The 57,671-nt window shown below is 46.9% G+C and carries 48 protein-coding genes, 2 pseudogenes and 2 CRISPR repeat arrays (2 of these 52 running past the window's edge); of the genes and pseudogenes, 10 read left to right on the forward strand and 40 right to left on the reverse strand.

The annotated features are described in order from the left end of the window. The 24 genes from NIA71_RS06385 to mraZ form a co-directional block, all read right to left on the reverse strand. Positions 1 to 376, reverse strand: the 5' end (the start) of a protein-coding gene (locus tag NIA71_RS06385; protein ID WP_148396333.1) for a radical SAM protein. The gene continues 497 nt to the left of window position 1, outside the view; the window shows 376 of its 873 coding nt (coding positions 1–376); its start codon is at positions 374 to 376; its stop codon lies beyond the left edge, outside the window. Positions 377 to 391: 15 nt separating this feature from the next. Then, on the reverse strand, positions 392 to 2,107 hold the full coding sequence (gene argS / locus NIA71_RS06390; RefSeq protein ID WP_148396332.1) for an arginine--tRNA ligase: 1,716 nt from the start codon (positions 2,105 to 2,107) through the stop codon (positions 392 to 394). After that, positions 2,100 to 2,543, reverse strand: coding sequence for a DUF523 domain-containing protein (locus tag NIA71_RS06395; protein ID WP_253019961.1), 444 nt, complete (start codon positions 2,541 to 2,543; stop codon positions 2,100 to 2,102). Before NIA71_RS06395 ends, argS begins: the two co-directional genes overlap by 8 nt. Before the next feature lie 10 nt (positions 2,544 to 2,553). After that, positions 2,554 to 4,932 carry an endonuclease MutS2 gene (locus tag NIA71_RS06400; protein WP_148396330.1) on the reverse strand — a complete coding sequence of 793 codons (2,379 nt, stop codon included), beginning with the start codon at positions 4,930 to 4,932 and terminating at the stop codon, positions 2,554 to 2,556. A gap of 9 nt (positions 4,933 to 4,941) precedes the next feature. Continuing rightward, positions 4,942 to 5,532 (reverse strand): cell division protein ZapA, encoded by a 591-nt coding sequence (gene zapA, locus NIA71_RS06405; RefSeq protein ID WP_148396329.1) that lies wholly within the window; start codon positions 5,530 to 5,532, stop codon positions 4,942 to 4,944. Between the two features lie 14 nt (positions 5,533 to 5,546). Then, a complete protein-coding gene (gene pheT / locus NIA71_RS06410; protein WP_253019962.1) occupies positions 5,547 to 7,979 on the reverse strand; it encodes a phenylalanine--tRNA ligase subunit beta in 2,433 nt (810 codons plus the stop codon). A gap of 12 nt (positions 7,980 to 7,991) precedes the next feature. After that, the gene (gene pheS, locus NIA71_RS06415; RefSeq protein ID WP_148396327.1) at positions 7,992 to 9,014 is read right to left on the reverse strand and encodes a phenylalanine--tRNA ligase subunit alpha; all 1,023 of its coding nucleotides are present in this window, start codon (positions 9,012 to 9,014) and stop codon (positions 7,992 to 7,994) included. A gap of 32 nt (positions 9,015 to 9,046) precedes the next feature. Next, on the reverse strand, positions 9,047 to 9,814 hold the full coding sequence (locus NIA71_RS06420) for a TrmH family RNA methyltransferase (RefSeq protein WP_253019963.1): 768 nt from the start codon (positions 9,812 to 9,814) through the stop codon (positions 9,047 to 9,049). Between the two features lie 188 nt (positions 9,815 to 10,002). Then, entirely contained in the window at positions 10,003 to 11,121 is a 1,119-nt protein-coding gene (gene ftsZ, locus NIA71_RS06425; RefSeq protein WP_148396325.1) for a cell division protein FtsZ, read from the reverse strand. A 189-nt stretch (positions 11,122 to 11,310) separates the two neighbouring features. Continuing rightward, complete coding sequence (locus NIA71_RS06430) at positions 11,311 to 11,670, reverse strand: small basic family protein (RefSeq protein ID WP_148396324.1); 360 nt, start codon at positions 11,668 to 11,670, stop codon at positions 11,311 to 11,313. 4 nt (positions 11,671 to 11,674) lie between these two features. Next, the gene (locus tag NIA71_RS06435; RefSeq protein ID WP_148396323.1) at positions 11,675 to 12,379 is read right to left on the reverse strand and encodes a DUF881 domain-containing protein; all 705 of its coding nucleotides are present in this window, start codon (positions 12,377 to 12,379) and stop codon (positions 11,675 to 11,677) included. Positions 12,380 to 12,390: 11 nt separating this feature from the next. Further along, on the reverse strand, positions 12,391 to 13,116 hold the full coding sequence (locus NIA71_RS06440; protein WP_148396322.1) for a DUF881 domain-containing protein: 726 nt from the start codon (positions 13,114 to 13,116) through the stop codon (positions 12,391 to 12,393). Positions 13,117 to 13,125: 9 nt separating this feature from the next. After that, positions 13,126 to 13,980, reverse strand: coding sequence for a cell division protein FtsQ/DivIB (locus NIA71_RS06445; protein WP_148396321.1), 855 nt, complete (start codon positions 13,978 to 13,980; stop codon positions 13,126 to 13,128). Further along, complete coding sequence (gene murA / locus NIA71_RS06450) at positions 13,967 to 15,229, reverse strand: UDP-N-acetylglucosamine 1-carboxyvinyltransferase (RefSeq protein WP_253019964.1); 1,263 nt, start codon at positions 15,227 to 15,229, stop codon at positions 13,967 to 13,969. Before murA ends, NIA71_RS06445 begins: the two co-directional genes overlap by 14 nt. Before the next feature lie 54 nt (positions 15,230 to 15,283). After that, positions 15,284 to 16,384 (reverse strand): undecaprenyldiphospho-muramoylpentapeptide beta-N-acetylglucosaminyltransferase, encoded by a 1,101-nt coding sequence (gene murG, locus NIA71_RS06455; protein ID WP_148396319.1) that lies wholly within the window; start codon positions 16,382 to 16,384, stop codon positions 15,284 to 15,286. A gap of 12 nt (positions 16,385 to 16,396) precedes the next feature. Continuing rightward, positions 16,397 to 17,524 carry a putative lipid II flippase FtsW gene (gene ftsW, locus NIA71_RS06460; RefSeq protein WP_148396318.1) on the reverse strand — a complete coding sequence of 376 codons (1,128 nt, stop codon included), beginning with the start codon at positions 17,522 to 17,524 and terminating at the stop codon, positions 16,397 to 16,399. Positions 17,525 to 17,550: 26 nt separating this feature from the next. Then, a complete protein-coding gene (gene murD, locus NIA71_RS06465) occupies positions 17,551 to 18,927 on the reverse strand; it encodes a UDP-N-acetylmuramoyl-L-alanine--D-glutamate ligase (protein WP_253019965.1) in 1,377 nt (458 codons plus the stop codon). Positions 18,928 to 18,937: 10 nt separating this feature from the next. Continuing rightward, a complete protein-coding gene (mraY, locus tag NIA71_RS06470) occupies positions 18,938 to 19,897 on the reverse strand; it encodes a phospho-N-acetylmuramoyl-pentapeptide-transferase (protein ID WP_253019966.1) in 960 nt (319 codons plus the stop codon). Between the two features lie 11 nt (positions 19,898 to 19,908). Beyond that, on the reverse strand, positions 19,909 to 21,288 hold the full coding sequence (locus NIA71_RS06475; protein ID WP_148396315.1) for a UDP-N-acetylmuramoyl-tripeptide--D-alanyl-D-alanine ligase: 1,380 nt from the start codon (positions 21,286 to 21,288) through the stop codon (positions 19,909 to 19,911). Then, positions 21,260 to 22,462, reverse strand: coding sequence for a UDP-N-acetylmuramoyl-L-alanyl-D-glutamate--2,6-diaminopimelate ligase (locus NIA71_RS06480; RefSeq protein WP_253019967.1), 1,203 nt, complete (start codon positions 22,460 to 22,462; stop codon positions 21,260 to 21,262). The genes NIA71_RS06475 and NIA71_RS06480 overlap by 29 nt, the downstream gene beginning before the upstream one ends. Further along, positions 22,462 to 24,456: a penicillin-binding transpeptidase domain-containing protein gene (locus tag NIA71_RS06485; protein WP_253019968.1), complete on the reverse strand. Its 1,995-nt coding sequence runs from the start codon at positions 24,454 to 24,456 to the stop codon at positions 22,462 to 22,464. Before NIA71_RS06485 ends, NIA71_RS06480 begins: the two co-directional genes overlap by 1 nt. A 246-nt stretch (positions 24,457 to 24,702) precedes the next feature. Then, a complete protein-coding gene (locus NIA71_RS06490; RefSeq protein ID WP_148396313.1) occupies positions 24,703 to 25,137 on the reverse strand; it encodes a cell division protein FtsL in 435 nt (144 codons plus the stop codon). Positions 25,138 to 25,140: 3 nt separating this feature from the next. Then, complete coding sequence (gene rsmH, locus NIA71_RS06495) at positions 25,141 to 26,079, reverse strand: 16S rRNA (cytosine(1402)-N(4))-methyltransferase RsmH (RefSeq protein WP_148396312.1); 939 nt, start codon at positions 26,077 to 26,079, stop codon at positions 25,141 to 25,143. Continuing rightward, entirely contained in the window at positions 26,069 to 26,500 is a 432-nt protein-coding gene (gene mraZ / locus NIA71_RS06500) for a division/cell wall cluster transcriptional repressor MraZ (protein ID WP_148396311.1), read from the reverse strand. The genes rsmH and mraZ overlap by 11 nt, the downstream gene beginning before the upstream one ends. A 563-nt stretch (positions 26,501 to 27,063) precedes the next feature. Here mraZ and NIA71_RS06505 point away from each other — a divergent pair. After that, a pseudogene (locus NIA71_RS06505) lies at positions 27,064 to 27,258 on the forward strand (IS3 family transposase); the annotation flags it as partial. Positions 27,259 to 27,480: 222 nt separating this feature from the next. Here the strand turns inward: NIA71_RS06505 and sfsA are convergent. After that, positions 27,481 to 28,185: a DNA/RNA nuclease SfsA gene (gene sfsA / locus NIA71_RS06510; RefSeq protein WP_253019969.1), complete on the reverse strand. Its 705-nt coding sequence runs from the start codon at positions 28,183 to 28,185 to the stop codon at positions 27,481 to 27,483. A 278-nt stretch (positions 28,186 to 28,463) separates the two neighbouring features. On the opposite strand from sfsA, the gene NIA71_RS06515 reads away from it, so the two are divergent. From NIA71_RS06515 to ychF, 4 genes are all read left to right on the forward strand, one after another. Continuing rightward, positions 28,464 to 28,979 (forward strand): hypothetical protein, encoded by a 516-nt coding sequence (locus NIA71_RS06515; protein ID WP_148396308.1) that lies wholly within the window; start codon positions 28,464 to 28,466, stop codon positions 28,977 to 28,979. A gap of 209 nt (positions 28,980 to 29,188) precedes the next feature. Further along, the gene (gene lgt, locus NIA71_RS06520) at positions 29,189 to 29,944 is read left to right on the forward strand and encodes a prolipoprotein diacylglyceryl transferase (RefSeq protein ID WP_148396307.1); all 756 of its coding nucleotides are present in this window, start codon (positions 29,189 to 29,191) and stop codon (positions 29,942 to 29,944) included. A gap of 56 nt (positions 29,945 to 30,000) precedes the next feature. Then, positions 30,001 to 30,681 carry a TraX family protein gene (locus tag NIA71_RS06525; RefSeq protein ID WP_253021280.1) on the forward strand — a complete coding sequence of 227 codons (681 nt, stop codon included), beginning with the start codon at positions 30,001 to 30,003 and terminating at the stop codon, positions 30,679 to 30,681. 213 nt (positions 30,682 to 30,894) lie between these two features. Further along, positions 30,895 to 31,989 carry a redox-regulated ATPase YchF gene (ychF, locus tag NIA71_RS06530; protein ID WP_148396306.1) on the forward strand — a complete coding sequence of 365 codons (1,095 nt, stop codon included), beginning with the start codon at positions 30,895 to 30,897 and terminating at the stop codon, positions 31,987 to 31,989. Positions 31,990 to 32,815: 826 nt separating this feature from the next. Here ychF and NIA71_RS06535 read toward each other — a convergent pair. The 6 genes and pseudogenes from NIA71_RS06535 to NIA71_RS06560 form a co-directional block, all read right to left on the reverse strand. After that, positions 32,816 to 33,184 (reverse strand): glycerol dehydratase reactivase beta/small subunit family protein, encoded by a 369-nt coding sequence (locus NIA71_RS06535; RefSeq protein WP_253019970.1) that lies wholly within the window; start codon positions 33,182 to 33,184, stop codon positions 32,816 to 32,818. Then, positions 33,177 to 35,006 (reverse strand): diol dehydratase reactivase subunit alpha, encoded by a 1,830-nt coding sequence (locus NIA71_RS06540; protein WP_253019971.1) that lies wholly within the window; start codon positions 35,004 to 35,006, stop codon positions 33,177 to 33,179. The genes NIA71_RS06535 and NIA71_RS06540 overlap by 8 nt, the downstream gene beginning before the upstream one ends. 18 nt (positions 35,007 to 35,024) lie before the next feature. Beyond that, complete coding sequence (locus NIA71_RS06545; protein WP_148396289.1) at positions 35,025 to 35,453, reverse strand: diol dehydratase small subunit; 429 nt, start codon at positions 35,451 to 35,453, stop codon at positions 35,025 to 35,027. A 13-nt stretch (positions 35,454 to 35,466) separates the two neighbouring features. Then, the gene (locus tag NIA71_RS06550; RefSeq protein ID WP_332108580.1) at positions 35,467 to 36,060 is read right to left on the reverse strand and encodes a propanediol/glycerol family dehydratase medium subunit; all 594 of its coding nucleotides are present in this window, start codon (positions 36,058 to 36,060) and stop codon (positions 35,467 to 35,469) included. Further along, a pseudogene (locus NIA71_RS06555) lies at positions 36,040 to 37,695 on the reverse strand (propanediol/glycerol family dehydratase large subunit); the annotation flags it as partial. The gene NIA71_RS06550 and the pseudogene NIA71_RS06555, both read right to left, overlap by 21 nt. A gap of 17 nt (positions 37,696 to 37,712) precedes the next feature. After that, on the reverse strand, positions 37,713 to 38,216 hold the full coding sequence (locus NIA71_RS06560) for a YbhB/YbcL family Raf kinase inhibitor-like protein (protein WP_253019972.1): 504 nt from the start codon (positions 38,214 to 38,216) through the stop codon (positions 37,713 to 37,715). Between the two features lie 245 nt (positions 38,217 to 38,461). On the opposite strand from NIA71_RS06560, the gene NIA71_RS06565 reads away from it, so the two are divergent. Continuing rightward, entirely contained in the window at positions 38,462 to 39,250 is a 789-nt protein-coding gene (locus NIA71_RS06565) for a MerR family transcriptional regulator (protein ID WP_253019973.1), read from the forward strand. 68 nt (positions 39,251 to 39,318) lie between these two features. Here the strand turns inward: NIA71_RS06565 and NIA71_RS06570 are convergent, their stop codons facing one another. Then, positions 39,319 to 40,725: a purine-cytosine permease family protein gene (locus NIA71_RS06570; RefSeq protein WP_253019974.1), complete on the reverse strand. Its 1,407-nt coding sequence runs from the start codon at positions 40,723 to 40,725 to the stop codon at positions 39,319 to 39,321. 11 nt (positions 40,726 to 40,736) lie between these two features. Beyond that, positions 40,737 to 40,958 carry a hypothetical protein gene (locus NIA71_RS06575; protein ID WP_148396285.1) on the reverse strand — a complete coding sequence of 74 codons (222 nt, stop codon included), beginning with the start codon at positions 40,956 to 40,958 and terminating at the stop codon, positions 40,737 to 40,739. A 467-nt stretch (positions 40,959 to 41,425) separates the two neighbouring features. On the opposite strand from NIA71_RS06575, the gene NIA71_RS06580 reads away from it, so the two are divergent. Continuing rightward, positions 41,426 to 41,602: a hypothetical protein gene (locus NIA71_RS06580; protein ID WP_253019975.1), complete on the forward strand. Its 177-nt coding sequence runs from the start codon at positions 41,426 to 41,428 to the stop codon at positions 41,600 to 41,602. A gap of 890 nt (positions 41,603 to 42,492) precedes the next feature. Further along, positions 42,493 to 43,385: direct repeats of the CRISPR family, unit length 30 nt; unit sequence ATTTATATTCCAATCTGGTACTTATTTAGT. A 186-nt stretch (positions 43,386 to 43,571) separates the two neighbouring features. Here NIA71_RS06580 and NIA71_RS06585 read toward each other — a convergent pair. Together NIA71_RS06585 and NIA71_RS06590 are read right to left on the reverse strand one after the other, a co-directional pair. Then, entirely contained in the window at positions 43,572 to 43,970 is a 399-nt protein-coding gene (locus NIA71_RS06585; RefSeq protein WP_253019976.1) for a HEPN domain-containing protein, read from the reverse strand. Next, the gene (locus NIA71_RS06590; RefSeq protein ID WP_253019977.1) at positions 43,963 to 44,301 is read right to left on the reverse strand and encodes a nucleotidyltransferase domain-containing protein; all 339 of its coding nucleotides are present in this window, start codon (positions 44,299 to 44,301) and stop codon (positions 43,963 to 43,965) included. The genes NIA71_RS06585 and NIA71_RS06590 overlap by 8 nt, the downstream gene beginning before the upstream one ends. 519 nt (positions 44,302 to 44,820) lie before the next feature. Then, positions 44,821 to 46,040: a CRISPR direct-repeat array (repeat unit 30 nt; unit sequence ATTTATATTCCAATCTGGCACTTATTTAAT). A 917-nt stretch (positions 46,041 to 46,957) separates the two neighbouring features. Here NIA71_RS06590 and NIA71_RS06595 point away from each other — a divergent pair. Further along, on the forward strand, positions 46,958 to 47,737 hold the full coding sequence (locus tag NIA71_RS06595; protein ID WP_253019978.1) for an SDR family NAD(P)-dependent oxidoreductase: 780 nt from the start codon (positions 46,958 to 46,960) through the stop codon (positions 47,735 to 47,737). A 167-nt stretch (positions 47,738 to 47,904) separates the two neighbouring features. After that, positions 47,905 to 48,495: an SOS response-associated peptidase gene (locus NIA71_RS06600; RefSeq protein WP_253019979.1), complete on the forward strand. Its 591-nt coding sequence runs from the start codon at positions 47,905 to 47,907 to the stop codon at positions 48,493 to 48,495. A 12-nt stretch (positions 48,496 to 48,507) separates the two neighbouring features. On the opposite strand, the gene NIA71_RS06605 is transcribed toward NIA71_RS06600, so the two are convergent. Genes NIA71_RS06605 through NIA71_RS06620 form a run of 4 tightly spaced genes read right to left on the reverse strand, consistent with a single transcriptional unit; the run spans position 48,508 to position 55,145 of the window. Beyond that, positions 48,508 to 49,749, reverse strand: a complete 1,242-nt coding sequence (locus NIA71_RS06605; RefSeq protein WP_253019980.1) for an MFS transporter — start codon at positions 49,747 to 49,749, stop codon at positions 48,508 to 48,510. Positions 49,750 to 49,768: 19 nt separating this feature from the next. Then, positions 49,769 to 49,969: a DUF7479 domain-containing protein gene (locus NIA71_RS06610; protein WP_253019981.1), complete on the reverse strand. Its 201-nt coding sequence runs from the start codon at positions 49,967 to 49,969 to the stop codon at positions 49,769 to 49,771. Then, on the reverse strand, positions 49,956 to 52,295 hold the full coding sequence (locus NIA71_RS06615; RefSeq protein WP_415270814.1) for a pyridine nucleotide-disulfide oxidoreductase/dicluster-binding protein: 2,340 nt from the start codon (positions 52,293 to 52,295) through the stop codon (positions 49,956 to 49,958). Before NIA71_RS06615 ends, NIA71_RS06610 begins: the two co-directional genes overlap by 14 nt. 3 nt (positions 52,296 to 52,298) lie before the next feature. Further along, positions 52,299 to 55,145: a molybdopterin-dependent oxidoreductase gene (locus NIA71_RS06620; protein WP_148396278.1), complete on the reverse strand. Its 2,847-nt coding sequence runs from the start codon at positions 55,143 to 55,145 to the stop codon at positions 52,299 to 52,301. Positions 55,146 to 55,382: 237 nt separating this feature from the next. Here NIA71_RS06620 and NIA71_RS06625 point away from each other — a divergent pair, with 237 nt between their 5' ends. Continuing rightward, a complete protein-coding gene (locus NIA71_RS06625) occupies positions 55,383 to 56,252 on the forward strand; it encodes a hypothetical protein (protein ID WP_148396277.1) in 870 nt (289 codons plus the stop codon). Positions 56,253 to 57,276: 1,024 nt separating this feature from the next. Here NIA71_RS06625 and NIA71_RS06630 read toward each other — a convergent pair. Continuing rightward, positions 57,277 to 57,671, reverse strand: partial view of a zinc-dependent alcohol dehydrogenase gene (locus NIA71_RS06630; RefSeq protein WP_253019983.1) — the 3' end only. 697 nt of this gene lie beyond the right edge of the window; 395 of the gene's 1,092 nt are visible here — the last part of the coding sequence; its start codon lies beyond the right edge, outside the window; the stop codon is at positions 57,277 to 57,279.

Genomic DNA, 57,671 nt, shown 5'->3' on the forward strand with positions numbered 1-57,671 from the left:
TGATCTTAACACCATTTTCATAAAGCTCCCGCAGTTCCTCCGGCGTTTTATGAAGTACATCCTTGGGCGATCCGTATACGTTTACCCGTTCACATTCCGGAAACAGCTTCTGGATGTGGTTCAGAATGCGCAGCAGCTTGGCATTGCTCAGCGCAAGAGCATCGCCGTCGGCGAGAAAAATTCGTTCTACCCGCCGATACCGCTGGCGGGCCATATCCAAATCTTCCAACACTTCCTCCGGATTTCTCACACGGAATGTTTTATCCTTGTACATACTGCAAAAAGTACACTTATTATGGGAACAGCCGATGGTCACCTGGACGATCAGGCTGTACGCTTCACTTGGCGGTCTGAATATATTTCCTTCATATCTCATGAAACTCTGCTCTCCTTACATTTTTTCCGGAGCCTGGATGCCCAAGAGCCCCAGCCCGTTTTTAATGGTGTTCTTGGCCGCGATGACCAGCGCTACCTTGGCAATCTTTTCGTCCTCATTGTCCACCAGAACGTGTTCATCATGATAGAAACGGTTGAAAGCCTGCGCTATATTTACAATATGTCTGGTTACGATAGAAGGTTCGTATTTGTCTCCCGCTTCTTTGACTGCGGCCGGGAAAGCATAGATCAATCTGGCCAGGTCGTAAGCGCTGTCGCCGGTGATATAGCTGGTATCGATGTCCGCTGTCCGGGCTTTTTTTACCACCTCATCGCCGGCTTTTCTCAGCACGCTGGCAGCTCTGGCGTGGGTGTACTGGACATAAGGACCGGTCTCGCCTTCGAAGTTGAGAACTTTATCCCAGGAGAACACGTAATCTTTGATCCGGTTATTGGAAAGCTCCTGGAACATAACGGCGCCGATTCCGACCATCTTGGCCGTCTCTTCGATGCTGTCCGTATTGACATTCTTTTCCTTGATGATTTCTCTGGTCTGTTCCACGGCCCGGTTGAGCACATCCTCCAGGAATACCACTCTGCCCTCTCTGGTGGACATGGTTCCGTCCTCCAGACTAACAAGGCCGAAAGGAACATGCACGCAGTCATGGGCCCAATCGTAGCCCAAAAGCTCTACGATTTTAATCCACTGCTGGAAATGCAGGTTCTGCTGGGAAGCAACCACATAGATGTTCTTATAGAAATCATAATGCTCTTTTCTATAAACCGCTGCCGCGATATCTCTGGTGATATACAAGGTGGAACCGTCGGATTTGGTAATGAGCGCGGGCGACATTCCGTACGCTTCCAGATCGACGATCTGAGCGCCTTCTGACTCTTTCAGAAGATTAGCGTCCTTCAGCTCCTGGACAAAACGGGGCATCTTATCGGAATAAAAGCTCTCGCCCGCATAGGAATCAAATTCAATGCCCAGCATATCGTATACCCGGGTAAATTCTTTCAGACTTTCATCCCGGAACCACTGCCACAATTCCACTTCTTCCGGCTCGCCCTTTTCCAGTCTGGTGAAGATATCTCTCGCTTCCTGGTCCAGGCTGGGATCGTTTTCCACTTCTACATGGAATTTGGTATAGTAGGACAGCAAGGTTTTAATGGGCTCGTTAATAACGTCTTCTTTATTTCCCCATCTTCTGTAAGCACAGATCATCTTACCGAACTGAGTTCCATAGTCACCCAAGTGGTTGATCCGTACCGTATCATAACCCAGGAAATCGTAAATTTTATAGATCGAATTTCCGATTACCGTACTTCTGATATGGCCGATGTGAAAAGGCTTGGCGATGTTGGGAGAGGAATATTCGACAATGACCGTTTTTCCCTGTCCCGCGTCGCTGCGTCCATAATGATCGCCTTGTTCAATCACATCCCCCAGGGTATCCTTCACATAAACGTCTCTGGAAAGGAACATATTGACGTAAGCGTTCACCGGCTCCACTTTGGCGAAAATCGGATCATCGCTGATCTTTTGCGCGATATCCTTGGCGATCATAGGCGGAGCCTTACGCAGAATCTTTGCCAGACGAAAACACGGAAAGGCATAGTCGCCCATCTTTCCATCTGCGGGTACTTCCACCATATTCTGCAATTCTTCAGTTGTAAGACCTTCCACAGCTGTGCTCAAAAGCTGCGCGATTTTTTCTTTGTAATTAATCATCTTCTAGGTTCTCCTTTTCCGTAATAACATCGATGTGATGGTTCTTCAGCAGGCGTACCAGGTATCCGTCCCCGGCCGTGAGCCTGTCAGAAAATGTTCCGTCGTAAATCCGATCCCTTCCGCAAGAAGGGCTTTTGGCCTTGAGAATCGCCCCTTCAATGTTCTCTCCGGCATCAGAGGCCGCCTTCTTGGCCAGTTCCCAGCTCGCCTCCGCTCCCCGGGCAAATGCCTTTGTCAAGTCCTTTCCTTCACTGTCCAGGACTTTATCCGCGCAGATCTCAGCAGGGGGACGGGGCGCGGGAAGACCGGCCTGGGTTTCCGGGCAGACCGGCACATACGAATGGGCTTTGGCAAAATCCACCACCCACTGGCAGCGGTTGTTTCCGCCGTTATATTTACAGTTTTCGCCCAATAAACAGGCGCTGATCATATACATACCGCCACCTCTATTTCAGGGAAACAACGGTCACGCCGTCTCCGCCTTCATCAAATTTTCCTTTTCGAAATCGTTTTACATGTCTATGGCCCCGCATCATATCCTGCAGCCCTTTCATGAGAACGCCTTCGCCGCGTCCGTGGATGATGGTAACCTCTTTCAGACCTGCCATGGTGGCGTCGTCCAAATATTTGTCCACATCCATGGCGGCATCGTCCAGATTTTTCCCCCGCACATCGATGGAGATGGAAACGTTCTGGGCTTTGGCTTTATACATGCTGCCATAATTCTTTTTGACTTTTTTCGGCCGATTGATATCCAGTGCTCCGCCTTCAATAAGCATGATATCATCCAGATTCACCTTAGCTTTCAGGATTCCCACCTGGACCATCAGCTCTCCTTTATCATCGGGCAGAGATACAATTTCGCCCTTTTGATCCAGGCTCAAGACCTTAACCCGGTCTCCCAGCTTGAGATCTTCCGGCGCTACCGGATTATCATTTACTTCGCGAATAACCTTTTCTCTGTATTTCCCTGCCGCGTCTTTGATCCGCTTGCGGTTTTCGTCGAATTTTTTATTCCTCTGACCCAGGCTCTCGATTTTTGTCAGCTCGCGCAGTTCCTCCTGAACCTCTTTGGAAACTGCCTTAGCTTCCTCAATCATCCGTCTGGCCTCAGCCTTGGCCTGGTTAAGAATCTTCGTTTTTTGTTCTTCCAGTCTGCGGGTCTGTTTATCCAGCTCTTCTTTTTGCTTCTTCATAGCGATATTGAGCATCACCGCCTCGTCCCGCTCTTCCTCTGCCGCTTTTCGATCGGCTTCCAGTGCGGAAATGACTTCTTCGAACTGGATATCGCCTCCGTCCAGGAGTCTCCTGGATTTTTCAATGATCGCTTCGGGAAGACCCAGCTTTTGAGAAATTTCAAAGGCGTTGGATTTTCCGGGGACTCCGATCGCCAGCCGGTAAGTGGGACTCAGGGTTTCCACATTGAATTCCATGGATGCATTCTCCACTCCATCGGTGGAAATGGCATATTTCTTCAGCTCCGTGTAATGAGTTGTGGCGATGGTCTTAGCCCCCTTCTCATAAAGGCTCTCCAAAATGGAAATCGCCAAAGCCGCGCCTTCCGTCGGGTCAGTTCCCGCACCCAGTTCATCCACTAGTACCAGACAATCCTCTCCTGCATTTGTTACAATATCCACGATATTGGTCATATGGGAAGAAAATGTGGAAAGGCTCTGTTCGATGCTCTGCTCATCGCCGATGTCCGCGAAAATTTCCTGAAAAACAGGAATTTTGCTGCCGCTGGCCGCCGGTATATGAAGCCCGGTCTGAGCCATCATCGACAACAGGCCTACTGTCTTCAAAGTTACGGTTTTTCCGCCTGTATTGGGTCCGGTTATGACCAGGGTGTTGTAGCCGTCTCCAATGGAAACATTGATCGGCACCACTTTTTTAGAGTCTATGAGCGGATGCCTGGCTTCTTTAAAGATCAGTTCCCCGCCCTGACTGACGGACGGCTCTTCGCCGTGCTGCAGAGCGGACAGCTTGCCTTTGGCCATAATCACATCCAGCTGGATCAGCAGCTTCTGGTTGTTGAGAAGATCGTGATAATGCTCCGAAACAGCGCCGGACAGCTCTGCCAGAATACGGTCGATTTCGGCTTTTTCCTGCAATTCCAGTTGGCGCAGTTCGTTGTTGAGATTGACGATCACCTGGGGCTCAATGAACACGGTAGCGCCGGTAGCGCTCTGATCATGGATGATCCCGGGGAATCTGGCCCGATGTTCTGCTTTAACGGGAATGACGTATCTGCCGTCCCGCATCGTAACGATGGAATCCTGAAGCAGCGTCTTATTATCCGACGAATTGAGGATTTGGTTGATCCTCGCTTTCAGAGCATCGTTCTGGCGAAGGATGGATCTGCGTATATTTTTCAGATCCGGACTGGCATTGTCCGCCATCTCGTCCTCTGACAAAATGCAGCGGTCGATTTCATCTTCCAGCCTTTTGTGTACCGCGATCACTTCCGCGATGCTTTCAATGATGGGCAGAGGCGGAAGATCGCTCTTGAGAAAGGTGGTTACCCTCCTTGCAAGAGCCAGGTTGTACAGGACCTGCAAAAGCTGTTTCATGGTTAGACTGCCGCCTTTTCTTGCTAAATGCAGACTATCCTCAATATCATAAAAACCACCGAGCGGCAATGGTCCTTTATGGACGATCAGTTTCACCGCTTCTGTGGTTTCTGCAAGCATGTCCCGTATTGCGGGTACTTCATGAGAAGGCGTAAGCTCTGAAATGATTTTTTTCGCCATTTCAGAGCCGGCCTGTTCTTCTAATTTTGCTATGATCTTGTTGTATTCCAAAACATTGATCGATTTTGTTTTCATTTGTTTCCTTTATTCCATATTTCGTCTGTATGTCTCCAACTCTTTTTTTAGCTGGAGATTTTCCATCTGAAGGTCAAAGAAACTGTTCTCAAGCTCCTTGCATTTGGCCTCGGCTTCATCGATCGCCTGCTGAGCTTTCTTTTTTGCTTCTTCCAGGGTCTGCTGGGCTGCTTTCTGCAGTTCATCCTGCAGTTTTTCCGCGGCCATTTTCAGCTCCTGGATTTCCCGCTCTTTTGCCGCGGCCTTCTGGGTCATCTCATCGCGCTGACTGGCAACGCCCTGATTCTCCTCCTTGTATTGGAGGAAATTCTTTTTGGATTCATCCCAGAGCTGAACGTAATGCTGCGCATCCTTTTCCAGCTGGACATTGAGCTTTTTCAGTTCTTCAACCTCTTCCTTGCTTACAAAACTTTCATCGGCAATGTTGACTGCCGATAAGACTGCCAGGTCGGTAACCGAGCAGGACGGCGCCGCGCTGGCGATCTCGTGCATCTGGTTGTCCACGTAAGCAGCTACCTTTACGATCTGCTCCCTGGGCTTTTCACCGGATATCACATACTCCTGTCCGTAGATCTTTACACTTACTTTGTTGCTTTCCACAGCTTACCTCCCCTTTAAATTTCCCTTAATACTGCATTGACTTTTTCTTTCAGCGCTTCAAGGACTTTATCATGAACTTTTGCTACGTCTTCATCGGTAAGGGTCTTGTTTTTATCTCTGTAGGTCAGAGCAAAAGCTACGCTCTTCTTTCCTTCGGCCACCTGTTTGCCGCGATAAACGTCAAATAGCTGTACCTTTTCCAAAATTGCTTTGCCTTGTTCCTTGATAATGCTTTCTATATCACCTACTTGGATGTCCTCATCCACAAGCAGCGCAATGTCTCTTGATGTTGCAGGGTATTTAGGCAGAGGCTCGTAAGCCTTTTCAATATTGGCGTGGCGGATCACCGAGTCGAAAAACAGCTCGCAAACGTACGATCTGGTGCCGATTCCAAATTTCTCCGATACATCCGGGTGCACTTCTCCCATGATGCCCAGTTCCTCATCGCCTACCGATATTCTGGCGCAGCGTCCCGGATGATATACGCCGTATTGACTTTCCGCCTCAAAAAGGGTTTCCTTCACGCCCAGAACTTTCAGCATTTCTACGATCATTCCCTTGAGCGTGAAGAAGTCCGCATCGTTTCCATAGATGCCGATGCAAAGTCCGGTCTGCTCGTCGGGAAGCTTTTCCGGGTCGATCATATTGGTCATGAAGGTACTGCCGATTTCAAAGGCGCGGACAGCTTCAATATTTCGTGAATAATTTCTGGCCAGGACCTCCAGCATATTGGGGGTGAGAATGGTCCGCATTACGGAGTTTTCTTCTCCCAGAGGGTTGGTAATCTTTACAAAATCCCGTTCCCAGGAATCTTCATCGATCCTGACGTCGTCCACCCCTTTCGGGCTGACGAAGGAGTAAGTCTGTACCTCGTTGGCACCCAAAGCGCACAGGGTATCCCTGGCCAAATCCACCAGGGTCCGTTCTCTTGACTGTCCTGCTTCGGAATTTCCCTTGGGAATGGTGACCGGCAGCTGATCGTAGCCGTACATCCTTGCCACTTCTTCGACAAAGTCCACTTCTGTCAGTAAGTCCTGACGGATGGTGGGCGGGGTTACTTTCATGATGTCCCCTTCGCCTTCCACGATCATCTCCAGGCTCTCGAAGATCCCAGTCATATCCTGACGCGAAAGATCGGTTCCCAGCACATGGTTGACCCGGCTCACTCGCACGTCGATGACAGGCGCCTTAAATTGGTTTGGATAAACGTCCACCGTTCCGGACGCCACTTTTCCGCATCCCAGGATCTCGATCAATCTGCATACCCGATCGGCGGCTGCCTGGCACAGGTTGGGATCGATTCCCTTTTCAAATCTGGAGGAAGCTTCTGTTCTAAGGCCCAGTTTTTTTGATGTGGCCCGAACGCTGTCTCCGTTGAAATTGGCCGATTCTATTAAAATAGTTGTCGTATCCTTTTCGATTTCGGAATTGAGTCCTCCCATGACGCCGGCGATGGCTACGCCCCGCTGTCCGTCTTTAATCAGCAGCATATCCTCTGTGAGAGTCCGCTCTGTGTTGTCCAGGGTTGTAAAGGTCTCGCCTTCCCGGGCCCGCTCGACGATGATCCTGTTATCAGCGATCTGACGGATGTCAAAGGCATGGATCGGCTGTCCGAATTCCAGCATAACAAAGTTGGTAATGTCTACAATATTGTTGATGGGACGCATTCCGGCGTACATCAGTCTCTTTTGGAGCCACCAAGGGGATTGTTCAATCTTGACGTCGGTCACGATTCTGGCCGCATAACGTCTGCACAATTCCGAATCCTTGATCTCCACCTGAATGAAATCCTTTGCCTGCTTGTCGGTTTCATCGGTACAGGCTGTGTCCGGATACTTGAGGCTGCCGCCGAAGGTGGCTGCCGCTTCTCTGGCCATTCCCACCATGGACAGACAGTCCGGGCGGTTGGGGGTGATTTCAAAATCCACCACCGCCTGCTTCAGTCCCAGCGCCTCAGCAAAATCCTGGCCCAGAGGATATTCTTCCTCTAGAATCCAGATTCCCTCTCTGTGGGCCACCGGAACTACCTTGTCGTCAAAACCCAGTTCCCCTGCGGAGCACAGCATGCCGAAGGATTCCACGCCCCTCAGCTTACCCTTGGTAATCTTTGTTCCGCCTTCTTCCTTTTCTTTTCCGTGGAGCGGTCCGGGAATCCTGCTCTTATGAAGCGCTACCGGAACATATGCTCCCTCGAACACATTGGGAGCACCGGTGACGATCTGCACTGGTTCATCTTTACCTACGTTAATCATGCACACCACCAGCTTATCGGCATCCGGGTGTTTTTCTATTTTGTCAATTCTGCCTACCACCACATTTTCCATTTCTTCGCAGAAATATTCACAGGTCTCCAGATTGGAGCCCGACATGATCATGCGGTCGCAGAATTCCTTTGTATCTACATCAATATCAGTATAATCTTTCAGCCACTCGATTGGAACTAACATCTACGGCACCTCCTATTTGAACTGGTTGATGAAACGCATATCGTTTTCGTAGAAAAGACGGATATCATCAACGCCATACTTTAACATTGCAATTCTTTCCACACCCATGCCAAAGGCGAATCCGGTGTATTTTTCCGTATCGATTCCGCCTACTGCCAGAACGTTAGGGTGTACCATGCCACAGCCGAGAATCTCAATCCAGCCGCTGCCTTTGCAGATTCGGCAGCCTTTGCCGCCGCATTTGAAACAGGAAACGTCCATTTCCGCGCTCGGTTCGGTAAAGGGGAAGTGATGCGGTCTGAATTTGGTCTTTGTAGAAGATCCGAAGAGCTGCTTTGCCATGCTGTCCAAGGTACCCTTTAAGTCGGCCATGGTGATTCCTTCGTCCACGATCAGCCCCTCTACCTGATGAAACATCGGCGAGTGGGTGGCATCCGGCGTATCACAGCGGAAGCATCTGCCCGGCGCGATGATTTTAATCGGCGGCTGCTGGCTCATAAGGGTTCGAATCTGTACAGAAGACGTGTGCGGCCTTAAGACCGTATCTTTTGCAATATAGAAAGTGTCCGTTACATCTCTTGAAGGATGGTTCTTGGGAGAATTAAGGGCGTCAAAGGCATTGAACACGCTCTCAACCTGGGGGCCTTCTGCGATGGAGTAACCCATGGACATAAAGATATCCGAAATTTCTTCGATGGTAATGGTGATCGGATGTTTTACGCCCAGGCTCATATCTTCGCCCGGCTCCGTTACGTCGATTTTCTCCAGTTTAAACTGCGCTTCCTTTGCGGCGGCTTTTACCTGCGCAAACTTTTCTTCCAGCAGGGTCTCTACTTGGTTTCTCACTTTGTTGGCGGCCTGCCCCAGTTCTTTTTTCTCATCCGGCGAAAGCTTTTTCATGCCTTTTAGAATTTCAGTCAGCTGGCCTTTTTTTCCCAGTACCTTAACCCGGACCTCGTCCGTTTCGGCCAATGTCTTTGCCTTTTCTAACTGTTCTTTTGCCTCCTGCAAAATTTTGTTTAATTGAGTTTGCATATGTTTTTACCTCTCCAAAATTAGTCTTTTATCTATCTCATGGACTCATACATCAGAATTCCCGCCGCCACGGAAGCATTGAGGGAATCGATATCGCCGTCCATTGGTATCTTGATGATCCGGTGGGCCATTGCCATCAGCTCCGGAGAAATGCCATTTCCCTCATTGCCGATGATCAAACCGATGTTCCGCTTCATATCCACATCGTAGTAATACAAATCCGTATCAAATCCCGTAGCAAATATGGTTTTTCCCGCGGCCTCCAAAACCGATACGGCCTGCGAAGGCGAATCCGCGGAAAACACGGGCATGCGGAATAGGGAACCTGCTGCTGCGCGAACGATTTTTAAGGAATAAAGATCGGCCGTTCCCTTGATGGTCATAACGCCGCTGTAGCCGGCCGCGTCCGCCGTCCTGATGATGGTACCGATGTTGCCCGGATCCTGCAGGCGGTCCAGCAGAACCACATTGCCTGATTTGCGGGCTGTCTTTTTCAGGAATTCTTCTTCCGTCAGTTCCCGCGTTTCCACAACTGCCAGAATGCCCTGAGTCGTCTTCGTCTGGGCCAGCTTTGTAAAAAGCTTGTCCTCCATAAAAACGATTTCTTCGGAAAAGTCAGGCCGCAGGCCGCTGCTTTCTACTACCGCGATCACCTTTATCCGTTGTCCGCTTTCAATGGCTTCTCTGACTAGCTTCTCTCCCTCGATCAGATAGAGCCCTTCCTGATCCCGGTGTTTCCGCATGGTCAGTTTGCTGCACAGCTTGAATATTTGGTTTTCCTTTGATGTAATTTTCTTCATATATTTTTTATAACGCAGGAAATATCGTCTTGGACGATATTGACGGAGTTTCAAAGAACGTACCTTGCGAAGCGTCGCTGCTTGTCAGCGACATGTGTGCATAGGAATCTTTGATTTCGTCATGCGCACGTTTTTTATGAAGAAAAGCCGGTTCATCACCGGCTCTTCCTTATTATACAGAATTGGTTCTACTTGGATGATAAGAAGGGCGGGATTTTAAAGTCGTTATCGATTAGGCTGCCGCTTTCTTTTTCGTTCTTTTCGTCCAAAATTGAGCTTGTGATCTCGCTCTCTTTCTTTTCTTCACCGGTATGCTCCGGCATCAGATCGCCTCCCAGAAGATCGGCGCTGGGTCTGCTTTCAAAGCCAGTGGCAATGACCGTGATAAAAATCTCGTCTTTGATATCTTCTTTGATCGCCGCTCCGAATATGATGATGGCGTTGTCATCCGCCGCCTTTTCAATTTCGCTGGCCGCTTCGTTGGCTTCCAGCATTCCCAGGTCATATCCGCCGGTAACGTTGATGAGCACTGCTTTAGCTCCATCAATACTGGTTTCAAGCAGCGGACTTTCAATAGCATCTTTGACTGCGTCGGTAACCCGGTTTTCCCCGGATCCTTTTCCCACACCCATATGTGCGATGCCTCTGTCCTTCATAACCGTGGTTACATCTGCAAAGTCCAAATTGATCAGCGCATCGTCGATAATCAGTTCGGAAATGCCCTGTATGCCTTGTTTGAGAACTTCGTCAGCCATATCAAAAGCTTCCAGAAGGGAAGTATTTTCTTCCACTGTTTCCAGGAGTTTGTCATTGGGAACGATCACCAGAGAGTCAACAAATTTTTTCAAAAATTTGATTCCCAGCTCAGCATGCTCCCCGCGTTTTTTTCCTTCAAAGGTAAAGGGCTTAGTCACTACGCCTACGGTGAGAATTCCCATATCCTTGGCAACTTTGGCAACGATGGGCGCCGCCCCGGTTCCGGTGCCGCCGCCCATACCGGCTGTGATGAACACCATATCCGCACCGGTTATGAACTTGGACAGGTCTTCCAGGTTTTCTTCCGCTGATTTCTGGCCGATCTCAGGGTTGCCGCCCGCGCCCAGTCCTTTTGTTAATTTTTCGCCGATCTGCAGCTTGGTTTCCGCTTTGCAGCGCGAAAGCGCCTGCTTGTCCGTATTTATCGCTATGTAGGCCACACCCTGCATGCCTGCATCTATCATTCTATTCACTGCGTTACATCCGCCGCCGCCCACACCAACTACTTTTATTTTTGCCGGTGTTGACTCGTTCATTTCAAATTGTAACATCAGAAACTACCTCCCATACTTTTTTATACAACTTACCGTCATTTATAACCCGCAACCTGCAATAAAGCAGGTTTCATGTACGCCTCTTTACGGCCTTGCCGCAAAAGCCATTGCGTACATTATAGCATAAAGAAACGGCCTATGCACCTGTTTTTCCAATTAAAATACCACTTTTTTACCGTAAAAAATCTACATTTTCTGCTGTTTTTTGTCGCGATATCTCTGGATGATGATTCTTCGGATGGCAGCAAGATTGTTAAAAAGCCTGCCGCCGAATACAAAGATAGCCGCATAATAAAGGGGAATCCCCAGTTTATCGCCTACAAAAGTCAGTACTCCTGCCAATAACGCATTGGTTATGAACCCTGAAACGAAGATGGTGGTATCGTACTTCTCCTCCAAATCGGCCCGTATCGCTCCCACTAAAGAGTCCATCGCCGCCAGCAATGCCATCGTAATGTAAAATGTATATTCTGTGGGATAAGTGATATTCAGCGCGAATCCGCAGATCAGTCCCAGAATCAGCGCGATTGTCATTGCGATAATCAAATCATCAGTCCCCTTTCTGTTCTTTCATATAGAGAAAATACGGAGTTTTGTCATACCCAGCAATTTCAATGCCGGAAGTGGATTGGATTTTGAACTGAACGCCCCATTCCTGGAGTTCCTTTCCATAGCCGTAAGCGCCGATAAGCCGATCTGTCAATTTGGTACTGTCTCCGATTGCACAGATGACAAAGGGCCTGGCATAAGTGGTGCCGTTGATACGAACCGTATATCCGGCACAGGACACGGAAGTGGTTTCGATGATCCGCTGTCCGTTGACGGATATGGCTTCTGCTCCCGCTGCTTTCAGTTCATTAATAATCCGCAGGATATCATTATCGTGCACCAGGAGGCTGTTAATTTCGCTTCCATTTTTTACCGGACCAGTACCGTCGTCCACCGTAATGACAACACCCTCGCCGTGAACGGTCTTTGTACCGGCAAACATGCGATTCTTCAGCAAATCGCTTTTCAACGCTTTTTGCAGCTTTTTTCCGTCTTCTTTGTTGTACAAGGTCAGATTATTTTCGGCCTGGGATATCAATTCTTCCACTTCGGAAAGCGCCTCTTTTTCAGCTTGGATCTGGGCTTTATAATCATCCACTGTTTTCTGTGAAACATACAGCCGCTCGCCGTCGGTCATCTTTGCCTGAATCATAATGCCTGCTCCGACCAAAAAGCAAAGCGCCGCCACTCCTAAAATCTTCTTCATCTGCACGCACCTTATTCGTCTTTAACCGGCTTTGCGTATTTGAAATTGATCACACCCGTATAACGGGGGATCTCAATACGGTCTTTCTTTTTGGTGGTAACAATCAGTCCTTGATTTTTCATGGTTTCAACCACACCGGCGCGTATGGTAATAGCTGCGTCCATAGTATCACCCGGACCGATGGCGTTTATGGTGTAAGGCTGGGCCGTTGCTTTGCCGTTAATATTAATATTGTCGCCCGCCAGACTGATTTCCGTAGTCTGAACAATACGTTCCCCATTGATGGAAATTGCCTCGGCTCCCGCCTCTTTTAACTTGTTGACTACATTGAGCAAATACTCATAATTATAGGCGATGAGACTGAAATCCTCCGCCCCTTCTACTTTTGCCGGTGGATCTTTTATTTCCACCACAAGACCGGGCCCGTAAACATCCACCAAGCCCGCCAGCATTTTATTTTTTTCATTTTCTTCGACCATGGATTTTACCGAACTGTTCTCGCCAGCCTTGCTCTTCTCAATCTCTGCCATCCGATCTTCCAGCTCCCCAAGGCGGGAAAGCGCCGCTTCCTTTTCCTCCGTAGCCTCTTTCAGCTGCGCCTCGTATCCCTTAATCTTGGCCAGAGGTACCAGCGCTCCCTGATCATCTCCCTCTGTAGTGCTGATTTGTATGGAAATAATGAATCCGATTAAAAATGTCAGCACCGCGGCAACGGCAATCCCTTTATATTTTGCCATGATTGTCTCCTATTTGCTCTTTATGTCGACGGAAAAATACTCGTCATCACCAACATTGACAACCGCTTTTTTCTCACCTTTTTTATACAGATCATAGATCACGGCCTGAAGATTTCCTTCTTCCATGCTTTTCAGCAGGTTTTTCGTCTTTCCCAGACAGTAAAGCTGATCCGTCACATAAGCCTTAACCACCACTTCAGAAACGTCAATCTGTTTAAAATACAAATCTGCTTTTACCATTTCGTTAAGAATGCGCATGGCTTTATGATAATTGGTCTCCTCTTTAACCGACACTGGCTTGTTTTCCTCGGCATCTGCGATCGTAATGCCGCTTAAAAGAGTCAGCTGGGGCGCCTGCTCTGCGATCTGCAAGACAACTCCCTCGCCGTCGATCACTACATACTCCTTATCTTTTGCCAGGATAGCAAGCTCCTGCCGTTCAGCAAGCTCGATGGTGACTGTGTCCGGAAGCTTGCGCTTTATCTTCGCTTCTCGGATAAACGGATTTTCTTCCAGCTTGTCCGCGCATGTTCCGCCCTTGAAGGAAAATAGGTTCATTCCTGTCTTAAGGCCGGCCATTTCCTGTATCTGTTCAGCAGTAAAATGAGTACTTTCCGCCACATTGATGGTTTTGATATTAAAAATGCTTGACCGCAGGAAAAAATAGAGGCCTACACAAATGAGAATCAAAAGCAGCAGCTTCAACACGTACCGCTTCTTTTTCCGTTTCTTTCTCGGTACTTTATTCGCTGATACTTCAGAAGGGGCGTGCTCCGGCGCCCCTTCTATGTATTCCCTGTTTTCTTCGTCCGGGCTACTTGATTCCTGCTCCCAGTCGAATTGTTTTGTCTCATGTTTTCTCATAATGCTTTCCGATATCCCCGCCTAGTTTTTTCAGTTCTCCATGAAGATCGCAGTAGCCCCGCTCAATATAATGGACATTCTGCACGATGGTCTCTCCCTGCGCCATCAGGCCGGCCAGTACCAGCGCCGCCCCGCCGCGAAGATCTTCTGCGGCCACACACGAGCCTTCAAGGAACTCTACTCCCTCTATTATAGCGACTCTCTGCAAAATTTCAATATCTGCGCCCATTTTTATCAATTGCTGCGTATATTTAAACCGATTTTCAAAAATAGTTTCGATAATTCGGCTCTTCCCCTCGGCAGCAGTCATGATTGTCGTGAATTGGGGCTGCAGATCGGTGGCAAAGTCGGGATAGGGGCCAGTTTGCACCTTTCCCACGCCGCAAAGGCGCTCGGGCCCTTTGAGCCAAATTTCATGAGGCTCCCTCCTCACCTTGCATCCGGCATGTTTGAGATACTTCACAAGGGATCTTAACGCTCCGCTTTCGATTCCTTTCACCAGCAGTTCTCCGCCGGTTCCGGCGGCAGCCATGAGAAAGGTTCCCGCTTCGATGCGATCGCCCATGATAGAATGCTGGCTACCATGGAGAGGCAGACCGCCCTTAATGGTAATCTGGGATGTACCGGCGCCTTTAATCTGCGCGCCGCAGCCATTTAAATACGTCTGTAAATCCATGATCTCCGGTTCCCTGGCGCTGTTGTGGATCACGGTCTCCCCTTTTGCTCCTAAGGCGGCCAGAATAACATTTTCCGTTGCTCCCACACTAGGGAAGTCCAGTATAATATTGGTTCCAGTCATTTGATTGCCGGTAAACTCCAGTTTCTGACCATCCTCTTTCATGGATACACCCAGCTGGGAGAGGGCTTTAATATGTATATCGATGGGCCTTTTTCCAATGGCGCATCCGCCCGGCTGGCTGATCACCGCTTTGCCGCAGCGCGTCAGAAGGGGCCCCACTAAAAAGATGGAAGACCGCATCTTTTCCATTAGGGCAGAAGGCACTTCATATTCTATTAACCCCGCCGTATCAACGAGAACACAGCCTCCGTTCTCCTCAGTCCTGCATCCCAGCGATCTAAGAATTTCTCCCATAATGGCCGCATCTGAGATGCGCGGACAACCGGTAAACAGATTTTCATCATTGGTGACAATGGAGGCGGCCAGGATCGGCAGAGCAGCATTTTTTGCTCCGTTTACCTTGTATTCCCCGCTGATTGGATTCCCGCCCCGTATATGATAGCTTTCCAAATTATAAAACACCTCCAAAACATACTTCATAGTATGCTGGAGGTATCTTTTAAGTTACTGGATATCCAGATTGTTGCAAATAATCTCCACCGCGTCCATGGGCGCGCACTCTTTGCTGCGTCGGGACATTTCCGCGATCTTCTGCGGATCGTTTTTCAGTTTCATAATCTGGGCGATCAGCTTTTCATTATCCATATCCTTTTCTTCGATAATGACTGCTCCGCCGTGGTCAGCGACCGCTTTGGCATTATAATACTGGTGGTTGCCGGTAACGATGGGCGACGGAATAAAGATCGCCGCTTTGCCGCAAACCGTCACCTCCGCGACGGTCAACGCTCCGCTCCTGCTGATCACCAGATCGGATGCGGATAAATATTCGTCCATATTGCTGATATATTCCAAAATATGAATGTTATCCGCCAGTTTAACGCCCCGCTCCTCCCGCAATTCATTGAGGATGGCATCGTAATACCTGGTCCCGGTAGCCATGCAGACCTGAACGTTCTCCATTCCATTGAGCACTTCAATCACACTGAGCATGGCCTTGTTGATTCTGCCTGCGCCCTGGCTGCCGCCGAAGACCAGCAGAATGAAATCATCTTCAGAAAATCCCAGCTTTCTGCGGGAAGCGCGCCGATCAGCGTTGAAGAAGACGCTTCGTACCGGATTTCCGCAGATGACATGCTTTTTCCTATGTTTAAAATATTTCTGCGCTTCCGGAAAGCCCAAAAACATTTTTTCAACGTACTTTTCCAAAAGCTTATTGGTTACGCCCGGAAATGCATTCTGCTCGTGGGTATAGGTTTTAACCCCTGCTTTATGGGCTGCCCTCACTACAGGTCCGCATACATATCCGCCGGTTCCAATGACCAGATCCGGATCGAATGCTTTAATCAGCTGCTTGGCCTGCTTGCTGCCCTTGCTGAGCTTTTTCATAACTTCGATGTTTTTCAGCGGATTTTTCCGGTTGAATCCCGCCACGGTAATGAATTCGATCGGATAACCGTTTTCCGGTACGATCTTCTTTTCCAAACCGTGCTCCGTACCGACAAAGAGAATTTGGCTGCCCGGATAACGTTCTTTAAGTTTGTCTGCAATGGCGATGGCCGGATAAATATGTCCGCCGGTGCCGCCGCCTGTCATAATTACTTTCATTGATCTTTGCTCCTATTTTACCTCTGCCGTATGCCGTGAAATATTTAAAAGAATTCCCATCGCTCCCATAAACAGCATCAGCGCATTACCTCCGTAGCTGACAAAAGGCAGTGTGATGCCGGTAGGCGGCATGGACGAAGTAACAACTGCAATATTTAAAATTACCTGAATGGCAACCATGATGGTAATGCCGGCTGCCAGCAGGGTCGCAAACTGATCGGGCGCATTGACAGCGATATGGATTCCCCGCCAAATCAGCACCGCATAAGCGATCAGCAGCAGAATAATTCCAATGAATCCCAGCTCTTCTCCGATAATGGCTAAGATAAAGTCGTTCTGCGGCTCCGGCAGGTAGAGATTCTTTTGAATGCTTTTTCCCAGACCGACGCCGAAAAGTCCGCCCGATCCCAAGGCCATCAGGGATTGAACAACCTGGAAGCCGTCCCCCAGAGGGTCGGCAAAGGGATCCATAAAACTGGTAATTCGCTGGGCCCAATGACTGTCGGGATTGGCGATGATGATTCCGGCAACACCCAGCGCACCGGCTCCCACCAGACCAATACAATAAAACCAGCTCAACCCAGCCACAAACATCATAAGGACCACAATCGCCACCACTGTGATCGCTGTGGACATGTTGGGCTGCTTTAAAATCAATCCTCCATAAACACCACAGATAAGAAACAACGGCAGAATGCCCCTAGTGAATGACCTAATCCTCTGCGGTTTTTCGCTGAGAAACCACGCCACAAAGATGATCAGCGCAATCTTGGCAATCTCGCCGGGCATGATGGTAAAGCTTCCTACTCCCAGCCATCTGGTTGCTCCATTGGTCGTCTGTCCCACTCCGGGAATCAGCAGCAGTACCAAAAGGATGAAACTGACCGCTAATGCCGGCAGCGCAATTTTTTTATAATGACGATAATCAAAAACAGCCGTGAAAATCATCAGGCCGAATCCCAGCACTGCCCAAATCACATCTTTAATGAGATAGTTATAGGGCGTACCGTTCTTAGACTCGTTGATCGATTGATAATAGCTGGCGCTGAAAACCATGATCACCCCAAAGACCACCAGTCCCAGCGTCAGGATCACCAACAAAAAATCCCCTGATCTTAAATTTTTGCTTTTCCTACTCATTGACCTCTCCAAACTACCCGGCTCCTTTATTTTTCCAGTCTTGCGACACAGTTTTTAAAGTGTTCGCCCCTTTGTTCAAAGCTGGTGTACATATCCCAGCTGGCGCACGCAGGAGAAAGAAGGACCGTATCGCCCGGCTCCGCCAGCCGGAAGCCTTCCTTCACACACTCTTCCATGTCCTTTACAATGATCGAACTTGTGAACCCGAGTTTTTCTCCAGTTTCTTTGATCTTTTCCGCTGTCTTTCCCAGCAGGACCATATGTTTTACCTTTCCGTTGAAAGCCTTGATCAATTCCTCATAAGACGACCCTTTATCATAACCGCCTGCAATAAGGACAATTCCGCCGTCTATGGCCTCTACAGCTTTTATGGAAGCATCCGGATTGGTTCCTTTGGAATCATTGACAAAGCGCACTCCGTCAACCTGTCCGCAGTATTCGATCCGATGCTCCACACCTTGGAATTCCTTTAAACCCTGGGTGATCACATCCGGTTCAATCCCTGCAAAATATGCGATGGCAGCCGCCGCAAGGGCATTTTCCAGATTATGACTCCCTGGAATGATCAGTTCATCTGTTCTGCAAAACGGATGAACCTGGCCGTCTTCATCCCGAATAACAATTCTTCCATCCTCTACAAAGGCGCCGAAATCCAACTTCTCCATCCTGCTGAAAGGAACCACCTTGGCCTTGCAATGCTCTGCCAGCGCAAAACAAGCTTTATCATCATAGTTTATTACCAAATGCTGACTTTCATCCTGATTTTCGAAAATTTTCGCCTTTGCATTTCCGTAATTCTCCATGGTCTTATGGCGGTCCATATGGTCCGGCGTCAGGTTGAGGATCGCAGAAACCACCGGTTTAAAATATCTGGTTGTTTCCAGCTGAAAGCTGCTGGTTTCTGTAACTAACCAGGAGTTTTCTTCTGCGGTTAAGGCCTTTGAAATAACGGCGACACCGATATTTCCCACCACATAAGTCTTTTTCTTAGCCTTTTCAAAGATTTCTCCCACCAGTGTGGTTGTCGTTGTTTTTCCATTGGTGCCGGTGATGGCAATATAGTTTCCGTGACCGATCCGATAGGCGATTTCCAGTTCACCGATAATTTCAGCGCCCTTGTCCCTTGCTTCCCGGATAAAGTCCAGTTCAGGCGAAACTCCCGGACTTAGGATCAACATATCAAAAATGCTCATATCTTCCGGATTCTGCCCAAAGCAGCAAGTAACAGCTCTTCCCTCCAGAAAAGCCAGAAGCTGAGGGTCTACCTCTTCCACGCACTTTGAATCTTGTACGTAGACCTTTGCCCCCAGCTTGAGCGCTGCCTGTACGGCTGCTTTTCCTGATCTTCCCAATCCGATTACTAATACGTTTTTGTTCCTGATATTATCTAAATTCGTTCTCATAACTCTACCTCTATAAAATTCCCAGTCCGATGATGCAGAAAATCAGCGCTGCTCCCCAAAAGATACCGACTACCTGCTTTTCCTTCAGACCGCTCAGCTCAAAGTGATGATGAAGCGGGGCCATTTTGAATACCCGTTTGCCGGTCAGTTTGAAGCTGACCACCTGAATGATAACTGACAATGCTTCCATAACATATACGAATCCTGCGATGGGAAGCAGCAATTCAAAATGCATAACAATGGCCGCTGCCGCCAGTCCGCCGCCCAGAGCCAGAGAACCAGTATCCCCCATGAACACTTTCGCCGGATTCTTATTATAGACAAGGAATCCCAAACAAGCTCCTGTCAGCGCGGAGCAGAAGACGCCGGCGCCGGAACTGGCTCCGTATGTCACAGCCGCAATGGCGAAGAAAAGAGATACCAGCGCCGTTACACCCGTAGCCAACCCGTCCAGTCCGTCGGTCAGATTCACCGCATTAGTCATAGCCAGCAGCACAAAAGCAATAAACGGAATATACCAGATTCCAAAATCCACATTAATATTGACAAAGGGAATCCATACGGATGTCCCGTCTCCGGAAAACATCGCCATATAGACCGCAAAAGCCACGGAAATAATAATTTGCAGGCCGAATTTCTGATATGCTCGAAGGCCCAGATTGTTCTTTTTAACCACCTTCAGATAATCGTCGAAAAAGCCGATCGCGCCGAAGAGCACGAAAACGATGACTACCGCTCCCATCTGCGGAGAATAATAACGGCCGATCGCAGCGCCGAAGATGGCTGCTCCAATCATGGCTATGCCGCCCATGCTTGGAGTTCCCGCTTTCGCGTAATGCGATTTGGGTCCTTCTTCCCGTATGTTCTGACCCGCCTGCTTTCGCCTCAGAATGGGAATTTCCAGGGAAGTAAATATAACCGATGCTAAAAATGCTAAGATTGCTATTATACCAATGGTAACATAATTCATAACTACTCCTACTACTCCATAATATTTTTTACGATTTCTTCCATTTCCATGCCCCGAGAACCTTTTACCAGTATGACATCGCCTTTATCAACGATTGAATCAATCTCTTTCAGAAATGCTTTTTTATCCGGAAAATAGCGCACTTGCTTCATCCCCGCTTTTTTCGCTCCCTCGGCAATATAGCGGGCGTCCTTGCCCACGGTAACCAAAAGCTGCACGCCTTTTTCAGCCGCATAGTTTCCCACAAGGCTGTGCTGCTCTCTGCTGGTCTCACCCAGTTCGTACATGTCGCCCAGAATTGCCACACTCCGCAGTCCTCTCGTATGCATTAGAACATCGACGGCGCCTTTCATGGAGTCCGGGCTGGCGTTGTAGGTATCATCGATAACTTTGATGCCGTTCTTTCCCCGTACCGTCAGCCGTTTATCCGTCAGCTGCACCTTGGCAAGGCCTCTGGCCGCTTCCTCCATGGTGATCCCCAGCTCAGCTCCGGCCGCCACAGCCAGCGCACCGTTAAAGGCATTGTGCCGACCAGGCACGGGCAGAGAAAATCTCTGGGTCCTGCCCTGATGTTCCAGCGTAAATTGTATACCTTCCGCACCGAAATCGTCAATACGTGAAATAATATAATCACTTTTTCCGTCAAATCCGGTAGTAACCAGCCGGTAAGATCCTTGTATCCGCTCCTTGTTAAGAAATTCATCGTCCTGATGGACAATGAGCGTGTTCTCTTCACCAAAATAATTGGTCAGTTCCATTTTTGCCTGGAAGATCCCTTCCTGACTGCCTAAATTTTCGATATGGGCCAAACCGATATTAGTAATGATTCCGATATCGGGCCTTGCGATCTGCGCCAGCAGGTCGATTTCACCCAGTTTATCCATTCCCATTTCCAGAATCCCCACCTGGGTATCCTCTTCAAAGGAAAGAATGGTCAGCGGCACGCCCAAATGATTGTTCAGATTGCCGACATTTTTCTGAGCTTTGTACTTTTCTTGACATACATACCAGATCATATCCCGGGTGGAAGTTTTGCCCGTACTCCCTGTGACAGCAATCTTTTTTAGATTTAACAGGTTCAAATAATAGGATGCTAAATTTTGCAGAGCTTTAGTTGTATCTTCCACTAATATGGCATTGACCTGATCGCCGCCTTCCGTCTCTTCTAGAGCCGCTTGGTCGCAGATCAATAGGTCGGTACATCCTGCCTGGATCACCTGTCCAAGATACTTGTGGGCATCATGACGATCCCCGATCAGGGCAAAAAAGAGGTCACCCGCTTTTGCCCTCCTTGAATCAGTGCAGATTTCGCCTACAACAGCCTGGCTGGTTCCCTGTATTTGTCTGCCGCCGGTACCTTCCTCAATCTGTTTCATTGTAAGTTTTTTCATATTTATTCTCCAAAAGTTCCTTTAAAACTTTCCTGTCGTCAAAAGGCAGTTTTTCGTCGCCGCTGAGTTGATAGGTTTCATGGCCTTTTCCGGCTACCACTATTATATCCCATTTTGTAGCAAGAGAAACGGCCCTTTTTATCGCTTGATATCGATCCAGCAGAATGCAGTAGTCGCATCCTGTCGGATATAGTCCTTCTTCAATGGACTGACAGATATTCTCCGGCGGCTCGCCTCTTGGATTATCGTTGGTTATGACGCAATAGTCGCTGTAATTGCCGGCAATCTCGCCCATAAGCGGCCGTTTTCCTTTGTCTCGAAAGCCGCCGCAGCCAAAGACGCAGATCAGTCTGCCCCGTTTGAACAAGGCCAGGGTGGACAGCAATTTTTCCAAACCATCAGGCGTGTGGGCATAATCGACTACACCCAAGGTATCAGCCTCTTCGCCGATCAGTTCCATTCTGCCCGGCACTTTCTCCAGTTGGCGAAGGCCCTGCTTGATGGCAGAAAAGCTAATCCCGGCTTGCCGAGCCATGGCCGCCGCCAGCATGGCGTTATAAACAAAATGTCTTCCCGGCACTTTGGTCTTCAGGTCCCCCAAGCAGTGCCCCTTTTCGTAAAAGGAAAACATGCTGCCGGTCAATTTTTCTTCTGTAATCTGACCGTAAAAGTCCGCATTTACATCTTTAAGAGAATATCCCTTTATATCCGGGATGTCAACCTCCTCATGGAGTTCTTTAAAAAGTCTTTTGCCATAGCGGTCATCCAGATTGATACAGGCGCCCTTTTCACATTGCAGAAAAAGGCGTTTTTTTACCTGATAGTAGTTCTCCATGGTCTTATGATAGTCCAAATGATCCTGACTCAGGTTGGTAAAACCGCCGTAAGCAATGCGAATATCGGCGATCCGCCCCTGGTCGATGCCATGGGAGGAAACTTCCATCACACAGTCTTTGATCTTCTGCCGGGATATCTCGCCGAATAATTCTTTCAGCAATTCCTTACCCGGTGTCGTATTGATCGGCACATAGCGTTTATTGCCAATCTGGTGTTCGATGGTGCCGATGAGAGCACACACTTTTCCTTCTTCTTCAAGTATCTTCCTAAGCATGCAGGATGCAGTAGTTTTACCATTGGTTCCGGTAATTCCGAAAACCTCGATCACTTTATTCATCACTTCCTATATAAATATACTGTTCCCTCTTTCTCAATTTTTGCTCCTGCTTTCGGATACTGGTCCTTGATGATGAAATCTTCATCCTGGGTTCCTCCGGAAGCTTCGTATTTCAAAGAGAGCCCGCCGAGAATGCCGATGGCCTCTTCCAGGCCCTCGCCCACCAGGTCGGGAACTGTGACCTGGCTCTTATTCAGCTCTTCCTTTTCTTCTTTTGTTAGTTTCGGCTGCAGGTCCAGATAGCGAAGGGTATCTTCCAGGATCAGCTTTGCTCCTGGTGCTGCCGTCTGGCTGCCAAATTTAACGCCTTTCGGATTATCCACGATTACCAGAACAGCAACCTGAGGATCGTTCATCGGCGCCATACCGATAAAGGAAGAAAATGTTTGTTCGCTGTATCCTCCGTTTTTAGCCTTATTGGCAGTACCGGTCTTGCCGCCTACTTTATAGCCGTCTACTTTTGCTGTACCTGCTCCGCCTTTTGCAACAACATATTCCATGATCCCGCACATTTCTTCAGCGGTTTTTTGAGAAACAGTCTGCCTGACCACCTTGGTGTCAAACTCCTTCACGGTATTTCCGTCTTCGTCAACCAGCGCTTTTACCAGTCTTGGCTGCATCAGCTTCCCTTCATTTCCGATGGAGGAAATGGCCGTGATCAGCTGAATCGGTGTAACTGCCACGCCCTGTCCGTAGCCCATTGTAGCCAGGCCGACAGGACCGGCCGTATCTTTATTTTGAAGAATGGAGTTTCCTTCACCCGGAAAGTCGATTCCGGTTTTATTGGAAATACCAAAGGTCTCCAAATAGTTGTAAAATTTTGTGATACCCATCCTCTGGGCCAGCTTTACGAATACCGGGTTGCAGGAATTTCCGACAGCCTCTTCCAAGGTCTGATTACCGTGGGGATTATAAGAACGCCAGCAGCTTAATTTTGTCCCCGCTACATTGACGGAGCCGGTACAAGTAAAATGTTCACTGATCTTCGTTTTTCCTTCTTCCAAAGCCATCGATGTGGTCAGCAGTTTAAAGGTAGAGCCCGGTTCATAAACATCACTGATCAAAGAATTTCTCCACATAGAATTCCAGTACTCCATCTTTTTGCTGTCCGGCATTTTGTCCAGCTTTGCTTTTTCTTCCTTGTCGAGCGGTGTTTTTGAATCGTTGGGATCAAACTCAGGCACCTGGGCCAAAGCCAAAATATCGCCGGTCTTGGGCGCCATCATGATACACATGACTCGATCAGCTTTTGTGTTCTTTTGAACGGTCTTCAACGATTTTTCCACATAGTGCTGGATCGTCTCATCAATGGTCAGCACCAGGCCCAGCCCATCTTCAGCCTGATAGTATTTTTCTTCCCCGTAGGAAAGGCTGTTTCCAGTAATATCCGTATTTTTGATCCACCTTCCGGATATGCCCGACAGGTATTGATTATACTGGAGCTCCAGGCCGGACAATCCGGCATTGTCATCGGTAACGCTGCCCAGGGTGTGGGACAAAAAGGCTCCCAACGGATAATAACGTTTGACATCTTCTGCAATTTCAATGCCCGGCAGCTCCGCTTTTCTGATTTTGTCTGCCGTCTCTTTATCCAAATATTTATCGACCTTTACCAGCGCTTGTTTCTTTGTTACCAGTTTTTCGATTTCTTTCTCATCTTTTCCCAGAATCTGGTTTAGTGTGCTTACTGTTTTTTGCTGGTTGGAATCCTTTTCTGCTTTTGTCTTACCGCTTCTCACATTGGCTGGTCTTGCCCATACAGAGTAACAAGTGGCGCTGACAGCCAGCTCTTTTCGGTTTGTATCGTAAATGACGCCTCTTTTGGCGGCGATGGGTACGTCCCGGGTCTGCTGCTCGATTGCCATTTTTGAATATTCGGCCCCCTTCACCACCTGGATCCATCCCACCCGAAAACACAGGAGCATACATACCCCGTACATAATGGCAAATGCGATGATTATCCGTTTTTTACTCTTGTTCAGTGGTTTTGTCATATTCCTCCCCTATTAATATGCCTCATACTATAAAAGAAGCCAGACATCCTTACGCCTTTGATTCAGTTGTCTGGTATTCTTTTCTCTTATGCAATTATTTTCCAACATATGCCGCTGTCTGATCTATGATCGGCCCGGCTCCGGCATATCCGCCGCCCGGCTTACTTTGCACCCCGGACTATACGCTTTCAGTATAAAAGACTGTGCTGCATCCATCGGCGGATATGATAGTATATTTTTGAAGGATCAATTATATGCCTGTTCCTTTAAGGTCGCCGCGAACCCCTTGTCCGGTTTTTCGCCTTTCGACAGATATACGATCTGGTTGGATGACGGATAAGTCATACCCAGTTCTTTCATTGCTTTTTGTTCGATCGCTTCAATGTTGTTGGAACTGTAAATTTTGACGTTCAGGTTTTCAATTTCTGCTTCCAGAGCGTTATTTTCTTCGATAATACGGTTGGTACTGTATTTGATGGAGGCAGCAAAGGCTGTGGTAATAATCAGACCAATGCAAACAACGCCGACAACAACGGTAAGAGCCATAAGACGTACCTTATCCTTTGCGGTAACCCGATTCTTATTCTTTTTTACCTTTTTTCTCGGCTGCTTGGGTTTCATATCGAAACCATACTTTTGGTAGTTTTCCTGGTATTCATACCATTTTTCTGCTGCTATCATCTCTTACCTCTTTTTTTCAATCACCCGTAATTTTGCGCTCCGCGCTCTTGGATTTTTTTCCAGTTCCTCATCTGTGGGAACAATTGGTTTTCCCGTCACCTTTTTGATGTCTGCTTTTTTCCCGCATATGCATACGGGGAATTCCTTAGGACATGTACATGGATTCGCTCTCTTGTTGAATATGTCTTTTACAATTCTATCCTCCAGTGAATGGAAGGTTATGATGCACAGCCGTCCCTGATCGGCCAGCACATCGCAGAATTCGCTTACAGCCCGTGCAAGCTGTCCCAGCTCGTCATTGACTTCAATGCGAATCGCCTGGAACGTTCGTTTTGCGGGATGCGGTCCGCTGCGTCTTGCAGAAGCGGGAATCGCGGCCTTTATGATCTCCACTAACTCCCCTGTTGTTTCGATCGGCTTTTCCCGCCTGCTGTCCGCTATGAACCTGCTGATTCTGGAAGCCCATTTTTCTTCCCCATATTTCTTTATGACTTCCGTCAGTTCTTTTTCTTTATACGTATTGATCACTTGATAAGCGCTGAAGGAATCATCCTGGCTCATACGCATGTCCAGCGGCGCATCCTTCATATAGGAAAATCCCCGTTCCTGGTTATCCAGCTGGAAGGAAGATACTCCCAAATCCAAGAGTGCGCCATTTATTTCGTTAATCCCCAATTGATCAAGCACGTCTTTGATGTCCGCATAGTTGCTTTGTACAAAAAGCTTTTTACAGCTATACGGTGCCAGACGTTCCTCAGCTGCCCGCAGGGCGTCGCTGTCCCGGTCGATTCCAATAAGGGTCCCCTCAGCGGAAAGTGCCCCGCATATACCGCTGGCATGTCCGCCTCCCCCTAAGGTGCCGTCCACGTAAATTCCCTTTGGGTCAATATTCAAATGTTCCATGCACGCATCATACAAAACTGAAGTATGTTTAAAAATCATAATTCATCATACTTTCCGCAAGCTGGCTTGGATCCATCTCCTTGGTGTTTTCGCTGCTGTCCCATTCTTCTTTACTCCATACCTCTATTTTCTCGTAAGATCCCACTGTGACCAGATCTTTTCCGATATTGGCATATTCCCGCAGCTCCTGCGGAAGGGTCAGCCTCCCCTGTTTGTCGATCTCACCTTCAACCGCACTCGCATAGAAATGCCTAGCCAGCTGCCTGGCCTTTGGATCGGCAGTAGGCAGCTTGCTTAGCTTTTCCATAAACCTTTCCCACTCACTCATAGGATGGATTTCGAGACATTTGTCGATTGCCTTGCTGACAATGCACTTTTGTCCCAACTCGTCACGAAACTTGGCAGGCACAATCATTCTACCTTTGGCGTCTATGGAGTTTTGATATTTGCCTACCAGCATCGGATACTCCTCCTATGTTAGGATGAAACCATTTTACTCCACATTCCACCACCTCGCAACCACTTTCCACCATTTTGCATCTTTTTTGCCCCACTTTTTGCCCCGGCTAATATTCAATTTGTGGACAAATTACTGTCAACCACAATATCTTGTATTTGATAATTTTAAAACTTGCCATATGTGGGAATGCCCCTAGGGAGCACCGCCGGGGTCTTGTTAGAATTTCCGTTGAAATTTCAATAATCACCTTGATTTTTGCACAAAAATAAAAGGCATGCCGGCCAGAATCGGGGATTCTTGGGGCACGCGGAGTTGACGCTCAAGGGGTTTTGCGTCTGGGAGGGGTTGGAGTTTTGTCAGGGATTCTTGGGTATCTGCAGGACCGGTAAACGGTGAAATTTGGGGTTTCCGGCGCGTGCGGTTGGGTTGTATGCAGGGGCGGCGGGCTGCGGAATTGCAGGATTCCGGAGTTTCGGGCTTTCAGGCGGGAGGGGTCGAGAGAAGGGAGATTCAGGGGGCCGGCGGGCGTGGGCGGCTTAGTTGCGGGCCGGGAAAGAGAAACTGAGGGGTGCATCCTTCATTCAGACCGGGGTTCCACCTATGCATCCATCGAGTATATCGAGAAAATGAACGAATATGGGCTGGTCGGAAGCATGAGTCGGACCGGGAATTGTTGGGACAATGCACCGATTGAGAGCTTTTGGGGGAGAATGAAAGTGGAATGGATCGAAGGCTTATACAAAATGCGGCAGGAGGCCATATTCAACAAATGGCTACAAGACGCCAGCAGAAGTATACAAAGAATCGCCGGCGAAAGAGCCACCTGCTGCATAATGGCTGCTATGGTTAGCAGTCCATAAGGAAATCTGGTGAGATTTACATACGTTCGCGTCCGTTAATCGGGGGCCACGCCAATACAGATATTCCCTCAGTGGAATGTGTTCGGGCATTCGAGATCATCGCCGCCAGACTGTTAATAATTATTTCAATCGAATTGGCACCGGAGCATCCAGCAGCAACCCATCACCAGATACGATACAGTCACGTGCCATCAGCTGCACGCCTTCTTTTTCTGCCTTTCTCAGAGTTTCGCCGAATTGAGGATGCGTCTGAACATTAGGCATAAAGCACGTAATTCCCTTCATCTGAATGACGAACAGAATATAGGCAGCATACCCCTCCCTTTTAGCTCGAATCAGCTCTTCCATATGCTTGATGCCACGCAGAGTCGGAGCATCTGGAAATCTGGCGATCCCCTCATCTTCCAAAGTCACTCCTTTGACCTCAAGAAAGCCTTTCTTCCCGCTTTCATCCTCCACATAAAAATCCAGCCTGGAATCGCCGTAAACTTTTTCCCCTTTGATCAAGGTTAACATTTCCATCTGAGGAAGTTTTAGCGTCCTCGCCGTTAAGGCCTCCTTTACCACCAGGTTTGGCGCCTGGGAGTCTATATTGATAGGTATTCCGTTTTTTTCCACGCCAATGAGAGAATAGCGCATTTTGCGCGTCCCCATCCGGCCCTGAAAATCTTCCAGGATAACAGAAGCACCGGGAACCAGCAGCTCCTTCAAACGGCCGGTATTTTTCACATGGGCTTTTTCCTCGTTTCCTTGGATTTCCACTCTGGCAATAAAGCGGTTGGGACGGTCTATAAATGTTCCATTACATATCTTTAAATATTTCATAAGGCTATTTTAACAGAACTATTTTGCTTTTAACAGCAAATTTCTCGCAAACACGTTGGAATTTACTTGTTATAATGTAGACAAGATAGTATAATGAACGCAGTAGTTTTTACGGCGTTGCCGCACGGTAGCGTTCTTTGAAATCCGCTGCGACATAGCTTGCGGATTATAATGAACGCAGTGGTTTTTACGGCGTTGCCGCACGGTAGCGTTCTTTGAAATCCGCTGCGACGCGGCTTGCGGATTAGAATATCAGGATTTAATATTGGGAGGAAGAAATGAGACGAAAGAAGTTCGCAGGAATACTTTTTCTGGTTTCTGTCGTAGCTTTGGCTTTCCTGACCGGGTGCGGCCAGGAAAAGAATGGTGATATATTAGAGGAGCCGGAGATTACGGTAGAATATTTATCTGGCGAATATGCCGATCAGATCCTGCGCGACGGCGGCGAAAAAGAACTGGGAGCGATCCGAATCAAGGAAGAAAAAGACGGTAAGTACGCATTAACCGTAGAAAGCATGGTTATTGTAGAAAGTTCATATGATAAAGACGGCTACTATGTTGCTGACAAGAATCTGTCAACGACTGTGCCGCTTGACTCTGAAGCGCGAGTTACTTATATTAAGGATAAGAAAAAAGGCCCGGAAGTCATGGAGCTGGGCGCCTTTATCGAGAAGGTCCAAAAGGATGCAAAATCGGAAGACTTTTCCGATCCAGATACGGAGAAGCTATACGACGTTTACATAATCGGTGGTAATGCGTTGATGCTGCTGGCCAAAGAAATGCCTGACGCATAAAGCATGCTTTGCAGTCATCTTAAATGTATCGTATTATTAAAAGATGTGGTGCTTCGGTTCGCATCTTTTCTTTCACATAGACAGACTGTGTCCATTGTTTATTTCCAGCAGCCCCATGCGGCTTGCGGCGCCAGCCGCCGATCTCCCGCAGATTTATTTTGAATCTGCTAAAAATTTATGAAAAGAAAGGTTAAATTCAGGTGACTTATATGCCCGTACCCAATCCAGTTGCCTTTACCCTCTTTGGCATTGACGTCATGTGGTATGGTATCCTAATCGCAGCAGGAATGGTGCTCGCCACCATCATCACTTATAAGCGTGCTCCGCGCCACGGTCTGGAATCCGAAAAAATTCTCGATTTTGTTCTAATTTGTGTTCCGGCAGGTGTCATCGGCGCGCGTCTTTACTACGTTTTTTTCAATTGGGAACAATATAGCGGAGATTTTTTGAAAATCATAAATTTTAGGCTGGGAGGGTTGGCCATTCACGGCGGTTTGATTTTCGGGCTGGGCGCTGCGGCCATCCTATGTTTTGTTTGGAAAATCCGCCCGCTGAACGTTCTCGATCTGGCAATTCCTTCGGTTGCTCTGGCACAGGCCATTGGACGCTGGGGGAATTATACCAACTCGGAAGCTCACGGCGGCCCCACCGACCTTCCTTGGGCGGTTACGGTAAACGGGCAAACCTATCACCCTACCTTTTTATATGAATCAATCTGGTGTTTGATTTTGTTCTTTGTCCTCATCTATATTGATAACCGCCGGCAATTCGAAGGACAGGTTTTTCTGCTTTATGGAATCCTCTATTCGGCGGAGCGCTTTTTTGTGGAAGCACTGCGTACTGACTCGTTGATGATCGGGCCTTTCAAGCAGGCTCAGGTTCTCAGTCTGTCTGTTATTATCGTATTTATAGCTATTTACGTCATTCTATATCATCACTGGAAAAAGAAAAAACAAAGGAACTGAACGTGCAGACGAAACCATTAAATCGAGATGTGATAAAGTATATTGCCATGTTTACCATGCTCCTGAACCATATCTTATACATCTTTATGGAACCTGGCAGTGTGCTCTCAGAAATTTTTCTCGACATTGGATATTTCACAGCCATTGTCATGTGTTATTTTCTTGTCGAAGGCTTTTCTTACACACACTCAAAAAAGAAATATGCAATACGATTGGCAATATTTGCAGCATTTTCGGAATTCCCATATTGCCTGGCTTTTACAGGAAACGGGCTTTTGCAGTTTTGCGGTTTGAATATGATATTTACGCTGCTGATCTGTTTTGTGCTTTTACTTTGCTGCGAGAAAATATCGAACACATTGCTGAAAGTTCTTGCTATTATCGGTTTGATGCTGCTTTCCTTAATTTCCGATTGGTTATTACTGGCTCCCATATTTACCCTGTTGTTCCTGTGGGCCGATGGCTCAGAAGATAAAACAAAGACTGCTTTTATCCTTTCAACACTTTTATTTGGACTTTTCACATTTGTAAATGGCATCGGCATGTTTCCCATTCGTATCAATATTTTTTATTCATTGACCAGCATGGTGGGAATAGCCCTTGCCGGAATTGTGATGATCTATTTTTACAACGGCAAGCGAATGGAGAAAGGCCGGAAATTTTCAAAATGGTTCTTCTACCTCTTCTATCCTCTGCATCTATTGGTTTTAGGTATGATTCGAATCAGTATTTTATAAGGTGAATTTGCTGAACGTCTGCCGCCAATTGCAGTATTACCACAGTGTCATGAAGGCAGGATATTTGCCGGATAAGATTGAAACAACGGGGTCTTTGTGCTATAATTTACACTTGCGTCAAGCTATTTCTGAGATACGAAAAGATGTAAACATGGCGCAGATCAATTTGGATAACACCTGAAAGAACTGAAAATAAAGGAGATGTAAAAATAAATGAAACTAGGAATCGTGGGTCTTCCCAATGTAGGCAAAAGTACCTTATTCAACGCAATCACCAAGGCCGGTGCGGAAGCGGCCAATTATCCCTTTTGTACCATTGAGCCCAACGTTGGCGTTGTCACTGTTCCCGACGAGCGGCTCAAGGTGCTCCATGAAATGTATCATTCTAAAAAAACAGTTTATACCACCATTGAATTTTACGATATCGCGGGCCTGGTAAAAGGCGCTTCCAAAGGGGAAGGTCTGGGGAACAAATTTCTGGGCCACATTCGGGAAGTGGAAGCCATCGTCCATGTAGTCCGCTGCTTTGAGGACCCTAACGTGGTCCATGTGGATGGGCAGATTGATCCCCTTTCTGATATTGAAACCATAAATCTGGAGCTGATTCTTTCGGATATGGAGGTTCTGGAAAGACGGATCCAAAAAACGACCAAAAACCTGAAGGGTGATAAAACCCTGCAGAAAGAGCTGGACCTTCTGAAAAAAATCCACGAGTTTCTCAGCAGCGGCAAGTCGGCTCGTGCCATGGAGTTGACTGAGGATGAGGCGGAATTTGTGAAAAGCCTCGATCTTCTCTCCTACAAGCCGATCATCTATGCGGCCAATGTCGCAGAGGACGAAGCTGGTTCAGGCGATGAAAACGAATATGTGAAAGCAGTCCGCGGTTTTGCGGAAACAGAAGGCTCCGATACGGTCATGATCTGTGCGAAGATTGAAGCTGAAATCTCCGAACTGGATGACGATGAAAAAACCATGTTCCTGGAAGAACTGGGAATTGCCGAATCCGGCCTCGATAAGCTGGTGAAATCCTCTTATCACCTGCTGGATCTGATTTCTTTCCTCACGGCCGGCGAGCCGGAGGTAAGGGCCTGGACCATCAAGCGCGGCACAAAGGCGCCGGGCGCCGCCGGAAAGATCCATACGGATTTTGAAAAGGGCTTTATCCGGGCAGAAACCATTGCCTATGATAAGCTGATTGAGTGCGGCGGCAATCTGGCGACAGCCAAGGAAAAAGGGCTGATCCGGTCAGAAGGGAAGGAATATGTCGTCCAAGATGGAGATGTGATGCATTTCCTGTTTAATGTTTAAGAATTCCACCTCCCCTGAAAAACCAATGGTTTTATTGATTTTTCAGGGATTTTCTTTTATCTTATAGGTGCTATCGCTTTTTCGCATAAATTGCAGGCCACTTGCACCACAACTCCCAAAGCTGTGATTTGGCGAGTTCTACCGCATGCCTTCGCCGATTACAAGCTTGTTTTTGGATAATTCAAGCATTGTCGGTCCCTGATTTTTTTGCGCCATCAGAGGTCGACAGTTTCTGATAAACCATTTCTTCTAGGTACCCTTTAACAGCCTTTTAACAGTTCTCTGTTCTTGCAACCTGTTTTCTTGTTTCTTCCTTTATCACAATGTAAAAAAATTTTCAATCATAAGCATTTTCGATTTCATCCGCTTCCGTAATTATTTGTGTAGGACATTCCAACATCATATATAAATATCAGGTATGCTGGTTTCCAGTTCCATAGTGTGAAATATTATAATTATTATTTTCCTCTTCTTAATATGCGCTTTGCAAAGCACCATTCACATCATCTGAAAATAATAGGCAAGGAATGACTGTGAGCATTCGGTATTCTGACAATGCATCTGGTGCTATCGGATCTACAAAAGTCGTACATTGTGATCGAGCATTACTTAGATAGTGCACATTGCCTGTTTCAACACCGATCGGCTCTAAAATTTCCGGAAAATCAGCCTAAAGAAGTTCTCGACAGTATTAATCAGGCCACAGCGCCGACTGTCAACTTTCAACTCATTGATACGCAGGAAACTACAGTAACCTTAAATTATAAGCTCAACCCTCACAGTGTTATACTACTTTCACTAATCGAAGTTGGGTAAACGATATCCTCTATATCCCTATCTCCAAAAGCGGCCTGCAAATGATCAGTCTGGCCGCATTCTGTCCAAAGCGTTTTGCCTTTTCAGCGTCCATGTCCGCCGTTTTTATGGAAAACAGCCGTTCCGTCTTCTCCAGCTTTTTATGGCACAGAAAAATTTCATCCCGGCAGACGCCGATGGCAATCTCCAGCGGGGCGCGGCAACATGCCTCGTATACCTGATTCACAAACTGCTCCGGACCCGCATTTTCATCCCAATCGGACAAGCCTTGCAGGGAAAAGAGCAAACCTTCCTCTTCGATACCACCAGATACTGCCTCTGAAAGCCATCGCAGTGTTTCTTCGGTATAAAAAATGCCGATTCTGTAATCTCTATCCATGTTCTTCCTCCAATGCGGAAAGGAGCAGCCCTGTGGCTACGGCGTTGCGCGGCCCCTCACAGCCGCGGACGTCTCCTTTGCCCGCTGTGATGCCATAATGGGACAGGGCTTCCGTCAGCATATTTGCCAATTCAAAGTCCAGCGAAGATCCTCCCAGCAGCACCACATGGGAAAGACCATAGAGCCTGCCTGTAGGGGACACTTTTTTCAAAGCTCGCAAAGCGTTTTCCACTAACACTTTTTGCTTCACCTCTCTGCGGACCTGGCGGATCCGTTCCATGGAATGTCTTGTTTCCAGCGGAATCAGCTCCCCATCCCGAACAATTGCTACCCTGGCAAAGAGGCGGCTTTCCAGGGGCTTTTGGAAAAATTCCACGCTGCCGTCTTCATATCGGATATAAAAAAGGCTTTCTGCCTTGGCCAATCTGTATTTTTTGATGTTTTCCGCCTCTTCTATGGAATCCAGTCCCAGCTCGGAGCAGATCATGGCTGAAACCATATCCCCGGCACCTGCCAGATGAACGGTCCGTTTATAGCCATCTTTATCAAAATAGCAGGCGTCAGTAGAGCCGGCTCCTATGTCAACAATGCAGATCGGCGTATCTGTGCCGGGGGTAGTCAGGGCCCCCCTGGCCGCCATATCCCCTTCCACGCCGCCGATGGATGCGGGGATGCCTGCTGCTTCAGTCACCTCCGAGGCCAGCTGCTCCATGTTCAGCTTGTGCGTCTTCACCATTGCTGCGATGGCAACCGAATGTTCCATCGTGTATTCTCCGGCCATAGCACCGGCAACGCTTTGAGAGGCCATCGTGTCCACCGCCAGAATGTCCTGGATCCGGATGGTGTCCTGCTGCTGGCCTGTAATCTGCGCCATGGTGGCCTTAATGGATGAAAGCATTCCGCCCACATTGGTTCCGGCGCTTCCCTTCACATCCAAAAGAACACCGACCTTTTCCTGTGCTTCCATGACTGCCTCAGCACCGGCATCCACTGCCACGGATTTTTCATAATGTTCTCCGCAAAAGATAATTTCTCCTGCAGGAATGATCCGTTCCTCGACCTGGCCTTTGGGAGTTTTCAAAACCACAGCGGAACGGCTGCCGATGAGAGCCTTCGCCACAAAGATGACATGCTCCGTTTCCTCCGGCGACAAGGAAAAGATACCGGCAATGCCGTAAGGGTTGGAAAGCCGCTCCACAGTAGCACCCTTTGCTGCCACCTCTACAGCGCATAGCGCGCCCAGCGGTATGTTTTCAATCAACCTTACTTCATCAATGACCGGGATTATGTTCTTCACACGGTTTGCGATGAGTACGCCGTCGTCTTTTTGTACGATGGCACCGACGATTTTGCAGCCTTGCTCCAGCGCCTGATTCATCTGCAGCGCAGCCTCATCAAAGGAAAAGCCATCATCCACAAGAACGATATAATTCTTAGTTCTGTCAGCTCCCGGAAGTTCCTCCAGTCTAATGGAAATTCCCACTCCCAGACCTAATCCGCCCGGCGTATCCGGGTTGTGTCCGATCATGGTCGATTCGGTGATGATGGTTTCAGTGATGGTTTCCATGGCAAAATCACCGATGACTGGAGTTGCTTCATTTAGATATAACGCGTTAATGTCTTTTAAACAAATCCCCAGTTTACTGCAGGCATCGCTGAGCGCATGGAGGATGCCTCTTTTGTTTTCTTTTGTTCCTTTCAGGCCTGTGGTTCCCGAGATGCCGCTGACCACTGCCTGTAGTAGTCCGTTCTCATCCACACAGCCCAGCGCCGCCTCTGTCGTCGCATTGCCCACATCAATTCCAGCAGCATATCGTTTCATAAGGTTCCCCCTCCTTGTTTATTCGTCCCGGTCGCCTTTCAGCATGTGCTTCTGCTCCAAGATCTGCGCCGCCTCCCGCAAAAAGTCAGCAGTATCGGCGGCACCGTATTCTTCTTCGAATTCCTTTGCAAACTGCAGGATTTCCTGTTTTTCCGCGCGATAAGGGCGAAGCGCATTGTAAGCTTCCAGCACCAGAGTATCGGGAATGGCCACCAGCTCAGCTGCTCTGGTCAGATTTCTTCCTACTTGCCGGTACCCGGCATCCTCTGCGATTTTCGCCTGCATCAGCAGCGTCTCCTTGCTGATCCTGCCGTCCTCCATCGTCAGCTCCCCATTGAGCACGTTTTCCATATTAATTTCATGGATAGCCTTGCCGCTCATGGGCCTGACCAATTCCGGGCATTGCTCCATCAGTGGATAGGCGGGATTCTTTTTTCTACTTTCCATCTGTCTTTCCTCCTCAATCGATACGGATTTTCAGCTCTGTCGGCGCTTTATCCTTTTCAACGACGCCAGCCTCCGCATTCTGCAAAATGGTGGTTTTGATCATATATGGTCTTGCGCTCATGTCGCACATGGCTGGAAGGGGCGTTGGATTTTCTCCTTTTGCATATTTTGCCGCATTCTTGCCGATGCTGCGGTAGGTTTCCCTCGTATAAAGCGGAGACAGTGAAAACAGTTCCAGGTTATCCAAAGGCACCAGATCCTTTTGATGAATCACGGTCGTACCCTTGGACTGAATTCCTATGGCAATACCGCTCCCGGACAGGCGGGAACCCTGGCTGGCGATCTTGGCCAGATCCGGAGAATCATGTACCTTGATAAAACGCCACTTCATACCTTCTTCTTCGATACCGGCTGTCATTTCCTTTAGAATATCATGATGGGGGATTCCCGTCATAGTTTTGGTCTGGGATTCTGCAAAGGATGGGGATAAGGCGATTACCACTTCATCAGCATCTGCTCCATGGGCGGCAGTCCCCTTTTCGGTGATCGTAAGGCCTTCTGCCTGAGGGTTCTTTTCCAAATAAGTATCCGGCCGGAGTTTTTCCATATGTTCCTGCATTTTCGCCCAGCGCGCTTCACTGATCTGATAGCCGCTGCCCGGCCCTGCATAATCATTGCCATTGTTAATGGCGCTGATAACGTGGAACGTTTCATCGAAAATAGCCGATGTCTGCAGATAGTCTCCTGCAATCCGCTGTTTCAGCAGAGATAAAATGCTCTCTGCCGTATCTTGAAAACCATTGTGATACAAAGCCCGCACAATGTCAAACCCATTAAAGTCCGTTTCCATAATTCGATTGGCCGCTTGAATATCCGCCCCTATATTACGTTTCGGCATATCCGCAGAGGTATAAGCGTAGACGGCGGCCTCCACCTCCTCGTCGGTAATCTCCGGAAAATGAAAGGCCGCAAAAAGCGCCTGCATGGCGCTGGCCGCCTTCCTTCGTACGTTAATGACTTGCTGGTCCGCCGCCGGATGAATGCCGCCGTCCACCATGAAATCCCGCTGGGCCATATAGACATCGGAATAATTGTCACAATCCAAGATGGATCCGGTAAAGCTGTTATCCACGTTGGGAACGGCACTGTAGCCGGAATTGATAAAGTCAGTTCCCGGCAAAAGCTGGATCATCATCTTGGAAAGGCTGCGCATCTCCGAATTGGAAAAATAGGTATCGTTTCCGGAGGCACATTCCAGCCCTAAAATGGACGCCATCAGACATTCGCAGGCAATGGCCCGGATGCCGGCAGGCATGGCGCTGGACAATGGAGTCCCGTCGATAGAACCGTTTTGTACCCCTTGAGAGCCGCAGGCTTTGGTGAGCCATACGCAGCGGGCTTCCAAATAGAGCATGGACTTACCCTCTGCTCCGCCCATCATAACTTCCGAACCAGTTCCTGAGGAAAAACGCATCTTCATTCCTCTGGAGGCATAAACGGCCGAAAGGAAAGCCTTCGACCAGGGGGTATCGTCCCCGTCGCACATAACAGCTTCCGTTCCATAAACCGATAAAGTCTCCGCATAAGAAGTCAGGCCTTTCATGCCAATTTTTAATTCTGTCGCTTCTTCCAGCGCACACTGAGTAATGACGCCCGGTCTTCCGATCTGGCTTCCCACCAGCAGCGCCATAGCATTAAAGGGTGCCAGCCTTGCAACCAGGCAAGTGGTTTCTTCTTCTGCAAATCCCCTTAGTGCTGCTTCCGCTGCATCGGCGGCCATCAGAACCGGATTGTCCTGCACATTGTTCACGTGGGCTTGATTGGCAGGAGACTTCCTGGCCCGCATTTTCATCTGTGCCATCATAATCTCCACGATATTGAGCCGTTTCAGTACGTCCACCAGTTTGGCCGGAGTCATGCCGTTTGCCAGTCGCAGAATCTCCTCCCGCGGTACATTGACGTCCACCAGCATCTTGGCAAACTGGAGGGAATCGATTGCCATGGCTTCTTCTGCCACGGCCGCGTTGATACCGTATTTGGCAATATATAAATCAATAAAATCAAAATCTTCCGCTTTTGTACCGTCGATCTGGGTGATTATCCCCTGCTCTACCTTAATATCCGGTTTGGGGTCGTTGGGGCTATCCACTGCTATCAGACCGATCTCCGACATTTCTTCGGATATAAGGTCCTGATTGACTGGTCTTTTCTCCAGCACTTGTTTTCGTAATGTGGTCTTCATCTTGCTTTTTCTCCTTGCTATTTCTCATAGGTTCCGCACAAAATTGCTGTATCAAGAACCTTGCCTCTCATCTTTTTCCGAAGCTCTCCATAATAAAAGCCTGGTTTCATGCCCAAACTTTCGCTTAGCGCATATAGCTTAATCTCATACTCGTAACATCCGGCCAAAGGCGCCGGACCTCCGTATCGGTTACAAATGGGTTTGTCATGCGGCTGTTCCAAAATCCATCCGTTTTTTCCCTGGACCAGCCATTCTTCCGTACGGCCTGCGTCCTCCGGCAGAGACACCGTACTTGCCGGTATATCGGCTGCAGCCCAGTGGAGAAAAGAAAATCCTTCCTCTGCAAAATTGTCAAAATCCTGAAATAAGAGAACGAAAGATTTCGTTTCTTTGGGTGCTCCTTTCCACTCAAGAGGAAAGGATAGCTGGGGAATCCCATCAATGTTATCGCCGCCGCGGCTGCCATATTGATCTGCAATTTTGCCGTCGATCACTGCAGCGCTCTTTAAAGTAAATGCCATCGCGCGTCTCCTTCCTGGTTAATGATTGCTATAATCCTATTAAAAACCATCAAGCAGCTGCAAGGTCAATCCTTAATTTTGTAATTTCTTTGCTATTTCATATTAATTTTTTTAATGAAAAGATGCCTTTTCTACCGATTTTCCACAAACAAACGGGCAAAACAGGAAGAAATTAACTAGCCTTCAAGTCGGGTTTAAGATATATAATAAGAGGGACACCTTAAAATTATAAAGAAGGCTGCCTTATGTATCAATTCAACGAAACATTTCCCGAAAATTTGAGCATTGAACAGGTATCCCGGATCTTTAACATTCCAAAATCCACACTGCGGTATTGGGAGGATAAAGGCCTGCTCCACCCCATACGCAATAAAGAGAATGGATACCGGGAGTATTCCCGCTATGCAATCACTGAGATTGAAGATCTCCTGACCTATAAAACCATGGGGCTGTCCATCCTCGATATGCAATCGATCAAAAAAGCCGGAGCGCTGAGGGAAAAGAGCTGTTACCAGCAGGCGAAAGAAGCTCTTTTGAAACAATTGGAAGAGATCCACAAAAATATTCATTTTATCCAGCACCGAGATAAACAGTTGGAAAAATATTTTCAACTGAAACAATCTCAAAAATACAAGTTCAGTATACCGGATATCACTGCCATCATCAAATGGCAATGGAACGATAATGGGAAAAATCTCCACGATTATCTAATGAATTCTTATATGGGGATCGTTTTCTTTCCAGATAAGGATATGCATTTTGCTGATGGAATCTTTATCGATGACAATCATAATCCAAATCACGAGTATTTATGGAGAAATACCGACAGCACAACACCGTGGATCGAATTTCTGTTGGAAACCGATTACGGCGCGCCTGCTTCCAATAATCTGAAAGAACATCTGGATGAGCTTCACGGGCGCGGCTATAAAACGGGCATGGTTTTAAGCAAATTTCTCACATCGGATATCTCGCCTTCTGATCAGCGTCCACATGATTATCTGGATGCCTGGGTAGAGATTCTGCCCCTTTAAAGCTTTTCGAAAAAACAAGCGTCCTGAAACGACTTCAAGTCTCAGGGCGCTTATTTTAATTGTGATGTCTATAGGCTTGGGTATCCGCCGACTCCTTTTTTCACCAGGAACGACTTAGCGCAGAACCAGTAAATTACTGCCGTCGGTACAAAAGTACCGAAGGATGCGGTGAAATAAACAAATGGCTTATGTACGACAAGTGTTGCCGGGTTAAAGAATACCAGATAGAATAGTGCCGCTGCGATGAAGATAATCAGCGCTACCCAATTGATTCCGCCCCAGAAGTAATATTTGGAGGTCTCCGTCATATTGAACAACGAACGCATTTCCAATTTTTGTTTTCTCAAGAGGAAATAGTCCACCACTGCGATGGCTGTCATTGGCACGTAGAAAACGCATGTTACGCCCAGCATGATATAGAAGTGGTCGTAGATCCAATCAGCGCCCAAGGCCAGACATATGGCCACGATCAAACTGAATACGCCGACAATTTTTCCCCAGGATACTTTCTGCAGCAGCTTCGTTCCTTTCAGTCCCAGGCAAAGGGCATACGTATCTGTTGCAGCCGAGGTAATGTTTGCGATGGCGATAAAAAGCAGTGCAATAACGCCCAGTGTAACGCCTGACAGTTTGAGCATCCAGGTTGTCGGATCATCGGTACCAAGGGTCAGACATGCCGCTGTTCCCACTGCTGTTGCGATGGTCGCCGCCAGTACCAGACCGACCAGGTTGGCCCAATATGCGGCTCTTGAAGTTTTGCATAATCTGGAAAGTCCGCCCATCTCAGGCCACCAGGACAAGCCTGCGCCGAAATTTAACTCTACGATTACCAAAAAATTCACCCATTTGCTCGGATACGGGGCTGTCGGTTCTGCCGCTACGATATTTTCCCATCCGATATTCACCGTCAAAACGATAGAGAGCATGATAATTACTACGATCATCATCGGCGCCACAATGTTGTTGAACTTCTTAATAACGACCGGCCCTTTCCAAACTACGAGAAACATAATGAACACGCAGATGATGGACATAATCGTGGTAAAGGTGTAGCTCATGCTGTCTGCGTGAACAAATGCAGCCGTAATATTGGAGATGGATCTTCCGAACATGGTGGACAATACAATAACCCATCCTACGATGAAGATTGCAACACACCCCAAAATAAAGTTCTTCCCCTTGACTCCCATGAAACTGATACAGCCTGAATATCCATCGATGCCGTATTTTGAGCTTGACAGACATGGCATCCAGGTCATTACCAGCACGGAAATCATGTTTCCTGCCAGGGTTCCCCAAAGACAGGTCCAGAATCCTGCAAAGGTTGCCATCGATGCACCGATCATGAAGCACCAGGACGCAATGGCCAATCCTACATTTACACAGGAATTGTCAAAAATATTATATTGTCGTTCCCCTTTTAAAATCGGCAGCAATCCAAACTGGGATTCTTGATTTGCATTAAAATTTGCCATTTTCCTTCCTCCTACATGTAAACTCCTAATTTGATGGCGTAATACGCAATGGGCAATACGGTTCCTACTGCGATCAGGATCCAAGTAATAACCCAATCCATTTTGGTCAGTTCCGGAACGACCGACCCGGTGGTCTCAATTTCAGCAATCCGCCTGCATAATTCCTGTTCAATTTCAGGCGCCGTACCGGTACGCCCTTTTAATTCAGCGTACACATCGTCATATCCTTTCATTCTTCGCCTCCTGTTTCTTTTTGTAAGAACAAAGTCAGCTTCGTCGATTCTTAAAAGAAGTAGACTTTGTTGATACTCCGGAAAAATCGCTAACGATATTTCCTACGTAATAAAAAATAGACAATAGCTTATCCTGCAATGCCTTGCAGCCATCTAACCTTATTAAAATCTATCAACCAGTTGTAATGTAAAGCAGTATTTTTAAAATTAAATTGCTTTTTATCGTTATCAATTTGCTGTTTTTGGAGGTAGAATATAGAGTTTAATAATAATTTTCTATGAAATTAGAGCGAAAAATGATGTACATTCAAGTTGGGTTCAAGATGGTAATTCGTTCCTTGACAGAGCAGGAATGGGAAGAAGCGGTCAAGCTGCAAAGAGCATCCCCTTGAAAATATGAGGCGTTCAAAAGAGAGAGATTAATGCTTAGAGATTAGGTGAACGGGAAGGAGCACAGTTATTGGAAGATGTTGATGCTGGCAGGCTTAACGCAGCAATCAAAACGGCTGATGCAGAAAGCATTGCTGATATTTTATGTAAATTATGATTTCCATAATCGCCGTGCTTTCCAGCGCTTCCGACCTCATCTTCTTTATTATTTTGTACCAAATGGTGTGGACGATGGCAGAACGGGCATCGTTTAATATATCCTTTATTTAAAATCTGGGTTTTCACGACAAAGAGAACCGAAAACTATACCTCGACGGGAATTTTTTGTTGATGGCTTCTGGCGTACTGCCTGATGATTGCATATCCTTCATGTCTCAGCTGAAAAAACTGACACCTGTGGATGTCATTAAGGATTGGGACTAAGCGATAGGGATGGGTTTGTAGGGGGTAAGATACAAATTTCTGTCATCCGACAGCTAAGTCCAAGCATTCGAACTCAGCAAAACAATCGGCAGTGGGTGCGTGCGGCGACGGAAAGCAACCATCCACGATCAATATCTTTTGAGAAAAGGTCGTTTTTTTATATTTTATCTCGAGCTATCAGCCTAACGGGATCCTGCCATCCATGAAACTATCAAAATTCACCAGCAAATCATTAACAATTGACAGTTTTTAAGTAAATTCCCCCTCGTTAGTTTAAAGTAGTATCAATAAAAATGAAAATTATTGACCAAACTGACCTTTTAGCCAAGCTGCATCAGGTTGTAGGCTCAGGCTAACGAGCCGCCCTACGTGTGGACGCTGCTGTTTATCTCCCCATGTCATTGGTATTAGAACTGCTTAAAATATAATATTAGCCGTCTTTTACGCATTTATGCGCACGCTGTTATTAATGACCATACTGAGTTTCCTTTGGACGCATCTCAATTATGCCAAAATTGCCTGGCTACGATCTTATCCTTTAATCGTGCGAATTATATTCTAAGCTGGAATTTATTGCATGTTAAAATTGCAAAAATAGGAAGATTATAATCTGATTTACATTCCAATATGATATATATTAATTAGGGAACATCTTAACTTGTACACAAAAATGACCAAACTTTATATTATATTAGTGATCTGGAGGGAATGAACTATCTGAAATTTAATTCCAATCTGGTACTTATTAATTCAATGTTTACAAAAAATGATGAGGCATATGGTGATAATTTATATTCCAATCTGGTACTTATTAATTCAATCAGCAGGATGAAGAACGGAGGCAGCACATGAAACTTTATATTCCAATCTGGTACTTATTAATTTAAAATTATCAAAGGCACATTCGGCCTATACAAAGACTTTATATTCCAATCTGGTACTTATTAATTGATCTGGTGTTTGTGGACAAAACGATCCGCGAATACCTTTATATTCCAATCTGGTACTTATTAATTGGAAGTTTCATTCGGGTGTTTTTCCGATAGCCTCCATCTTTATATTCCAATCTGGTACTTATTAATTAGGAAGCTTAACAAGTTGTTAATGAGAGCGATAAGGGACTTTATATTCCAATCTGGTACTTATTTAGTATAACCGGGAAGAATATCGGAACGCCGCCGTAGTTGTATTTATATTCCAATCTGGTACTTATTTAGTTCCCAGTTGCTCTTATTGAAAAGCTGTGCGTCTGTATTTATATTCCAATCTGGTACTTATTTAGTGAAACCGTTTATTGACGAGGCGGAGTTTTTGAAGCATTTATATTCCAATCTGGTACTTATTTAGTTGCTCATGTTATTGCACTTGCGTTGATTATATTGTCATTTATATTCCAATCTGGTACTTATTTAGTTAAAGGGAGTTCTTGCTGTGACTTTATATTTATAGCTATTTATATTCCAATCTGGTACTTATTTAGTTGTGACGAGGCCCGTGAGCCGCTGCATTTCGGTTTTAATTTATATTCCAATCTGGTACTTATTTAGTACGACATTGAGCGAGCCCGTTATCAGGCCGAGCTTGATTTATATTCCAATCTGGTACTTATTTAGTCCGCCGCCCTAAAGTCGGCTAATATCAACACTTTTCAACACCTTTTTTGTCGACCTACGATTTTTTACCTTAGTCATCATATTACTGGTGCACGGAAGTTGGTCATTACGGGCCAGGCTCTTTATAACTCAAGCATTGTCGACCCCCGGCCCTTTTTACACGATCACAGGTCGACAGTTTTCACCATTAAAAGATTTCTTCTAAGTACACTTTTACTGCCGTATAAAATTTTTCCGCACCATCGATTTGCTTTTTCGTTTCTTCTCTCGAGGCTATATAAAAATCATCATAATCGCTGGCATTCCTGATTTCATTTGCTTCCATAATGATCTGCGAATACTCCCTCTTAAACTTCCCAGTCTTCACATACTCTCTCTGGAAATATTGAATTACCCCAGAATGCTTTTTAAAGTCAACGCCGTCCAAAGCGATGATCGCGCGCATTGCATAAAAGATCGCATAGTACGCCCTATTATTTCCGCTCTTATAGCTAGCTGCCTCATATAACCGCCTCGCATCCATTATCAATTCTTTGGAACGATCTAACCTATATTTAGCAAGCGTCACAGCCAAATCATCATGCACTTAACCTCACCCCCTCACAATTAATATTTCTGTAATAGGGGAGCACTTCTTTATACCTATCAAAATCATTTCGTGGAATGCAGGAAATACTTACAAGCACGTCAAAATCAAGGCTCAAATCGCTCATCAAATTTACAATTTCCTTACGATATTTCACGGAATCTGTTCTGTTTGTCTTGACAATGAGCGCAATGTCTATATCTGATTCGCTATCAAAATCGCCACGCGCGTATGAACCATATAAAATGATTTCTTCAAGGTCTGAACCAACAATCGTGGTAGCTTCAGTGCATATTATGTTCAGTAACTTTCTTAAATTCTCCGCAGACATAATCTTCTTCTCCTCTGTTTTCCTATATTTTACTTTGTCAAAGGGAATTATGCAATATATGCGTTTAAATATATGGACCATGTCAAACACTCTTCATTTATTTTTGGACCTTGCGGCAACATCAAACTAATTTGTCTGCAAGTTATAATCTTGCAAGCCGAGTACGTTTCACAATACTTAGTGTCATGTTAACACCGCACGTAATGGAGAACATTATAAAACATTCTAACCAGCGAGTCGCAGGCGAACTGCAAGGCAGATTTTATACCAGAAATACCAGCTAACATAGTGAGCGCATAGGTTTCATCGTATAAAATAATATTCAGTTCTGTAGTACATAAGGACACTTGACATAATCCTATATTAATACCGCCTATACAATTTTTTATACATGAGTCTATGATTAATTCAATTATAACAACCCTGTAACTTATCACACCATTCAATCTAAGTTTTGTTCTAACTAAACTAGTACTAGTAAATCACTTTCCCGGCTCCTCAAGCAACTCACGTTGTCCCCTTTATATTCCAATCTGGTACTTATTTAATTTGCAACTGACAGTAATCAAGCGGGCAATTAATCTTTTTTATATTCCAATCTGGTACTTATTTAATACGCGATTCGTACCTTATCCGCAGAAGATTCACAGATTTATATTCCAATCTGGTACTTATTTAATATGTGCAGGGGAGTTTTCCAATTTTGACATATGTTGCTTTTATATTCCAATCTGGCACTTATTTAATTATCGGCGATGATGACGTTCACAAAAGGTGAGGACGGATTTATATTCCAATCTGGCACTTATTTAATAATATGTCTCGTTACATCTTAGTCAAATTAAAGCTTATTTATATTCCAATCTGGCACTTATTTAATTTGCAGCAATCTTTAATTGATCGAGTAACTGACACATTTATATTCCAATCTGGCACTTATTTAATATATCGTGTGTATTTACAAAAATACCTACAACAATCATTTATATTCCAATCTGGCACTTATTTAATAGGGTTAGGGGCAGCAATCATATCTTATATTATTTCATTTATATTCCAATCTGGCACTTATTTAATCGGAAAGAACTGCCCGCACAGAACAATCGCAAAAGGCATTTATTATTCCAATCTGGCACTTATTTAATCCCGCAGCTTTGACCCAAACCATCCATCGATGATCATTTATATTCCAATCTGGCACTTATTTAATCCGTCCTTGCTCATAACTTCTCCACCTCCATATAGAGATTTATATTCCAATCTGGCACTTATTTAATTTGACAGGCTCTCTGGTATCGGTACGGTTTACACATTTATATTCCAATCTGGCACTTATTTAATTCCATTGAATCGGTATACGGGAACCAGCTCGATCGGCATTTATATTCCAATCTGGCACTTATTTAATTCTTGCTGACCGAATCCTTCAGCGTAGAGATCATCATTTATATTCCAATCTGGCACTTATTTAATGCAAACCGTAAAACTGTTGAAAAATACGCAGGATACATTTATATTCCAATCTGGCACTTATTTAATGCAGGCCGAGCGGGTAGCATGGAGGATTCTGAAGGACATTTATATTCCAATCTGGCACTTATTTAATCTTTTACAATAAAATATTACAAAAGTGCAAAAACTTATTTATATTCCAATCTGGCACTTATTTAATCCGGACGCCTTTGAGCACTGCTGCCCTGCATGTTTTTATTTATATTCCAATCTGGTACTTATTTAATCCGCCGCCCTAAAGTCGGCTATTACCAACGCTTTTCATCACCTTTTTTGTCGACCTATGTTTTAACACCTCAAATGTCGCATTATTAGCTGCACGAAAGTTGTTTATTACATATCTAGCTCTTTTTAATTCAAGCATTGTCGACCCCCGGCCCTTTTTACACGATCGCAGGTCGACAATCCCGCCATCAAAACAAATCTTCCAAGTATACTTTTACATCCCACAAAAATTTCCCAAACCATCAATGCCAGCAATTAGTCTCGCCTTTCTTCTCTTGAAGCTATGAAAAAAATCATGCCTTGCTCTCACCCTCTCACACTCTCTCACAATTTATCTTTTTCTTTCAAAAATGCGCATTATGTCTAATGATTTGCTAAAACTTTCACCTGTATCTTCCCCTCAAGTTCAATTTTATATATTTTACTTTTTAAATATATATGAGTCAAGCCCACCATCGCGCAAAAGCAACATACAACTATTCACAGCCGCTGACTAAACTTTTCAATTATAGTTCAATTATGCGCCGGCAAAATGCCTCATCCTCACCACCTTCAACGCCCTTTTCATTAAATCCCCGGATCATTTCAAAAAAGCACCGTCCATTCCACACTACTCCTGCTTCTTTTAGTATCCGTTTTGTGCATCATCTCCTCAGAGCAAATTATAATGCATTGCTTGTTTTAACCCTTTGATGTGTTGAAGAGTAAAAAAATTCAGACCTGGATGGAAGAGGATCATCAGCAGAGTCGGGATCAGCGGGGATTCCTGCACAAACCTCATTATGGGAAGCATCCGTAGTATTTCTATGTCAATTTGGTTGAACAGGGAGACGGACAATGGAGTTTTCTTGCTTCAGAAGCTTGATCTTTCTACGCAAAGCCCCTTATAATGTCAGTTAAAAGGAAGGAGCTGAATAAATTGAACAGACTAGAAGGAAAAACAGCCTTAATTACAGGCGCGACAAAAGGAATCGGAAAAGTAACAGCAGAGCTTTTCGCATCAGAAGGCGCAAAGGTCGTTCTGTGCGGGAGAAATGAAAATGACGGAAGCAATTTGGCGGCTGGGCTGAACAGCAAGTTTCCCGGCTCAGCAGCATTTTGCAGATTGGACGTGACAGACCGAAAAAGCTGGGAGCGCACTATCACTTTCACAAAAGAAACATTCGGTGAATTGAATATTGTGATTAACAACGCAGGCATCAGTTTTCGCGAAAATTTAGGGGAAATCACCGATGAAACATGGAACAAAATGATCGCCACCAATCAGACCGGCGTATATTACGGCATGCAGTTTGGAATTGCAGCCATCGCAGAAAACGGTAAGCCAGGAGCAATCGTAAGTACCGCTTCTGTTGATGGCGTCGTAGGAGACAGCAACTTCTTCGGCTACAGCGCCACCAAGGCCGCGGTACAGTCCATGACCCGCTGTGCTGCTTTATACTGCGGAGAGCAAGGCTTTCAAATCCGCGTCAATGCCGTTGCTCCCGGATATATTCTTACTGAAATGGCAGAGGATGATGCCCGTCAAAACGGGCAGACTATAGATGAATATTGTTCAGAGTTCGCAAAGCTCCATCCAATTGGACGAATGGGCCAAGCCACTGAAGTTGCGGAAGCCTATTTGTTCCTGGCATCCGATGCGGCTTCTTTCATCACTGGTACAACCCTCATGGTCGATGGCGGATATGTGGCAAAATGACGATAGCTTTCTCAAACTAATGATACTTTCTTATTGTGTTAGTTTACATAACAAGAAAAAGAACCGTCAGATTATCTTAATTCCTGATAAAAAAATCGTTTTAGGATAGTTGCTCCTAGCATGGTGATTGAATCGCCCGCCTATGGAGAAAAGAAAGGAAAGAATTTATGTGCGGAAGATATACCTTTTATACAAGTGAAGAATATCGGGAAATGAACCGGGTGGTCAGAATGATCGAAGAAAAATACGGCAAAGGCTCCTGCCCGTCCGGCGACATTTACCCTGATAACCGAGTGCCGATTTTGGTGGGCCAGGGCCAAAAAATTGATGTGGATTTACTCGCCTGGGGATTTCCGCGCTGGGATGGAAAAGGTCTGATTATCAATGCCCGCAGCGAAACGGCAGCAGAAAAAAAGACGTTTGCCTATCCCCTGAAAAGCAAAAGATGCATCATCCCTTCCACCGGATTTTACGAATGGAAGAAACAAGAAACCGGCAAAGGCAAGGATAAATATTATTTTACATTGCCCGGGAAAAATTCGGTATATATGGCTGGCCTATTCAACGCGTATGAGGACCAGCTAAGGTTTGTCATTTTGACAACCGGGGCCAATGCGTCTATGGCGCCCATTCACCACCGCATGCCGCTGATCCTCGAAAATCACGAGCTAAAGGACTGGCTGTTCGATGACCAGTTTGCCGCCGGCCGCGTTCTCAAAGCCTCGCCGCTGCTGGAATCCAGATTTCTTGAAGCGTAGCCGGCCACAATCTTATTTCTTCTCAGCCAGCCGATAGGCCGTCTGAAGCAGAATAAATGCCAGGATCGTCAGTACGGCCAAACCGATATACGCCGGAACATAGCTCCCCGTAAGGTCAGCGATCAGGCCCATGCCGAAACTGCAGACTACGCCGCTTGCGCCATAAATCACATAGCTGTACCGCACCACGTCGCCGTATGTTTCTTTGGTGGATAAATCCAGAGCGTAGGCGGAGATGCCGGTTGTCGCCAGAACGCCTCCAAGGCCGTAAATCAGCATGGTCGCTATATGGAGCCCAAAGTTGGGATTTGCTGCCATTGTAGCCATAATCATGGATATGAAGGTGAATCCAAAAAAGAGAAAAGCTGTTTTTCTGGCAGAAAAAAGATCAATCAGCTGTCCGCACAAGACCTTTCCCAAGAGCAGTGAAAACCCGGCCAGGGACATTAACAGAGCGATTGATTGGGCATCCCATCCCGATGTTGAATAAAGCACGCTGAAATGGTTATATGCTGTGTAATTCATAGCGCCGATCAAAAAAGTAACGACGAACATCAAGGTCAGGCTGACTTTATTGGGAGCATACTCGTTCAAATGCTTCACTGTTTTCTTTCCCTTTTTCTCTTCTAGTTCTTCACTGCCGCCAAGAGGCAATAGACCTAAATCTTCCGGTTTATCCCGCAGGATAGCATAAGCCAGCGCTGCCATAGCCAGGACAAAGATGCCCTCGCATAAAAAGGCGGTTCGCAGGGAGAATCGCAGAATCAGATAGGTAGCGATGGGCGGAACGAGCATGGCTGCAAAGCCCGATGCCGCAAAACTGATGCTCATAGCGAGCATACGATGCCGGTTGAACCAAGCCACCAGAATCATGGAAACCGGAATTGAACCGGCAAATCCATAACAAGCCCCGGTAAATACGGCTGCCACGCAGCCCATAGCAAAGGTATCTGCAAAAGCAAAAACACCAAAACCAATCGCGCCCAGAAGAACGCCCAGAGTCATGCCCATCCGCAGCGATAGTTTTTTGTAGTACGCCCCGCAAAAAAACATCGTAACCAGGCCAACGAAAGTCCTTACCGAAACAATCGTTGAATTCTGGACATTGGTAAGGCCCCACTGGTCGATCATAAAGGGCGCATGTACGGAAAAAGTTCCCGGCGTCATGCCGATGCTGGTAAAAAACACCATCGCACATGCGGCGCAGACCGCCCAAGGATATTTACTTTCTTTCGCAGCAATGGTTTTGTTCATTTTTTTTGATTCTCCTAACTTATTTTTCTTCAAAATTTTTCTCCAGCTCCTTGACCTTCTCGTTCACCAGTTCTTCCGAAAGATAGGCCTGCCCGCAGACCGGGCACACCGGAACCTGGTGGTTAAAGGTAAAGCGCATATACTGAAAATCCGTCTTTTTCAGGACTAACTCGACTTTGCATTTTCCGCAAAAGATTCGTTCCTTTTTACTCTCCGTCATTTTGTTCTCCCTTCAGCTTTACACGGTGAAAATACACGCTGCTGATTTGGTAAACATCGTCACCCAGGGCCTTATATCTGACCCAGATGGTGATGAATCCCGTCTGTTTGTGCGCGATATGTTCCTTTGTATCCCCATCGTATAGATAAAGGCTGTTTTCTTCCGCATAACCAATCACCTGCTGAATATCGTCTTCAAGCAAAAGCTGTTTGTTGATACTGCGTTCTGTTTCTTCATCCATCCTCAGACTGATCGTCTCATAAGCCATACTTTCCTCCATTCTTTCTATATGCAAGTATTTTTTCTGAAGGCGGTATTTCAAGCTCATACGATTTTGGCGGCGGCCGGTCAAGTCGGGCACCTGCTGCTGCGGCTGTATCTCGAAGGCCAGATCAAAGATAAAGCGAGCGTCTTTTTTGCTTAATCGAAAGCTATCCATGCAGTTGGTACAGTAAGTGACAAAGGGGCAGCTTTCCTGCTGGCTGTTTTCAGCAATCACGTTCTCCACCAACTGAGGATTTGTGGAATAAACAAGACCGCCGTATCCGCAGCACTGAGCTTGTTCCTTATTCTTGCTCAATTCGATTCCCTCGTAACCTGCCAAAGAAACGATTTTACGGATATCCTGCAGCAGCTGGTCATCTTTTCTGGCTGCGCAGGAATCGAAGATGGCGAATTTTTGGTTCCTGGGTTCCTTTTGCTCCATGTTTCCAGCCAGCAGCGACCATAAGGAAACCACCTCAATCTCCGGGAAATGAGCCTGAAACTGTTCCATACAGGTAGGGCAGGACAAAATAAAGACCGGCTTTCCCCATTCAAGCCATTTGCTGCGAATTTCCTGTGTTTCCTCTGTATATAAAACTTCATTGCCGCACCAATATGCCGGTGCGCAGCAGCAGCGGTTCCACAATGCCACCTGATCCCCATAAAGCTGCCGCAGCCAATCATAAGAATGCTCCACGTATTCGGGATAAGATGCTCCCATCTGACAGCCGGGGAAATAAACGTACCTGCTGCTCCCTGCGGCCGGAATCAGAAGCTCTGCTTGATCGTTGGCATGACGCATATCCTCCAGCCAGAAATGATAGTGAGCCTGGGGAAGAATTTTCTTCTTATGAATCATTCGTCTGGAAGAAAGGCAGAGTCTCCTGGTATCGATGTTTACCGGACACACCTGTTCGCATGCGCCGCATTGCAGGCAGGACATCAACGGGTAAAGCCCCCGCTTTCTGTCAATCTCCTGGGCTTCCACCGTATCCAGAACCGCCGAAGCCAGCTGCTTATAGTCTTCATGATAATGCTGCATCATCGGGCAGACATCGGAGCAAAGGCTGCACTGGCACTGGATGCACCGCTCCGCCTCCGTCATAGCCTCATCCCGTGTCCAATGGGCTTCATCGGCCGGAAGGGTCCTCGCTTTTTTCTCGAGGCCGGCTGGATCAGGCGCATATGGTTCTGCGCTTTTAGATGTTTGCGTCATGAACACCTTATGAATTTTCACGTATTCTTCAATTTGATAGGACAACTGATTGCCTTGATGAATATTCTCAAGTGGGGATCCTTCCTGTTTTATCTTGAATACTTTGCTGTCCCTCAAGGTTTCACTGTTGATTCCGTAATCCTCCTCAGATAAAAGAATCGCGTCATATTCAGGCAGCATTTGGGAAGGGATCTCCGATGTGCGCCAGAGTACATGAATATACTTTTCCTCCAGGATTTCATTCAAATCTTCCTCCAGAACCTGTGGGGGCAAAACCTCATGATCCAGGTCCCACAAGGACCCGCCCAGCTGATTGCCCTTTACCGCCAAATCTACCGGATAGCCCCGGCGAGCCAGCTTAACGGCGCAGACCAGTTCCCCTATCTCACCGCCGCAGATCAAGATCCTTTCTTTCTTTTCGCGGATATAATAGGCTTTCTTCGGCTGTCCATGTGCCTGCTGCCAACAAAAACGTTCGAGACCTTTCAAAGATACCGCTTCGTCGATTTCTTTTCGTACACAATCGTTTTTGCAAGGCTCTCCACAAATGTGGCAGACGACCCCCGGCAGCACCGCAGACTGGCTAAAGGTTTTATACGCCGCCGATATCAATCCGCTGCGAAATTTTTTGATGAAATCCCGTACATCCATCCCCAGCGGACAGGCATGGGAGCATGGAGTTGGTGAATCCCTGAGACATTTTTTCTTTCCGTCCTCAATGAGTTGGTAAAAATCCATATGTACCTCCGTAAAACTTGCTTTCGCTCGGTATCCCAGAACACAAATACACTGCTGCGCAAAGCAGTTCGCGCAGCAGCTCTTTCTTAATTCCGCAGCCAGCCGCAATCCTTAGTGATGTACGACAGCTCCTTTATATTCGATTCTCGGATGAGCCTTGATATAGTCCAGATATTCATGGAAGTCCTTTCCAAAGAAGAATGGCTCCTGTTCCTTGTAAGTACCATTTGCCTTTGCTTCCATTGCCGCCTTGACTTTATCCGGTGTAGCCGGCAGCATGCCGATCCGCACGCCCACTGCCGCATATAATGCATTTAAGACTGCTACATGGCCTGCTGACTGATATCCTTCCGATATTCCCGTACCGCCAAAGGCCGCATAGTCTCTGACTGTCTCCAGGTTGGTGAGGGTGAAGTTCTCTCCATCAGGAATATCTTTAATGAAGGGGAATCCCGAGCCAATCAGGTTGTTATGTTTTTTAAAGTCATAATAATTTTCGCTCAGCGCATAACCGATGGAGTGCATCATACCGCCGAAAGCCTGGCCTTCCAGGGACAGCCAGTTGGTCACCTTGCCCACATCGGATACGCAGTGCATAGCGATGACTTTCGTCTTACCGGTAGCAACATCCACTTCCACTTCGCAAACGAATCCGGCATAACTCTGGTCAGGCGGGAATTTGCCAAAGCCGTCGTTTTCATTGAGCTTCTCGTTGACCGGCTGGGTAAAGGCTCCTACAAATCTTGTTGGCAGACCCTCCGCCACCATCTCATCATAGGTCCGGTAAGTACCGTCCTCTTTGCGCATGGCGTCCAGCATCTTTTTGGCGCCGTCGTCCGTGGCCTGTCCGGTCATCAGATTGCACCGGCTGGCCGCCGCCCGACCCGTATCCGGGCAAGTGTCCGTATCGCTCATGACAATATGAATTTGTTCCGGTTTGAGACCTAACGGCTTTAAGGCTTCGTGGGTATAAGCAAGACATCCCACGTCCGCGCCCTGCCCCATATCTTCCCAAGTGCTGTAATGGGTCACCGTACCGTCCGGGTTCAGCTCCAGAGCGATTTCCGCATGGTCGCCGCTGTTGGAGATGTTAAAGGAACCAAAGGCCACGCCGGCACCGTATTTCTTTTCCTCGGTGGTGTTTTCCGCCGCATGCTTTTTGAGCTTTTCATAGATCGGTTTCATTTCCTTAAAAATTCCTTCTGCAACATATACGGTCGGCTTTTCGCCGTAGATGGCGGTATCGCCCTCCTGCCATACGTTGAGCAGCCGGAAGTCCATCGGGTCCATGCCCATTTTTTCCGCCAGCATATCCATAGCCTGTTCCTGACCGGTGTACATATTGGCGGCTGCCGGACATCGGTAAGCCGTATTGAACGGGGTATTGGAGAAGGTCGTTCTCGAAAGAACTCTGGCACTCGGTGTTGTATATGGAGTCATGAAATATTTTGTCGGCACTAAAGCGCCGCTGTTGGCTGCTTCAGAATAACATCCATTATCGTAGAGGATATCCAGCTCCGCTGCGGTGATTTTTCCCTTTTCGTCGCAGCCGATCCGTACATTCTGATAAGTAGGCGGCCTTTTTCCGGTAAACGCCTGATGCTCTTCATAGCTGAAGGTCAGGGTACAGGGGCTGCCGGTCAAAAGTGATGCCAACCCTACCAGAGCAATGGTTCCCGGCGAGAAAGCGTACCCGAAGGAGCCGCCGGACGGGTTTAAGATCAGGCGTATGTTTTCCGGATCGATTCCCAGACCCGAAGCGATAAACCCTTTCTGCATGTATAAGGCGTGGGTTTTGAACATGATCGTCAGCCTGCCGTCTCCGTCGATATAAGCATTTGCAGTATCCGGTTCAATGGGCATATGAGGCTGGGTCTGGTTTCTTACGCTCAGCTCAACCTGATGCGCGGATTTGGGAAGTGTCTGCCTGGTGTCTTCTCCGTGGAATCTGGCTTTTCTCAGGAATTCATTGGGCATTCCCGGATGGATTTCCAGCGCATCCTCCGCAACCGCATCCAGTGCGTCCAAATATTCGGGCAGCTGTTCATATTCTGCGGTAACCAGCTTTGCCGCATCCCTAGCATGTCTTCTGGTGTCCGCAACCACCAGTGCGATTACATCGCCGCGGCGAAATACCTTTTCATCACAGATAATCGGCCGTTCGGATCCTTCGCCGTCCGCCCAGCTGGTTCCGATTGGAAATACGATTCGATTGGTACCTGGTACGTCTTTTGCCGTAATGACTTTGACGACGCCTTCTGCCTTTTCCGCTGCCGCCGTATCGACGCTCTTTAAAAGCCCGTGGGAGATGGTCGGCATAACCGGCGCCAGATGGAGCATGTCAGGGACCTTCAGCGAAATATCGTCGCCGTAATCAGTTGTTCCCAGAACCTTGCCCAATGCAGTAGGCTTTGGATAGCGGGTATCGAATACCTGATCTTCCGGAATCATATTGTACAAATCATCCATCGTCTTTTCGCCCCGCATAACTTCCGCCGCTGCCATAACACCATCTACCAAAGGCTTGTAGCCGGTGCACCTGCAGGCGTTTCTGTTTTTCTGGAACCAGTCTCGCACTTCTTCTCTGGTGGGAGAAGGGTTTGTTTCCAGCAATGCTTTTGCTGATAGGATGAACCCCGGCGAACAGAAGCCGCACTGGACGCCTCCGTATACGATCCATGCCAGCTGCAGGGGATGCAGATTGTTTGCTGTCCCAATACCCTCTATGGTTTCAACCCGGCTATATTCCGGCACCCGCTTGATATTTAAGGTGCAGGACCTGGTCAGTTTGCCGTTCAGGATTACATTGCAGGCGCCGCACTGCCCTTTTCCGCACCCGACTTTTGTCCCCGTCAACCCCAGGTTGCGAAGAACGTCCGCCAGCGTGTCCTTTTCCATATCACAGATCAAGGATCGTTCGGCACCGTTAATGGTCAATACAATACGATTCATTCCCATTGTTTTTCCTCCATTTCTGAATCTTATTTTCTTCAAACATTCAATCATTGTTCTTTTGATGTATTTAGCTTACCATAGGCCCATTTGTCAGAGAAGTCTGAATAAATGATACCCGCTATCGAAAAACATGCTACGTCATCTCGTATCAAAAACTCCAAATTCGCTATCATATTCTCCCTTTTCCTTTTGTGGCGCCGAGGCTTTATAATAGTGGCAGAAAAGGTAGAGGTGAATACGATGAGAGAAACCATATCAGCTGAAAAATTTTACTATGATCTGCAAAACTCCAGAGTACGGGAGCACGCCTTCAATCAGTGGGAGGAATATCGGAAACAGGTGACAAACCTGCTGATTACTGCTTGCGACCAGGGTAAGACGCTGGCCATCTTCGGAGCCGGCCGCGGAAATGACATGGATTTGTCCCGGCTGGCCGGCCATTTCCGGGAGATAACCTTGATCGATCTCAATGAAAACGCTATGCAATCCGCCGTCAGGCAGTATAGTCTTGAAGGACATCCTGCCATTAAACTGGAACAGCAGGATTTTGTGGGCATCACGGATGAGGATTATATCCAGTATCTATCAGTTATGGGAAGGGAATATCTGCAAATGGGTTATGTCCTCAATGACCCTGTTTCCCAAACGTTTACGGAGCTGGAACGCCTGTATGAAAAGGCAGGAAAGCACCGTCCGGATTTTGGAAGAAAGCGCTATGATTACTCCCTTGTGTTGAACGTTCATAGCCAGCTCAACGATACGGCGGACTGGATCCGGACCCATATGATGTCTTTGCTGGGTGAACCGGTCGATTACCATAATCGGACAGCCGTCAGGATTATGGAAGAAACGGCGCTAATTGTGAAAAAATTCAATGATGCTGTCTTAGCGGCAACTGGAGAAACCACTTTTATCGGCTATGAAATTGGAATCCAGGGGCAGCCCGGAGACGGAATCCAAGGCGCGCTGCAGACCCATCAGGATTTGCGAAAAAGAGAAAAATGCGGCCAGATCCGGCTAAAGCAGCAGGATCTTCTCACATGGCCTTATGACAGAAAGCAGAAGATCGTGTTTACCGTACTGCTGGAGACCCTTTCTGTTTTACTGTAGCAAACAAACGCCCCCTCAGGCCACATATGACAGAACGATTTCTTCCCATTGAACATTGAATCAGACCAAGTAAAAGGCATTTTTTTACTGTAATATATTGTAATTTAAAGTGGTATGTCTTATAATGAATCTGGCAGGAAATGGCGGCGAAAGCGGTTAGCCTTCAGAAGAAGGAAAGTTACCCGAACTGCATGAGAATCCACTCTGTGGAAATCTTGGAAGGGAGGGCGAAGTTTATGTCGGATTTTGAAATCTTGTCACTAATGCTCGTTTTTGTGGGTATTGTGGTAGGTATTTTGATCGAATACATAAAAAAATAACCGCCTCTCGCAGCAAGTCGGTTATTTTTTAACTGAAAACAGCTGACCGTTGACATCGGTCCCGCCTTTCTTGCTTTCATTATACAAAAACGGTAAACGGAATACAAGATAAATTTTAAGGAACATCACATGTCACTACGTTGGTGTTTGGATAAAAGGTAAGCCGGACACCGCACGAAAGCAAATTATCAGAGTGCATCGCAATGTCCGCGGGCCACACATGTGTGATAGGAGACTTACTTCCTTCAGCCGTTGGATCAAGCAAGCAAAAGGTATTTTTTTACTGTAATATATTGTAATTTAAAGTGGCATGTCTTATAATGAATCTGGCAGGAAACGGCGGCGAAAGCGGTTAGCCTTCAGAAGAAGGAAAGTTACCCGAACTGCATGAGAATCCACTCTGTGGAAATCTTGGAAGGGAGGGCAAATTATATGTCAGATTATGAAACACTTATGACAATGCTTACCTTTATGGGTATTGTGGTGATGATTCTGATCGAGTACATAAAAAAGTAACCGCCCTCGCAGCCCACGATACGGTTACTTTAGACTGTATTCCAGGCTGACCGTTGAAATCGGTTCCGCCTTTCTTGCTTTCATTATACAAAAACGGCAAATGGAATACAAGATAAATTTTATAGGACACCGCACGAAAGCAAATGTTCAGAGTGCATTGCGATGCCCCTCATTTCATGCCAGCAGGTTTATTTGTTTGGCTCAATAACAACCTTGATCGGGAATTCGCCTTCGACCCAGCCGCCAGTAACTCTTACTGCATGTTCCGCTTCGTCGAGGGTGTATTTATGTGTTACCAAATCCTCCAGCGGGTACTTTTTACTGTTGATGATATCGATGGCTTTTTTAACAGAGCCCATATGATGGGTATGCGCTCCCTTAATATGCAGTTCACCGAAAACAACCGTGTCAAAATCGATAGGGGTTTTCTTCCCTCCGTAAAGCCCCGGTGTAACAATGGTCGCGCCTTTCTTTACAAACTCCGTGGACTGTTCCAGAGCCTCCGGGTTACCACTGCAGTCAAAAGCGATGTCGCACAGCGCGCCGCCTGTATATTCTCTTACTTTAGCCACAACATCCTCTT

Origin of the sequence: Ihubacter massiliensis (genome assembly GCF_024125305.1) — a bacterium.
Classification (GTDB): Bacteria; Bacillota; Clostridia; order Peptostreptococcales; family Anaerovoracaceae; genus Hominibacterium; species Hominibacterium faecale.

Coding starts and splice junctions, on each gene's coding strand:
- pheT (WP_253019962.1), bottom strand. CDS start 7,979: ATGTTAGTTCCAATCGAGTGGCTGAAAGATTATACTGATATTGATGTA.
- NIA71_RS06435 (WP_148396323.1), bottom strand. CDS start 12,379: ATGAAGAAGATTTTAGGAGTGGCGGCGCTTTGCTTTTTGGTCGGAGCA.
- murD (WP_253019965.1), bottom strand. CDS start 18,927: ATGAGAACGAATTTAGATAATATCAGGAACAAAAACGTATTAGTAATC.
- NIA71_RS06440 (WP_148396322.1), bottom strand. CDS start 13,116: ATGGCAAAATATAAAGGGATTGCCGTTGCCGCGGTGCTGACATTTTTA.
- NIA71_RS06590 (WP_253019977.1), bottom strand. CDS start 44,301: ATGTCTGCGGAGAATTTAAGAAAGTTACTGAACATAATATGCACTGAA.
- NIA71_RS06550 (WP_332108580.1), bottom strand. CDS start 36,060: ATGGAAAAACTCCGGCCGGATACTTATTTGGAAAAGAACCCTCAGGCA.
- sfsA (WP_253019969.1), bottom strand. CDS start 28,185: ATGAAATATTTAAAGATATGTAATGGAACATTTATAGACCGTCCCAAC.
- NIA71_RS06445 (WP_148396321.1), bottom strand. CDS start 13,980: ATGAGAAAACATGAGACAAAACAATTCGACTGGGAGCAGGAATCAAGT.
- NIA71_RS06400 (WP_148396330.1), bottom strand. CDS start 4,932: ATGAAAACAAAATCGATCAATGTTTTGGAATACAACAAGATCATAGCA.
- NIA71_RS06540 (WP_253019971.1), bottom strand. CDS start 35,006: ATGAAACGATATGCTGCTGGAATTGATGTGGGCAATGCGACGACAGAG.
- NIA71_RS06575 (WP_148396285.1), bottom strand. CDS start 40,958: ATGAAAGGATATGACGATGTGTACGCTGAATTAAAAGGGCGTACCGGT.
- argS (WP_148396332.1), bottom strand. CDS start 2,107: ATGATTAATTACAAAGAAAAAATCGCGCAGCTTTTGAGCACAGCTGTG.
- NIA71_RS06620 (WP_148396278.1), bottom strand. CDS start 55,145: ATGGGAATGAATCGTATTGTATTGACCATTAACGGTGCCGAACGATCC.
- NIA71_RS06560 (WP_253019972.1), bottom strand. CDS start 38,216: ATGGCATTTACTTTAAAGAGCGCTGCAGTGATCGACGGCAAAATTGCA.
- NIA71_RS06610 (WP_253019981.1), bottom strand. CDS start 49,969: ATGACGGAGAGTAAAAAGGAACGAATCTTTTGCGGAAAATGCAAAGTC.
- NIA71_RS06545 (WP_148396289.1), bottom strand. CDS start 35,453: ATGGAAAGTAGAAAAAAGAATCCCGCCTATCCACTGATGGAGCAATGC.
- NIA71_RS06570 (WP_253019974.1), bottom strand. CDS start 40,725: ATGGCAAATTTTAATGCAAATCAAGAATCCCAGTTTGGATTGCTGCCG.
- pheS (WP_148396327.1), bottom strand. CDS start 9,014: ATGCAAACTCAATTAAACAAAATTTTGCAGGAGGCAAAAGAACAGTTA.
- ychF (WP_148396306.1), top strand. CDS start 30,895: ATGAAACTAGGAATCGTGGGTCTTCCCAATGTAGGCAAAAGTACCTTA.
- ftsW (WP_148396318.1), bottom strand. CDS start 17,524: ATGAGTAGGAAAAGCAAAAATTTAAGATCAGGGGATTTTTTGTTGGTG.
- NIA71_RS06480 (WP_253019967.1), bottom strand. CDS start 22,462: ATGAATAAAGTGATCGAGGTTTTCGGAATTACCGGAACCAATGGTAAA.
- NIA71_RS06580 (WP_253019975.1), top strand. CDS start 41,426: ATGTTGATGCTGGCAGGCTTAACGCAGCAATCAAAACGGCTGATGCAG.
- NIA71_RS06535 (WP_253019970.1), bottom strand. CDS start 33,184: ATGGATAGAGATTACAGAATCGGCATTTTTTATACCGAAGAAACACTG.
- ftsZ (WP_148396325.1), bottom strand. CDS start 11,121: ATGTTACAATTTGAAATGAACGAGTCAACACCGGCAAAAATAAAAGTA.
- NIA71_RS06490 (WP_148396313.1), bottom strand. CDS start 25,137: ATGATAGCAGCAGAAAAATGGTATGAATACCAGGAAAACTACCAAAAG.
- NIA71_RS06625 (WP_148396277.1), top strand. CDS start 55,383: ATGAGAGAAACCATATCAGCTGAAAAATTTTACTATGATCTGCAAAAC.
- NIA71_RS06515 (WP_148396308.1), top strand. CDS start 28,464: ATGAGACGAAAGAAGTTCGCAGGAATACTTTTTCTGGTTTCTGTCGTA.
- NIA71_RS06525 (WP_253021280.1), top strand. CDS start 30,001: ATGCTCCTGAACCATATCTTATACATCTTTATGGAACCTGGCAGTGTG.
- NIA71_RS06420 (WP_253019963.1), bottom strand. CDS start 9,814: ATGAAGAAAATTACATCAAAGGAAAACCAAATATTCAAGCTGTGCAGC.
- NIA71_RS06485 (WP_253019968.1), bottom strand. CDS start 24,456: ATGACAAAACCACTGAACAAGAGTAAAAAACGGATAATCATCGCATTT.
- NIA71_RS06475 (WP_148396315.1), bottom strand. CDS start 21,288: ATGAAAAAACTTACAATGAAACAGATTGAGGAAGGTACCGGCGGCAGA.
- NIA71_RS06605 (WP_253019980.1), bottom strand. CDS start 49,749: ATGAACAAAACCATTGCTGCGAAAGAAAGTAAATATCCTTGGGCGGTC.
- lgt (WP_148396307.1), top strand. CDS start 29,189: ATGCCCGTACCCAATCCAGTTGCCTTTACCCTCTTTGGCATTGACGTC.
- NIA71_RS06395 (WP_253019961.1), bottom strand. CDS start 2,543: ATGTATATGATCAGCGCCTGTTTATTGGGCGAAAACTGTAAATATAAC.
- NIA71_RS06565 (WP_253019973.1), top strand. CDS start 38,462: ATGTATCAATTCAACGAAACATTTCCCGAAAATTTGAGCATTGAACAG.
- mraY (WP_253019966.1), bottom strand. CDS start 19,897: ATGAATTATGTTACCATTGGTATAATAGCAATCTTAGCATTTTTAGCA.
- murG (WP_148396319.1), bottom strand. CDS start 16,384: ATGAAAGTAATTATGACAGGCGGCGGCACCGGCGGACATATTTATCCG.
- NIA71_RS06600 (WP_253019979.1), top strand. CDS start 47,905: ATGTGCGGAAGATATACCTTTTATACAAGTGAAGAATATCGGGAAATG.
- rsmH (WP_148396312.1), bottom strand. CDS start 26,079: ATGATTTTTAAACATACTTCAGTTTTGTATGATGCGTGCATGGAACAT.
- mraZ (WP_148396311.1), bottom strand. CDS start 26,500: ATGCTGGTAGGCAAATATCAAAACTCCATAGACGCCAAAGGTAGAATG.